We start from the raw sequence: 48,090 nt of genomic DNA, 5'->3' as shown, positions 1-48,090 counted from the left end.
CCCGGATACCTATAAACCGCAGTTGCAGGAAGGCTCGGGACGTGTACAAACCATACGTATGATTCTGGTGGTCAGTAACACCAGTGCGGTCACCCTGAAAGTTGACCCGTCGGTAGTGCTGGCAACCCGTAAGTCGGTTGATGACAAGGCGATTGAGGTGAAAGCCTACGCCGATGATCTGATGGCGAAACACCTCGCCAACGCGAACCCGCACAAGCAGTATGCGCCGATTGAAAGTCCGGTATTGACCGGGAACCCTACGGCACCGACAGCGGTGGCCGGCACCCGTACCACACAGCTGGCAACCACGGCATTTGTGGCCGGCGCTGTTGATTCCTTGTCCGGTAAAACTGACGACAACTTCAAGCTCAAGCTGGATATTAATGACATTGTGGGCATTCCCTTGCCCTGGCCGCAGGCTACTGCCCCAGGTGGCTGGCTGAAATGTAACGGTCAGGCGTTTGATAAAAATCGCTATCCGCGGCTGGCACAGATCTATCCGTCGGGTGTGCTGCCAGATTTACGTGGTGAGTTTATTCGTGGTTGGGATGATGGGAGAGGGGTGGATAACAATAGAGGTCTGCTTTCATCACAAGGGGATACGATCAGAAATATTGTTGCTTCGTTTGTCATGGATGATCAGACTGTTACCATCAATGCTCCAACCGGAGCGATGTTTCCAAGCTCTCAAATTGCATATGATGCTAATTCAACCACTGGAGGCACTAAGGGCTTCAATGTTGTTTTTGATGCATCAAGAGTTGTACCTACTGCCAACGAAAACCGCCCCCGCAACATCGCATTCAACTACATCGTGAGGGCTGCGTGATGATGACACCGACACCGGAAATGCGCGCCGTGCTGGCGGCGGATGGGCTGGCTGCTCAGGCAGGTTGGTTACGGGTGTACCATGTGGATGCGCTAACCCGTGAATACGATGGCTACAGTGATGAATACCTGATGGCAGGAACGGGGATCCCCGCTCACAGTTATGCCGATGAGCCGCCGCAGCCAGCAGCAGAAGGGCAGGCGCTGAGGCGTTCGTCTGATGGCCTGCATTGGGAATGGGTGCCGGATTTGCGTGGGCAGACCGTTTACGACACGAAAACGCGTCAGCCACAGGGCGTGAATGAACTGGGGCCGCTACCCGTCCATCTGACCTTGCAGCCGCCTGCCGGTGCGTTTGACCGTTGGGATGGCGAACACTGGATAACGGATACCGCGGCGTATCAGGAAAGCCTGTTAAAGGCGGCCCAACAGGAGTGTGAAACCCGTCGCCAGACGGCACATGACCGTATTCGCGAGCTGACCTATGCGCAGGAACTGGATATGGCCACTGAACAGGAAACGCAGTCGCTGAAGGACTGGAAAATCTATCTGGTGCAGTTAAGTCGTATCGACCTGTCTTTACTGCCGGATATCGACTGGCCGACCCCGCCATCACACTGATGAGATGCTGCACCCGTTCGGAATAACGAGATGCGGTTATTCCGAACGGGTTGTTTTTTATTCAATGCAGACTCCCGCCTCCTCTGTCTTATCAAATTCTCATGTGGCTTGCCGCCATACTCATACCCTGTTGTGCCATCGCCGTGACACCCGTATACGCGGGTGATTTGACGGGCTATCAGCATAATAGTTGTCACAAGGCAGGCAGGACCGTGAGCGCTTGCGTGAGCCGGTTTTCCCTACGGCTGCCTGACCTTTTCCTTTATATTCATGCTGATGAGAGAATCGATGGGCGCTAAATACTTTACCTTGCTCACCCAGACGGGTGAGAAAAAACTGGCGGCAGCCATTGCCGCAGGAAAAGTGCTGGAGCTGGTGCAAATGGGGGTGGGCGATGGCAACGGCCTACTCCCCACCCCGGATCCGTTACAAACCAGCCTGGTGAATGAAAGGCGGCGTGGGGGGATCAATGCGCTCACGGTTGACCGGGATAACACCAACCAAATGATTGCCGAGCAGGTGATCCCGGAACATGAAGGCGGGTTCTGGCTGCGTGAAATCGGTCTGTACGACGTGGATGGGGATCTGATAGCCGTCGGCAACTGCCCGGAAACCTATAAACCGGAACTGAAAGAGGGGTCTGGTCGGGTACAGACGGTGCGTATGGTCCTGATTGTCAGCCGTACCGATGCGGTGACACTGAAGTTTGACCCGACGGTGGCGCTGGCGACACGGCGTTATGCGGATACCTTGCTGGCTGACCATATCGCCGCGGCGAATCCGCACAGGCAGTATGCGCCGCTGGAAAGCCCGGTGTTTAGCGGTAACCCCATCGCGCCGACCGCCGTAGCAGGAACCAATACGACACAACTGGCCACCACGGCGTTTGTTGCTAGCGCTATTGATAGCAGCACCAAACTCAAACTGGATATTAATGACATCGTGGGTATCCCACAGCCGTGGCCACAAGCCACAGCGCCGGATGGCTGGCTGAAATGTAACGGCCAGTCATTTGATAAAAGCCGCTATCCACGGTTGGCGCAGGTTTACCCGTCAGGCGTGCTGCCGGATCTGCGCGGCGAATTTATTCGCGGCTGGGATGATGGGAGAGGGGCTGACAATGCGCGAGCGCTGCTTTCATTGCAAGGCGACGCAATCAGGAACCTCATAGGTGAGCAGTCGCTTGTTGTAGCGTATAACGGTAAATCTAACGGGGTATTTTACAACAATGGTAAAAACTCTAACGAAGGCGTGTATGAAGACAATTCGAACATTTTGAATGCCCCCCCAGTTGGAAGCGCATCCGCATCTTCACAGGGTGAGAGGATTTACTTTGACGCCTCGCGCGTTGTACCAACGGCTAATGAAAATCGCCCCCGCAATATCGCCTTTAACTACATCGTAAGGGCCGCGTGACGATATCTACACAGACCGTCAGGACAGGAAACCGGGTCTTCGTCGTTAAGAAATCTCACCTGGCCCGCTCCCCTGGTTGCTTGACGGGGTAAGGCTTGCCCGGCCACAGCATTTCGACCAACTGTTCCGGGTAGACCTTATCCTGCGTGGCGAGCAGTTGATCGCGGCTCCACCAGCGATGCTCCCGCATCACTTCCCGTTCATGCGCCGTCCAGGCATCGGTGTGGATGGCGCTGTCGGTGATAGGGATGACGAAAAACCGTTCATCGGCCAGTACGGTGTCTCCGTTGGGCATCGTCATGGTGAAGGTGCGGGTGGCGAGGCAAGGGCCGGGGTCCTGACGGCGAATGCCGGTCTCCTCCCACAGCTCCCGCACCGCTGCCTGCTCAAAGGTTTCTCCCTCCTCCACTGCGCCGCCCGGTGTTGCCCAATAGCGCTGTCCGGCAAGGGCATCCTGAGTATGGTGGAACAGAAATAACAGCACCCGTTGTTCAGGATCGAGGATCAGCAGGCGTGAAGCAGGTCGTCGTTTCATAAGGGTTCCCGGTGTATATCTGAGTCTTTACTATTCTCCCTTATATTTTCCCTTGTCCTCTGCGCCATGTCGATGTGGGGCGGTGACGTGGGCGTGATGGCGGGATTTCCGGAGTGTGTCGGGTACTTGTCGGGTTGCCGTCAGGCTGCTGTCGTGGTGTTTCTCGGGGAGTTGCAGCAGTCTGCCGACAGGTTTCCATTAAGCAGGAGTACATCATGAATGCAATTAAATCACAGCGTCTTGCCCGCGCCTGGTCTCAGGAACAACTGGCTGAACTGTCTGCGTTGAGCGTCAGAACCATCCAGCGGATCGAAAACGGGGAGCGCGCCAGTCTGGAAACGCTCAGCGCGCTTGCCGCTGCATTCGGCATCAACGTGGCGGCGCTGATGACGGAAGACGGCGAGCAGGCGGCGAGCGGTGAGTCGCTGGCGCAACGTATTGAACAAGCCAGAACGCAGGTTGGGCAGGAAAGCCGTTTCTGGCGCAGTCTGCTGCTGTTTGTACTGGTGAATAGCCTGCTGGTTGTCACCAATCTGCTGGTTAATCCGCAAACCCATTGGTTTTTATGGCCGTTGCTGATTTGGGGCGGTGTGCTGGCGCTGCGGGCGGCGCGGATTTTCTGGCTGCGCGATCGCTGGTCGCGCTGGGAACAGGAGCGGCTGCAGAAAATACTGCGCAAGCCTTGAGTTTGTCGTCGCTGAACGCCGTGTTGATGCCGAAAAACCGGTAGTAACGCCAAAATGGAAATAAAGTGTCACGGTTTCCCACGTGCGGAATTCGGTATACTGGCCCCCTCGTTTGAATGGAATAGTGTATGAATTCTCATTACGCTCGTCTGGTGACGACAGCCGCTTTTCTGGCTACCGCCACGGCGTTATCGTTGTTTGGTCTGAAAATGTACGCCTGGTGGTACACCGGTTCGGTCAGTTTGCTGGCGTCGCTGGTGGATTCGCTGGTGGATATCGCGGCGTCACTGGTCAATCTGCTGGTGGTGCGCTATTCGCTGCAACCCGCCGATACGGAACATGCGTTCGGGCATGGCAAGGCCGAGTCGCTGGCGGCATTGGCGCAGAGCATGTTCATTTCCGGTTCGGCGCTGTTTTTATTATTGACCGGCACCCAACATCTGATTAACCCGCAGCCGTTGCAAGGGCCTGAACTGGGGATGTGGATTACCATTATCGCGCTGGTGGTGACCGGTCTGTTGGTGAGTTTCCAGCGTTGGGTGATTCGCAAAACGCATAGCCAGGCGGTACGGGCGGATATGTTGCACTACCAGTCCGACGTCCTGATGAATGGCGCTATTTTGCTATCGTTAGTATTAAGCTGGAAGGGTATCAATTGGGCCGATGCGGTATTCGCGCTGGGGATTGGCATCTATATTTTAGGCAGCGCGCTACGGATGGCTTACGACGCGATTCAGATGTTGCTGGATAGGGCCCTGCCGGATGAGGAACGACAGGAAATCGTCAATATCGTGTCTTCGTGGCCGGGCGTGAGCGGCGCACATCAGTTGCGCACCCGCCGTTCCGGCCCGACTCGCTTTATCCAGTTGCATCTTGAAATGGCGGATAACCTGCCGCTGGTTGAATCACATCAAATTGCGGACGAGCTGGAGCAGGCGTTGCTCAAACGTTTCCCCGGTTCAGACATTATCATTCACCAGGACCCGGTGTCGGTGGTGCCGCAGGAACAGCGTGGCCGCTGGATACTGTAGAACCGTAGTACGCGTCCGCGTGCTGTGAGCGATGAATAACACGGCGGGGAACACTGCCGGTATCAATAAGTGTTGTAAAAATGTGATAGGCAATAGATTTTTATGGGGCTTGATGCCTGACCTGAATCAATTCAGCTAGGTGTATTTGTTATACTATACCCAAAATAATTCGAGTTGCAGGAAGGCGGCAAGAGAGAGACAAATTCGTCGGGAACGAATTTGACCAGCCAAAGGCTGGCCTCTGGTGAGAGACAGGATGTCTCTCATTTCATCCCGATGAGCTTACTCAGGTAAGTGATTCGGGTGAACGAACGCAGCCAACGCACCTGCAACTTGAAGTATGACGGGTATATGTTGATAAACAATCAGGCGTTGTCCTGTAAGCTTTAAATCTTAAGATAGAAAAATCTGCGAATTTACATCTACAAATCCAGAGGTTGTCATGATTAAAAAAATCGGAGTACTGACGAGCGGTGGCGATGCGCCGGGGATGAATGCGGCCATTCGTGGTGTGGTGCGTGCCGCGTTAGCGGAAAACCTGGACGTATACGGCATTTATGACGGCTATCTGGGTTTGTACGAAGACCGCATGGTGCAGTTGGACCGCTACAGCGTATCGGATGTGATCAACCGCGGCGGCACTTTCCTCGGGTCTGCCCGCTTCCCGGCGTTTCGCGAAGAAGCGGTGCGCCAGGTCTGCGTAGAAAACATGAAAAAGCGTGATCTGGACGCGCTGGTGGTCATCGGCGGCGACGGTTCCTACATGGGGGCCAAGCGCCTGACCGAAATGGGTTTCCCCTGCATCGGTTTGCCGGGCACCATTGATAACGATGTGGCGGGCACCGATTACACCATCGGTTACTTCACCGCGCTGGAAACCGTAGTGGAAGCGATTGACCGCCTGCGCGATACCTCCTCTTCCCATCAGCGTATTTCCATTGTGGAAGTGATGGGGCGTCATTGCGGCGATTTGACGCTGGCCGCGGCGATCGCCGGGGGCTGTGAGTTCATCGTGCTGCCGGAAGTCGACTTCAAAAAAGAAGACCTGGTGGAAGAGATCAAAGCGGGTATCGCCAAAGGGAAAAACACGCCATTGTGGCGATTACCGAACTGGTGTGCGACGTGGATGAGCTGGCGCACTATATTGAAGCGGAAACCGAACGCGAAACCCGCGCCACCGTGCTGGGGCACATCCAGCGCGGCGGTTCGCCGGTAGCGTATGACCGCATTCTTGCCTCCCGCATGGGCGCGTATTCCATCGAACTGTTGCAGCAGGGCTACGGCGGCCGTTGCGTCGGGATCCAGAATGAAAAACTGGTCCACCATGATATTATCGACGCCATCGAGAACATGAAGCGTCCGTTCAAAGGCGACTGGCTGAATACCGCCAAGAAGCTGTTCTGATGCCGGCCCGTCATGCCGGGCTGAACAAGCAAATCCCGCCCTTTTGGGCGGGATTTCTTATTGGGAAACAGAAAACGACGCCTTTCGGTGAACCGTGTGCGCGTCAGTCGTTGATGGAGAGGAGAAACGAACATCCTCACCGTCATCATTCGCTGGCATAATGTCGTCGCTCTGGGTGGCAACGCCTGATGGCGTTGGTTCACCGGGCGTCGGGTGAGTTGTTGACCTACACTTTTTACCCGTCTCATGCTATTCCCATGCGCTGGTGGCGCAGGCATGAGCACCCATACAGAAATTATTGAGGTTTTCGCATGACAAAAGTTACCGTTGCCGCCACGCAGATGGCCTGCACCTGGGATTTGCCAAAAAATATCGAAAACGCCGAAAGGCTGGTGCGTCAGGCACATGCTCAGGGGGCACAAATCATTCTGATTCAGGAACTGTTTGCTGCGCCTTATTTCTGCATCGACCAGAGCCCGGAGCATTACGCGCTGGCGCAGGAACTGGCAACCAGCCCGCTTATCAAACACTTTTCCGCCCTGGCGGCTGAACTGGAAGTGGTGTTGCCGCTGAGTTTCTTCGAACGCGCCAATAACGCTTACTACAACTCGCTGGTGATGATTGACGCCGACGGCAGCGTGCTGGACGTGTACCGCAAAACCCATATTCCTAACGGCCCGGCCTATCAGGAAAAACAGTTCTTCATTCCGGGCGATACCGGCTTCAAAGTGTGGCAAACCCGCTACGCCAAAGTGGGCGTCGGCATCTGCTGGGATCAGTGGTTCCCGGAAACTGCCCGTTGCCTGGCGCTCAAAGGCGCAGAGTTGATTTTCTACCCGACCGCCATCGGTTCCGAACCGGCGTATCCGGACATCGACAGCCAGCCGCACTGGACCCGCGTCCAGCAGGGCCATGCCGCCGCCAACCTGGTTCCGGTTATCGCTTCCAACCGTATCGGCACCGAAGCCAGCAAATACCTCGACGGTCTGGAAATGACCTTCTACGGCTCGTCGTTCATTGCCGATCAAACCGGTGCGTTGGTGGCGCAAGCCAACAAGACCGATGAAACGGTGCTGGTACACGAGTTCGATTTGGATGCCATTGCCGCGCAGCGCGCCTCCTGGGGCCTGTTCCGTGACCGTCGTCCGGACATGTACGGCGTCATCGGCACCTCTGACGGCAAGACCTGGAGATAAGTGATGTCTGAACTGACCACGCCGTTGCAGGACGGTTTCTCCATGCCAGCGGAATGGGTGCCGCACGACGCCGTGTGGATGCTGTGGCCGTACCGCCGCGACAACTGGCGTATGCAAGGCGATGCGATTCCGGCACAGCGCACCTTTGCCGCCGTCGCCGCCGCCATTGCACAGACTACGCCGGTTATCATGGGCGTGCCGCGTGACCAAATGGCGCTGGCCAAAAGCGTGATGCCGGCTGGCGTGACGCTGGTGGAGATGGAAAGCGACGATGCCTGGGTGCGGGACACCGGGCCAACCGTGGTGCTGAACGATGCCGGTGAACGCCGCGGCGTAGACTGGCAGTTCAACGCCTGGGGCGGCGCGCTTGGCGGATTGTATGAAGACTGGCGCCGTGACGAGAAAGTCGCGGCGCAGGTGCTGGCGCATCATGGCGATGCACGCTACGCCGCACCGCTGATTCTGGAAGGCGGCTCCATCCATACCGACGGCGAAGGCACGCTGCTGACCACCGCCGAGTGCCTGTTAAACCCGAACCGCAATCCGCATCTGAGCAAAGCGCAGATTGAGCAACACCTGCGGGATTATCTCGGCGTGTCGGCGTTTATCTGGCTGGAAGAGGGCGTCTATAACGACGAAACCGACGGCCACATCGACAACATGTGCTGTTTTATCCGCCCCGGCGAAGTGGCGCTGCACTGGACGGACGACGAAGACGACCCGCAGTACGCCCGCTCTCAGGCGGCGTATCAGGTGTTGTCGCAGGTGAAGGACGCCCAGGGCCGGTCGCTGAAAATCTGGAAACTGCCGGCACCGGGCCCGCTGTACGCCACACCGGAAGAAGCGGCGGGCGTGACCGAGGGCAACGCGATTGAACGCAACGCCGGGTCACGGCTGGCGGGCTCGTACGTCAATTTTCTGATCAGCAATAAGCAGATTATTTATCCGCTACTGGACGAACGCACCGACGGCGAGGCGCATACGCTGTTGCAACAGATGTTCCCCGACTACCTGATAAGCGGCGTACCGGCGCGCGAAATCCTGTTGGGCGGCGGCAACATCCACTGTATTACCCAGCAAATCCCGGCGGCACACCGCTAATCTCATCGCCGCCCCCTGCCGTATGATGGGGGCGGCGATGTTGCTTCAACGTCTTCCGGCCCGCTGTAAACCCGCCGTTTTAGCGCCATACACCGTTAAGAGCGCTCTTTTCTGGATGTGCGGAATATCATTCACCTGTTTGCGCTAACGCTAAAATCTCTGCCCGTTTTTCTGGCGGCATCTCCCAAAACGCCAGCATCAATTCAGCCAGTTGGTCATCTGCGGTATAGAAGAATGCCAGCGGGACATCAAGTGCGTCCGCGAGTTGCTGAGCGGTATCGATGCTGGCTTCGTGCACGCCTTTTTCATAGCGGTTAATACGGGGGCTTGCCACGAATTCATCAATTCCGGCAGCGATGCCGAGTTTTTTCTGTGACAAACCTTTTGCCAGCCGGGCTTGCTTAAGCCGTTGACAGAAAACGTCATGGTAGTTTGGTTTTGCTTTCATGACTACGAGAATCGTAGTTTTTGCTTGAGCGAGATACTACGAATAACGTAGTATTTGCTGTAATTATTCTTCATAACGGTGACGAGTCAGGAGGCTGGATGAAAAAGGATTGGCATCAGGCAGATATTATCGCCGCTCTGCACAAGCAACGTACCTCGATGGCAGCGCTTTCCCGCTCTGCGGGTTTGAGTGCATCAACACTGGCGAATGTATTGGTCAGGCCCTGGCCGAAGGGGGAATGGCTGGTTGCCGAAGCGCTGGGAATTCACCCTGCCGAGATATGGCCGAGCCGGTATTACGGTCAGGATGGTGAATTGATTGATCGTAAAATCAGGATAAGAACGAAATCGTGTTAAGCACGTTTCACGTTGTTTCAGGCTGGTTATTGTCTAACGATGCCAGCACTTTTTCCTGCTGCTCTCTGGGTAAATCGGCAAACAACAGGATCATTTTTGCCAGATTGTCATCATCAGCATAGAAGTAAGCCAGGGGGACATTGAGCGCTTCTGCAAGACGCTTCGCGGTCACGATATTCGCTTCATGCACACCCTTTTCATAGCGATTAATGCGTGCACTGGCAACAAACTCATCGATTCCGGCAGCGATACCCAACCCTTTCTGGGACAGCCCACGCAATAAGCGGGCATCCTTTAAACGTTGGCTGAAAACATCGTGGCGTTGTTGGGAAGTATTCATGGCTACGATATTCGTAGTCATGAGGGGGTTTAGATACTACGATTATCGTAGTTATAGTTGATGTATTATTTTATGCTGGCGTTGTAGGTATACATTAGTTATGTTGAATGTCATGTGCTTTATTTTAGCAATTGTAGATTAGTTATGAACATATATTCAATTTTCTTTGGATTTATAAGCGGTGTTCTTGTTTCATTAATTGCTGCTTTTATAAATCATAAAATAAAAATGCACTCTGAGGCAACGAGCAAGCTAAGAGCATCTGAGTATCAGTTAATGCTTAAGTTAGGAGAGTTGCACCAGGAGTATTTTTGGTTAGCAACTAATGAACTTCATGGTGTCGATACCGATATGGAGGTCATTGCTAGGATTTATGATATAGCTTCTGAGATAGCGAAAGAGCTACATCAAAATGAAGAAAGTGAATTCACTGATGATCTATTAAGGATAATATACGATGAAAGTTATGATTCTTATACTAAACGATGGAAAGATATGGATAGAATTTCCGATAGAATGGCAGCCAAGTTACGGCCTAGGCATAAATCAATAATAAAATCTCTCAATGAGAGTAATATTATATTAATGGCTCAGCCAAATTTCAAGTCAAAAGCACCAGCAAACGGTCGATTTAGATTACGTATGTGATTTATATATCCATTCTACGTCTATAATCAATAATAATATTTTGAAATAAATCAATAATCATCTTGAATTTTGAGAAATTAATATCTCTATGATTCTGTTTAACAATTATTTCTGCAAATTTTTTCTTGCCAAAATAAAGATTTTTGTCAAATTTATTGTTGGTTGTAAAACTTTTTTCTCCTAATTTTTTAGACAAAGTTTTTGTGTCGAAAAAATCCTCTATTTTTGTTTCTTTCATATCAAATATCAAAGGGGTTTTAACAACATAAAAGTTTTCACATACATAAATAAAACCATCGAGTATTTCCCGAGTCTCCATAAATTCTCTGTTGATCACTCCTTCAACGCTAACTGATCCGCTGTCGTTATCAAGTAGCAATATAACTGGAAACTTTCTCGGGGGAGATGAAAATCTACTCATTCTTTTCTGATAAGTGTTTAATAATTTGATGTTATTCCCTGTTCCATCGGTAATATTTAATAATCGAGAAAGTAACTTGGTCTGCTTGAACAAATGAATGTCTATTCTTTTTTTGATTCCCTTTCCATAGTTCTGTAGTTCAGGATAATAACTTACCAAGTTTTTAAAAGCATAATTCAAATATATGTTATCGGTTTCACCTTCACATATTACGACTGTTCTACTATTTGCTGCAAAATTTTTATAAAACAAAAAATCAGAATAAGTTTTTTCAAATGAGTCATGTGCTTTTCTAGGTTGATCATTGGCATTTTGCACATCCATTCTATTTCTTATTTGATATATGAAACTTAACATCCCATTAAGTTTTTCAAGGCTTATAGGCGTTTTTTCTCCGCTTAAGGACATGAATGCTTGATTATTTTTGAAAAAATTATTGGCCATTGCTCTGGCAAGATGTTTGAACTCAGACTTGACATTAACTTTTTTGTTTACTATCAATCCTGTAACGTCCTGTCTTGAATTCTTACGTTGGACTCTTGTTTTATTATCATTAATCGTGAAACCAGATCTTTTTATTTCATTTATTAATGATTTCCCAATAATAGGGTTGTGGCCATGTAATTCCATAATATCAATAGGAAAGACATTTCTATTGGTTGATATAGTTAAATCATCGACGTATCTAGTATAGAAACATTTGTTTTTCTTTGCTAATGCACTGAGTTTTACATCTAATATTTGAGCAACCATATTGGATATTACAGGGGAACAGGGGCTGCCTTGAGGAAGACTGTTCTCATGGCAAGCAATTTGGGCAATAATCGTTGCTGTCTTTTCTGGAAGCATAAAATTTTTGTTGTGGATAAAATATCCTCTGACTCTTCCAAAATTGATACTGTCAAAAAAATCCTCTAAATCAAGATTTAGTACAAGATTTTTATTTTTATGCTCATAAGCATTCGTAAAAATTGATTTTCCTTTTGTATAACCATGCGAGGATATCTTTTTATTTTTTTACCATGTATCTCTTCGATACACTCTTGTAATCCTTTAGCAAGCCGCCGCTGCAACTCCTTAAGTTTTTTTGCTGGTGCCTTAATATCTCTGTGACCACCATTTTTCTTACTAATTTTAAATGTTATATAATTATTTTGGCTTTTATAGATAGTATATGCTAATGATTTTGGTGAGCAACCAAGCAGATTTGCAATATCTGAAATGTTCTGAGATTCTTTTAGTTTAGCCAGGAAGCTCATATGACTCTCTAATAGAATTGATAAAGGGCACTATAGAAACTCTTTAGCAGGGCGTGAGGTAGTTCCTCATAACCGAGCATACTTAGGGCGTTGCCTCTAACTTTTTTTTCACATATCACGAAACATGATACAAAATCTTTCTATAGGCCCGAATTTATGCTAACAAGGTTTTTTTTATAAATCAATGCTTAGTTAATCCTAGGGTCTGTCCCTTAACCTCCCTACACGCTAAAAAGTGCTGCAAGAATCATTTCCGAAATATGATTCTTGGTTAAACATTGATCGTTTTTAGTCGTTCTTTATCGCTTAAAGCGTTTTTTTTGCACAGTTATAACAATGCTGAACTGTAAAAAAAATAGTTACGGGACACACCCTAGTATATTAATAATCGACTACTTTTATCATGATACAACCGGCCATTATAATAGAGGTGTATAATATATACCTAAGCGGTTTTTCTTATCAAAGAAATAAAAAACTATCATTGATAACAGATTAACTATTTTACCGCTGTATTCCTGAGCTATATCGACTATACCCGTCATACTTCAAGTTGCAGGTGTGTTGGCTGCGTTCGTTCACCCGAATCACTTACCTGAGTAAGCTCATCGGGATTCACTCTCTTGCCGCCTTCCTGCAACTCGAATTATTTTGGGTATATACCACTTATCTTTTTGACTAATTAGTAGCCGCCGAGATAAAAATGATGTATATCATACAGAGTATATTTTATGCTTTTTTATTTCATTATCATGCGCTTTGTTGCTTCCTGATGATAGCCCATGATAACAAAAAAGCCCGCTATGCGGCGGGCTTATTGGTTTTTTGATGGTGGGTGATGCGTTGTGAGGTGTTACTCAATATTCTGAATCTGTTCCCGCATTTGCTCGATCAGCACTTTCAGTTCGATGGCGGAGGCGGTGACGTCGGCGTTGATGGATTTGGAACCCAGCGTGTTCGACTCGCGGTTGAATTCCTGCATCATAAAGTCCAGACGGCGGCCGACGGCTTCCTGCTTGTTGAGGATTTTGTAGGTTTCCCGCACGTGGGCTTCGAGCCGGTCGAGTTCTTCGGCCACGTCGATGCGTTGCGCCATCAACACCAGCTCTTGTTCCAGCCGGTTGCCGTCGAGCTGCACTTGCGCCTCTTCCAGCTTGCTTTGCAGTTTTTCCCGCTGCCATTGCAGAATGTTCGGCATGTGGGCGCGGACTTTGGCGACCTCGGCGCTGACGCCGACCAGCCGTTGTTCAATCAGCGCTTTGAGCGCGTTGCCTTCGCTTTCGCGGGCGAGGATGAAGTCGTCCAGCGCGGCTTCCAGCGCCTGCATCAGTTCAGCGCTGATGGTGTCCAGATCTTGCTCTTGTGCCGACATCACCCCCGGCCAGCGCAGGATGTCGAGCGGGTTGACTTCGCCTTCGTCGCTTTGCAGTTTCACCCAGTTCGCCGCCGCTACCAGCTGTTTAGCCAGTTGTTCGTTGAGGATGAGTTGCCCCTGTGCACGTGGGTCCAGCTCAAAACGCAGGCCGCATTCGATTTTGCCGCGGGTCAGACGGTTGCGGATGCGTTCGCGGATTACCGGCTCTAAGCTTCGGAATTGTTCGGGTAAACGGATGTAGGTTTCCAGATAACGCTGGTTTACGGAGCGCAACTCCCAGGCGGCGCTGCCCCAGTCACCCTTGATTTCTCGCCGGGCGTAAGCGGTCATGCTACGAATCATCGGTGCATACCTGTTAAGAAGTGATGGGGTAATTATAACGAGCGCTTTGCCAAAAGCGACAGCGGTAACGGACTGACAAATCACGGCTTCCGGCCGAATCGCGCGGTAGCCGGAAATCGGTGGTAGCGATTATGCTGCTTCCAGCAGCGGCTGGCACTGGCTGGCGAGTTCGCGGCACTTGCTTTTCAGCACCTGTTTGAGTTGCAGGATCTCGCGTGATTGCGGGATATCGCGGCGGCTTATCAGCATCACCTCGAACGGCAACGGCTGGCTGATGGGCACGATTTTGAGCTGGTCGGCGTAACGGCGGGCGGTAAACAGGTCGACGATGCCGGTACCGCCGCCTGCCAACACCATATCGGCGATCACCGAATAAGTCTTAATGTACAGCGAAGCCGCCGGTGTGAGGCGACGGTCGCGCAGCGCACGGTGCACCACCTGGCCCAACGGGTCTTGCTGCTGCATCATCAGCAGGTTGTTGCGGCACAACCATTCCAGCGATACCGGCCCCTGCTGCGGGCTGTCTTTCGGTAGAATCGCCACCATGCGCGACTGGCACAGCGGTTCGGCCAGCAAATCCGGCGGCACCTGCTGGCCGAACACCAGCGCCAGGTCGAGCTGCTGCTGCTGAATGTTCTGGCACAGGGTGCTGAAGTGTTCGGTCACCAGCTCGATGTTCATGAGCGGCACCTGCTGCTGAAACTCCACCATCGCCGGGGCGACGATCATCTGGCCGAAGGCGTGGGCGGCACCGAGCCGCATGGTTTCGCACTGGCCCTGGCGAATGTTCTCGGTCAGGCGGGAAATCGCCTGCAACTGGCGGTAAAGCTGGTCTATCTCCGGCATCAGCCGTTGCCCTTCCACCGTGGGCACCAACCCTTGCGAACGCCGCTCGAACAGGGCGAACCCCAGTTGCTGTTCAGCGTGATTCAGCACCCGGCTGACGTTGGGCTGGGAAACGTTGAGTAGCCGTGCTGCGCCGCTGATGGTGCCGGCCTGAACGATCGCCTGAAAGACTTCGATGTGGCGTAAACGCATAACCTGAGTCCTGTTTTGTGGTGTGTTCGCGACCGGCTCCGTTGAGCGCGATCCAACGTATAAATAAGCAAGATCTACGCCATATTGTTGAAAATGCCGCCGGATAGCGGCAAACCCGCGCCCGCCTGCTATTCTCCCCAGGTGGCTTCCAGCACCCGCAACCAGTTGCCGTAACAGATTTTCTCCAACAGAGTGCGTGAGTAGCCGCGTTCGGCCAGCGCCTGCACCAAAATGGGGAAACCCGCCACGTCTTTCAGGTCGGCGGGGAGGGTGGTGCCGTCCAGATCGGAACCGAAACCGACGCCATTTTCCCCTAATTTTTCCAGCAGATACTCCACATGACGGACGATCTCCTGCACCGTGGCGGACGGGTCTTTCTGGCCGTCGGCGCGCAGGAAGGCGGTGCCGAAATTGACGCCGACAAACCCGTCGCGCTCGCGGATCGCCGCCAGCTGGCTGTCGGTGAGGTTGCGCGATTGGGCGCACAGCGCGTGCGCGTTGGAGTGGCTGGCCACCAATGGCGCGTCGGAAACCGCCGCCGTTTGCCAGAAGCCTTTTTCATCCATGTGGGAGAGGTCCACCAGAATGCGTTTGGCGTTGCAGGCGCGTACCAGCCGTAGCCCGGCTTCGGTCAGGCCGTCGCCGGTGTCCGGCGAAGAAGGAAAGCGAAAGGGCACTCCCTGACCGAAAAGATTCGGTCGGCTCCACAACGGCCCCAGGCTGCGCAACCCGGCGGCGTAAAGAATATCCAGCAGGTCCAGTTCGGCATCCAGCATCTCGGCGCCTTCAATGTGCATCACCGCCGCCACCACGCCGTCCGCCATGCAACGGCGAATCTCCGCTACCGTGCGGCATACCCGCAGTTGCCCGGCAGACTCCGCTTCAAGGCGCAACAGGGTGGCCAGCATCCAGAAGCTGATGTCACGCGCCTGCGCCATGGTCGGCGTGGTTAATGAAACGTTGCTATCTGGTATGGATGTTGCATCGCTTCTGGGCGAGGGAACGTAGGTGGCGAACAGGCCGCCGGCGAATCCGCCCTGCCGGATCCGGGGCAGGTCAATATGACCTTGCGACGGACCATTGAGGAAGGCATCGGTCGGATTATCGCGATGAAGCCGCCACAGGCGTGATAGCACGTCGTTGTGACCATCAAAGACAGGGAGCGCGGCGTGATGTTCAAGCGGCTTGTCTGACACAGGCGAATCTGACATGGATGAAGTACCGATACTGGATTGAAAGAAAATGATTTTCTGAGATGGAACCTGACTTGCACCTTACTGGTGCAGATATTCAGGCGGAGAAATTTTGTTCACCGCGTCACCATTTAAGCCAGCGCCCGCGATGTCTGTCAAGCCGCAGAAAGAAAAAAATATCTTCTATTCTATTTTAAAATCAGACACTTGGGGGATTAATGGTTACCAGAAGACGCTTTCTCGCCGGTTGTGCTACCGTGCCTGTCTTGTCCTGGCTTAATTTGAACACCGCGTTCGCCGATACGCCGCCATCGATGCTGGCGATGGCGATGCAGCTTGATAACATGACCAGTCTTGACCCGCAGGAAGGGTTTGAGGCGGTGGGAACCGAAATCATCGGTAACCTGTACCAACGTTTGGTGATGCCGAACCCGGCCAACCCGCAAGAGGTGATCGGCGATCTGGCCGCCAGTTGGGAAGTCGGCAACGACAGCAAGACCTTCACTTTCCATCTCAATCCGCAAGCTAAATTCGCCGACGGCACACCGGTGAGCGCCGACGACGCCGTTTTCTCGTTACAACGCGCGGTCAAGCTGGATAAAAGCCCGGCGTTCATCATCAACCAGTTCGGTTTTACCAAAGACAACGTGGAGCAGCGCGTTACCGCGCCGGATGAAAAAACGCTGGTGATAAGCCTCGACAAACCGGCGGCGGAAACCTTCCTGCTGTATTGCCTGTCGGCCCCGGTGGGCAGCATCGTACAGAAAAAAGCCGCGCTGGCTAACCAGCAAAATAACGATCTGGGTAACCAGTGGCTGAAGCAGAACAGCGCCGGTTCCGGCCCGTTCTCGCTGGTGAGCTGGAAAGCCAGCGAAAGTATTATCCTGCAGAAAAACGATCACTTCCCGGCGGATAACGCCTTTAAGCGCGTGCTGCTCAAGCACATTGTCGACCCGTCCGCCCAGTTGCTGATGCTGCAAAAAGGGGACGTAGATATCGCCCGCAACCTGACCACCGAGCAAATTCGCCCGCTGGTGAACGACAGCAACTACCATCTGGTGCGCCAGAGCATCGCCAGCGTGATGCTGTTGTCGTGCAACACCGCCAACGAGTTCCTGAAAAAGCCGCAGGTGTGGCAGGCCATCAAATGGGCGCTGGACTATGACGGTATTCAGAAAAATATTCTGCCGCTCACGCACAAAGTCCATCAGAGCTTCCTGCCGGGCGGCTTCCCGGCGGCGCTGGACGATACCCCGTTTCATCTGGATGTCGCCAAAGCCAAAGCGTTGCTGAAAGACGCCGGTTATCCGGATGGCTTCGACATTACGCTGGATCACTACTCCGCCCAGCCATACCCGGATATCGCGCAGGCGATCCAGACCCAGTTGGCCGCCATCGGCATCCGGGTGAAACTGATTGCGGCGGAAAACCGTCAGGTGCTGACCAAAATGCGCGCCCGCCAGCAGCAACTGGCGCTGACCGCGTGGGGCGCTGACTATTTCGACCCGAACTCCAACGCCGAAGCCTTCTGCATCAACACCGACAACAGCGACGGCGCCCGTAACCGCACGCTGGCGTGGCGCTGCAACTGGTCGGACGAAAAATTCAATCAGTTGACCGAGCAGGCGCTGCATGAGCAGGACCCGGCCAAACGCATCGCACTGTATGAAACTCTGCAACGCAATCACCGCGAACAGAGCCCGTTCACGCTGATGATGCAGGATGAGAAAACGCTGGCTTGCCGCAAGAATCTCAGCGGCGTCACCATGACGGTCTTGAGCAAGGTGCCCTACCAGCAGGTGAAGAAAGCCTGATGCAGATACTGACTCGTTTTTGCAGTACGCTCGGCAGCCTATTGTTGACCCTGTTGGGGCTTTCGGTACTGACCTTCTTCATCGGTCGAATTATGCCGACCGACCCGGTGCTGGCCGCCGTCGGGGACAATGCGCCTCAGGCGGTGGTGGAACGGGTGCGTCAGGAAATGGGGCTGGATCAGCCCCTGTGGATACAGTACGGCCACTACCTGAACCAGGTGCTGCACGGCGATTTGGGGCGCTCGGTGCTGACGTCTAACCCGGTCACTAGCGATATTGGCCGGTATTTCCCCGCCACGCTGGAGCTGGCGACCGCCGCGATCATCGTCGCGGCGCTGGTCGGCATTCCGCTCGGGGTGTGGGCGGCGGTACGGCAGGGGCGCTGGGTCGATCAGGTGATCCGCGTCATCTGTCTGGCGGGCCATTCGCTGCCGGTGTTTGTGCTGGCGTTGCTCAGCCTGTTGATTTTCTACGCGGTGCTGGGCATTGCGCCGGGGCCGGGGCGGCAGGACATCCTCTTTCAGGATATGGTGCCGCACGTGACCGGGTTGCTGACGGTGGATGCGCTGCTGGCGCGCGACTATGACGCGCTGCGCGATGCACTGGCGCACATGGTGCAGCCGGTGCTGATTCTGGCGTATTTCAGTATGGCCTACATCACCCGTATGACCCGCACCTTCATGCTTAACGCGCTCAGCGGCGAGTTCGTGATCACCGCCCGCGCCAAAGGGTTATCGTCCCGCCGGGTGATCTGGCGGCACGCGTTTCCCACGGTGGCGGTGCAACTGGTCACTGTACTGGCGTTGACCTACGCCGGGTTGCTGGAAGGCGCGGTGGTCACGGAAAACGTCTTCTCCTGGCCGGGGCTGGGCCAATACCTCACCACCGCGCTGCTCAACGCAGACATGAACCCGGTGGTGGGCGCTACGTTGCTGGTAGGCGCGGTCTACGTGCTGCTGAACCTGCTGGCTGATATTTTCTATCGACTTTTGGATCCCCGCGTAACATGAGTTTTTTGGTCTCACGAGCCTGGTTGCTCGACGAAACGCCCGCCACGCGCCGTCAGGCGGTGTGGGGGCAGCGTTACCGCCTGTGGCTGGGGTTTCGCGCCAATCCGCTGGCGGTGTTAGGGTTGATCATCATCGCCGTCGTGATGCTGCTGTCGCTGGCGGCACCCTGGCTGGCCCCTTACGACCCCGGTTTTCAGAACCTGTCTAACCGGTTGGCCGCGCCGTCTGCGGCGCACTGGCTGGGCACCGATGAACTGGGGCGCGATGTGTTCAGCCGTATCGTCTACGGCGGGCGCACCACGCTGGGTATGGTGCTTGCGGTGGTGGCGCTGACCGCGCCCATCGGCCTGCTGGTCGGCTGTATCGCCGGTTATGCCGGCGGTTGGCTGGATAAAATCCTGATGCGGCTGACCGATATCTTTCTGGCCTTTCCGCGACTGGTGCTGGCGCTGGCGTTTGTGGCGGCGCTGAAACCGGGGGTGGAAAGCGCCATTCTGGCGATTGCGCTGACCGCCTGGCCGCCGTATGCACGGCTGGCGCGGGCGGAAACGCTGCAATTCCGTCATACCGATTTTATCGCCGCCTGCCGCCTGACCGGCGCCGCGCCGCTGCGCATTATTCTGCGCCACATCATGCCGCTGTGCGTGCCGAGCCTGATTGTGCGGGTGACGCTGGATATGAGCTCCATCATTATCACCGCCGCCAGCCTCGGGTTTCTCGGCATGGGCGCGCAGCCGCCGTCGCCGGAGTGGGGCACGATGATAGCCACCGCGCGTCGTTTCCTGTTCAACGCCTGGTGGGTGCCGCTGGTGCCCTGTATCGCCATTTTTCTTACCTCGCTGGCCTTCAACTTTTTGGGTGACGGCCTGCGTGACGTGCTGGATCCGAAGGAGCGCTAAATGCTGGTGGAAATCGAGAACCTTCGTATCGCGTTCGCCAGCCGAACGGAAACGGTTGAGGCGGTACGCGGCGTTAGCTTCAGCGTCGGCAAAGAGAAGTTTGCCATCGTCGGCGAAAGTGGTTCAGGCAAGTCGCTGACCGCCCGTAGCCTGATGCAGTTGCTGCCGGGCAGCGCCCGCGTTCAGGCCGACAAACTGAGTTTTGACGGTATCGACCTGCGCGGTGCCAGCGAGAAAACGTTGCGGCAGATTCGCGGCAAGCGGGTCGGCTTTATTCTGCAAGACCCGAAGTATTCGCTAAACCCGGTAATGACCATCGGCCAACAGGTGGCGGAAGCCTGGCGCGAGCACAAAGGCGGTAGCCGCCGCGCCGCGATGGACGCCGCCATTGACCTGCTCAATCAGGTACGCATTCGCGACCCGCAGCGGGTCGCGAAATGTTATCCGCATGAGGTGTCGGGCGGCATGGGGCAACGGGTGATGATCGCCATGATGCTGGCGCCCGACCCGGAGTTGCTGATTGCCGATGAACCGACCTCGGCGCTGGACGCCACCGTACAGGCGGAGATCCTGTGTTTGATCGACGATCTGGTATCGCAGCGCGGCATGGGGCTGATCCTGATCAGTCACGATCTACCGCTGGTGTCGCACTTTTGCGATCGCGTGGCGGTGATGTACGCCGGGCGGATAGTCGAACTGTTGCAGGCCAGTGAACTGTTACAGGCACAGCATCCCTATACGCAGGGGCTGCTGGCTTGCCTGCCGTCGCTGAAACACCCGCGCGATCGGCTGCCGGTGTTGCAGCGCGACCCGGCCTGGCGGGAAGCGTGATGGGGAAAACGCATGATGGGTGGAATGAATGATTAAAGTAGAAAACCTGCGTATCGCCTTTGGCGGCATCGAGGTGGTGAAAGGGGTGTCTTTCGCGCTGGAGAGCGGCGGCAGCTTCGGCATGGTGGGTGAAAGCGGTTCCGGTAAGTCCACCATTTTGCGTGCGCTGGCCGGGTTGAATACCCAGTGGCAGGGGCGCATCGAGTTTGGCGGCATGGCACAGCTGCCGCGGCGGGATCGCAGCTTTTTCCGCCAGGTACAGATGGTATTTCAGGACCCGTACGGATCGCTGCACCCGCGCCAGACCATCGATCGCATTTTGCATGAGCCGCTGTTGGTGCACCGCTTCGATCGTGCCGAACAGCGTATCACCCGGGCGCTGGAAGAGGTGGGGTTGCCTGCTACGGCGCGCTTTCGCTTTCCCCATCAGCTCTCCGGCGGCCAGCGCCAGCGGGTGGCGATTGCCCGTGCGCTGATCGCCGAACCGGAAGTGCTGCTGCTGGATGAACCGACCTCGGCGCTGGATGTGTCGGTGCAGGCGGAAATTCTCAACCTGCTGACGGACCTGCGCCAGGCGCGTAGGCTGACGTATATCATGGTCAGCCATAATCTGGCGGTGGTGTCGCATCTATGCCGGCGCGTCGGCGTGATGCAGCAGGGTGAAATGGTGGAACAGCTCAGTGTGGAAGATTTGCGGGTACGCAACCTGCATCATCCTCACACCGCGGAACTGTATGATTTAAGCATGACGCTGGAGGAACCGGCATGACATTACACTGGCAACGCGCCATTGATGAGGCGCGTGCGATCGCGCAATCCTGGCATCAACCCGGCGAGCCGGGCGGCGCCATTACGCTGTTTGACGGCGAGCAGATCCGCGCCGCCTGTTGTGGCGGGCTGGCGGATCTGGCGCAGAATACCCCGTTTACCACCCAGAGTGTGGTGCGTTTCGCTTCGGTCACCAAGCATCTGTTCGCCTCGCTGGTGACGGGCGCCGCCGGTCAGGCGCTGGCGTTGACCGACCGTCTCGAGCAACATCTGCCGCAACTGACCGGCGAAAACGGCAAGGTGACTATCGGGCAGGCGCTGGACATGACATCCGGCTTGCCGGATGTGCGCGAGAGCCTGTCGCTGCTGGGGTTGTCGGTGTACAACGCCACCCCGGCCGACAGCCTGCTGGCGTTTCTGGCGGAGAACGGCGAGCTGAACTACCCGGCGGGCAGCGAGATCTCCTATACCAACACCGGCTATCGGCTGGTGGAAGAAGCGTTGAAAGCCAAAGGTATTTATTTTGCCGACCTGCTGCACCGGCACATCAACCAGCCGCTGGGGATTGCCCTCAGCGCGCCGGAAACCTGGTTTGATATCGTCCCCGGACTGGTGCCGGGCTACTGGCGATCGCCGCAGGGCTGGCAGTTATCCTGCGCCGGGCTGCATCTGTCCACCTCCGGCTGCGTCACCGGCAGCGTGCGCGATCTGACGGTCTGGCTGCAAGCGCTGCTGATGAATCAGGGGCCGGGTGAGGGTGTGCTGGCACGGTTGTCCCAGCCGCGCTACCTGCGTGATGGCCGTGTGACTGGCTACGGGCTCGGCGTGGCGCACAGCCGCATTGGGTCGGCACAACTGGTAGGGCATGGCGGCTCCCACGCCGGTTACAAGAGTTACTTCCTGCTCGACCCGGCATCGCAGGCGGGGGTAGCGCTGGTCGCTAACCGCGAAGATGTCGCTACCTACGACAGTGTGCTGCGGGTGATGTCGGCGCTGCTGGGCCAGCCACTGCCCACGCGCGGCCATGACCTGACGCCGGGGCTGTATGTTGCAGAGCAGGGCGGGCACTGGCTGGAGGTGAAAGGCCCAGGCGCCTGCTGGCTGGGGGCGACGGAAACGCTGTATCGCGGCGAAGAGCCAAATGTAGCGGTGTCATTGTCCAGCCATCTGCCAATGAAATTACGGCAGGACGGCATGGCGATAGCCGGAGAAATCGGCCACGCGCCGTGCCGTTTTCTGCCGGTGGAAGCCGACGATAGCGTGGCGCGGCTGCAAGGCCGCTGGCTCTGGCCGGATACCCGCAGCGAACTGGTGATTGACGGCGATCGTATCGTGATGGGCCCCGGCCCGGCGGCGATCGCCGGCTCTGTGCAATCGCTCGGCAATGGCCGTGCGCTGGCGACGGTGCAAGACGGGCCGTGGGAAAAACGCTTCTCGCTGTTGGTACAAGACGGCTACCTGACGCTGCTGCTTAATCGCAGCCGGGTGGTGCGGTATCGGCGTGAGTGAGTGTGAGGTGGCTCCGGTTGATTTTAGCTATCAAGGCGTCAGCTTGTGACGACCCAACTTATCTGCAAAGTGTGGTGGCACTATTGATGCCTGACAGCAAAAGAGATATCTCTTCCGCTGTCAGGCTAACGATTAGCATTATTATGGACGTCGGTTTTTGCCTGCACCGCATTTCGAGGAGCACTACATTACCAGAATCATCTTCTGTGTAGTATCGCTCTATTGGCGACGACCTGGAGGATCTTCCGTGAACAAAAGTGCGATATGGCGTTGAAAAAACGAGATAGCCTGTTCATTGGCAGAACAGGCGTGAGCGCCATGCGGCAGCATGGGGGAATGTCCTGTGGGTGTGGCAATGGCGTTACATCAATCATTCCTGCTGGAGGCGATACCCCTCAGACCGAGTGAGGCGGCAGGTGTACCTGGTGCCTGGAGTATGAAAGCATCCGATGGACCGACTTCAATCTCACAGATCTCAAGACCGAGCTGGCGACCATCGCCTGGCGTGGTCATGGTAATCGTTTCGGCACAGTCAATCGTCAGCCGCAGAATGTCGTTAGCGTGGTTGAGTTCCTGCTGTGGTATGACGGCGTCAAATACCACAACGAACGTGCTTTCTGACCATTGATGCAAGAGGGCTGCGTAATCATCAACTTTCAAGGTGAGCTCATCGACCTGACGGGCAGACAGTATATTCGTGACCCTAAATCTCACCAGAAGATCCCGGTCCTTACGGAATGGAATATCGATGGTTGCTGTCGGCGTCGGACCCATCCAACGGCTGAATTTGCGTTCATTCTGCTCACGGCAGTGCCACCCTGTGCCGTTTAATGGTTGTGACATGTCCACAACCGTCCAGCCGGCCGGGCGAATCAACGCCTTGTGATAGTTGTCTTCAGCTGCGCTCGCAAAATCCATGCCATAGGTCGCCTCGAAGCGGGCCATTTGCTCGTCGTAAAGTTCACGAGCAATCGCAACGATTTCCCGATCGAGATCAATCAGTTGATTGGCTGCGGCTATCGCCTCTTCGCTTAAGCTCGGCTTTTGCTGTTTGCTGGCGTGGATATTTAGCGGCTGCGGCTGGTCTGGAGGGAGCGACAGCCATAATTGCAGCGCGGATAACGAACGCTTAAAATCTTCCTGGAAACCGATAAAAGACAGTGAGCGCAGCGTTTTCTCCGCCCGTTGCCGCACGAAAGCCCGGAAGTCCGGATTATTGGGGGAACCCGTTTGCCAGGCTTGGCGGTATTCCCCCGGTGCACAGGCCAACTGGCAGGTAATTTGGTTCCAGTTAATGTATTGGCATTGTGGGTGGCTGAAAAATGCTACCTGATCATGGCGGGCCAAATCACGAATAAGCTCGCCATCAGGTATAACGGCAACTTCCTCGTCAGTCCAACGGTGCACCATCCACCAGTTAGACACCACCCTGTCCAGCGGATCTCGTAAAAAGCATATGGTCGCGACGTTTGATATTTTTTCAGACCAGTACCAACTGCCGAATGGATCATGAATAAAACGCGCCCGTGCCAGCCGGTTTGGATCAAGTTCACTATCGCCGACGTTCATCCAATCGAAGTGTTCTTCTAAATAAATACATTCGTCGGACGGAAAAAGGTTTTGCAAATACTTTAGCAGCGATGTGCCTGCGCACTTATTAATATGGTGAAAAACAATACGAGGCATGACTAATCCTTTATTCTCGTAAATAAATGCTATAAATGTATTTCAATTTTTTATTTAATCATAGTAACAACATGTTACTTATTGTGGGTTTAATCACTCATTGTGAGCTGGGTCGCCGCTATTGTTCACTGCCCGGTGTGCAGATACGAACTGGGCAGGCGCGAACTATGCAGATACGGCGGCCGCGTTAATCCCGATAAATCCCCACCACGGCTTCCTCGCCGACGTAACCGTAGCCGCGGTACATGCCTTCGCTGTTAAACGGCAAGGCAATATTACCCTGATGGTCAACGGCGATCAGCCCGCCGCTGCCGCCCAGCGCCAGCACTTTTTCCATCACGACGGTATCGGCGGCTTGCGACAGCGGCAGGTTACCGTATTCCATCAGCGCTGAGACGTCGTAGGCCGCAACGGTGCGCATGAATACTTCGCCGGTGCCGGTGCAGGAGACGGCGACGGTACGGTTGTTGGCGTAGCAGCCGGCGCCGATGATCGGCGAGTCGCCGACACGTCCGGCACGTTTGTTGGTCATGCCGCCGGTGGAGGTCGCCGCCGCCAGATTACCGGCCGCGTCCAGCGCGACCGCGCCGACGGTGCCGAATTTGCGATCCGGATCGAGCGGATCGCCGTCGTGATCCAGCAGGATCCGGCCGTCGCCCGCCTGCGCTTTCAGCAACTGCTGGTAGCGCTCGTCGGTGGAGAAAAAGTCCGGCTCGACCATCTCCAGCCCCTGCTCGCGGGCGAACGCTTCGGCACCGTCGGCGGTGAACATCACGTGTGGGCTACGTTCCAGCACCGCGCGGGCCGCCAGAATCGGGTTGCGGATGTGGTTAACTCCGGCGATGGCACCCGCCTCCAGCGAGCGGCCGTCCATGATGCTGGCGTCCAGTTCGTGGGTGCCGAGGTGGGTAAACACCGCGCCTTTGCCCGCATTGAACAGTGGGCACTCTTCCAGCAGACGCACCGCTTCGGTAACCGCATCCAGCGCGCTGCCGTTGGCGGCCAGGATTGCCTGCCCGCGAGCGACAATCTCTTGTAACGCGGCGCGATAGCGCTGTTCTTTCGCGCTGTCCATCGCCGAGCGGCTGAGCGCGCCCGCGCCGCCATGAATCACAATGACCGGTTTCATCTTGGATGTGCTTCCTTATGTTCGGGGCGGTTAATTCTGCGTGGTCGCCAGATAGGAAAAAGCGCCCAGCAGGCTGACGATCGGTGCAATGGTCGGAGACTGGTAACCCACGGTGACGGCGTCTTTGCGAACGACGCCCGGAATCAAACAGAACAGGTCCGCCAGCACCGGCTTGGCGACCATCAGCTCCAGTTCATACGGCGGCTGCAAACGGCTGGTGGTTTCTTTATGCGCCTTTTGCACCGCCTGGGTCGCCGCCAGCCGAATCGCGTTGCGCGCCGCTTCCGGGCTCAGCGACTCCGCCGCAGTCTGGGAAATGGCGCGTTTTACGCAGGCGTAGTCGGCCGCCGGGTAGTAGCGGTTGATCCAGCCTTGCAGCGTATCGTCGCCGCTCACCAGCCATAACGGGGTGTTCAGTTCGGCACCGGCGGCGGCGTAGATATCGCTTTCACCCATCACTTCGCCGTTGATGCGCACCCGGTAAAACGCCCGGCCGTTAATGGTGTGCGCCAGCACGCCGTGTTCGCCGGCGGCGCTGTGGTAACCGATGAACATCAGGCCATCGAACTGTTGCTGTTGCAAGCCCTCCACCATCGACAGGCCGCGTGGTTTGCCTTGCACCAGCCGGGCGCGCGGGTCGATATGTTCAGCGCGCAGGTTAGTCATGGCGGCATGGCTGTCGGCCACCACCACCTCACTGGCGCCGCCGGCGAATGCGCCTTCGATGGCGGCGTTCACTTCCTGCTCCATCAGCCCGCGGGCGATTTGGTATTCCGGTGTGCCGGGGCTGCACTGTTCCGGGCGCATCACGCCCGCGATGCCTTCGATATCCGCAGAAATAAATACTTTCATGTCAGCGTCCTTATCGCCTGTCTCATCAGGCGGTTATGCGAAATCTTGTGCCAGACGGTCCAGCACCTGCGTCAGGGCCGGGCGATGGTGGCCGCGAAAACCGGTGACGGCCTCGGCCTGCAATAATGCATCCAGCACCGCGTGTTCGGTGGCGTCGGCCGCCGCGTTGAGCAGCGGTTCCAGTTGTGCGTCTTCCGGCGGCTGCGGCGTGGGCTGGGTGGAAAAGGCCACCGCGATATCGCCGGAGCCGTGTCCCCAATAGCTGCCGAGCCGCCCGAGTCCGGCACCGGCGCGGCGGGCGATGCGGGTCAACTGGCGGGCGTCGAGCGCGGCGTCGGTGGCCATAATAATAATGATGGAACCGGCGTCGTGCTGGGGCGTCAGTTCCGGCAGCAGGGGAGCGATGGCTTCGCCGACTTGCACGCCGTCCAGCGTCAGGGCCGGCAGCGTGCCGAAATTAGCCAGCACCAGTACGCCGAGGGTGGCGTTCAGTTCCGCATCCGCCGGGAGGCGGTGCCGATGCCGCCTTTGAGCGCGAAGCAGCTCATGCCGCGCCCGGCACCGACGCTGCCGCGGGCGAAATCCGCCGTGGCGTTATCCAATGCCGCACGCGCCATCGCTTCGGTCACCGCCAGCGCCTGAATATCATTGAGCCAGCCGTCGTTGCACTCCAGCGCCAGCGGATTGACGGTCGGCAAACGGCGGCCCAGCTCCGGATTACGGTTGATCGCATCGCGCACCAGCGTAGTAAACAGCGTACCGACCGACAGGGTGTTGCTGAGCAGAATCGGCGTCTGCAAGCGCCCCAGTTCCTCAATCTGCACCAGCCCCACCGGTTTGGCGAAGCCGTTGAGCACCGCCGCGCCGCAGGGCAACGGTTGTGTAAACAGGTTGTCGCTGTTCGGCACGATGGCGGTAACGCCGGTCTGAATTTCGCCGTGCGCCAGCGTATGGTGGCCGACCCGTACGCCGGCTACGTCGCTCAGACGGTTGTGCGGGCCAGACGGCAGGCGCGGCGTGCCGAGCTGCCGCTCAGTGCGCCAGCGTTGCAGTAGCGGCGCCAGCCGTGCCTGTTGATAAGGTGTCATGGTCTCTTCGCTTAGCTTTTCAGTTTCGGGTCCAGCGTGTCGCGCAGCGCATCACCCAGCAGGTTGAACGCCAGCACGGTGCAGAAGATAGCCAGACCGGGGAACACGCTGACGTGCCATTGCCCTGCCATCATCATGCTACGGCTCATCGCCAGAATGTTGCCCCATTCCGGCACGTCCGGTTCCGGCCCCAGACCGATGAAACTCAGGCCGGCGGCGGTCAGGATACTGGTGCCGATGCGCATGGTGAAATAGACAATCACGTTCGACAGGGTGCCCGGCAGAATATGGCGCAGCAGGATCACCCGGTCCGGCGCACCGGCGCAGCGCACCGCTTCGACGTAGGCCGCCTGTTTGAGCGACAGCGTGGAGGCGCGCACGATACGGGCGAACACCGGCACGCTGAACACCGCCACCGCGATAATCACGTTATTCAGACCGGGGCCGAGGATCGCGACGACCGCGATCGCCAGCAACATGCCGGGAAAAGCGAACAAGACGTCGCAGCCGCGCATGATCAGCATATCGATGCTGCGGCCATAATAGCCCGCCAGTAAGCCGAGGGCGATGCCCGCCAGCATACCCAGCGTGACCGAAACGATGCCGATGTAGAGTGAAATACGTGCGCCGTAAATAATGCGGCTCATCACGTCGCGGCCCAGATCGTCGGTGCCCATCCAGTGGTCGGCGGAAGGTGCTGCGCCGAGCGCCATCCAGTCCGGCTCCATCGGGCTCCAGGGCGCCAGCCAGGGGGCGAATACCGCCATCAGCACCAGCAGCAGGACAAAACCGCCTGAAACCAGCGCCATCGGGTTGCGGATGAAGGCGTGCAGAAAATCGCGCCACGGCGAACGAATCGTGCTGTCGTTCAGGGCGGAAGAGGTCGCCGCGGTCGGCTCTTGAGAAGTGTTCATCGCAGCTCCTAACGCAGACGAATGGCCGGGTTCACCACCGCGTACAGCAGGTCGACCAGCAGGTTGATCAGGATAAATTCAAACACGAACAGCATCACCAGCGCCTGAATCACCGGCTGATCCTGCGTTTTGATCGATTCGATCAACAACCAGCCGAGCCCCGGCCAGTTGAATACGCTTTCCACCACAATCGAACCGCCCAGCAGAAAACCGAACTGCAACCCGAGCATGGTGATAACAGGGATCAGCGCGTTGCGCATCACATGCTTCCAGACGATCAGCCGCTGGCGCAGCCCTTTGGCGCGGGCGGTACGCACATAATCTTCCTGCATCACTTCCAGAAACGCCGAACGGGTGAAGCGCGCCATCACGGCGGCCACCGAGGCACCCAGCGTCAGCGCCGGCAGAATGATGTCGGTCGGTTTGTTGTAGCCGCTGACCGAGAACACGCCGAACGGCATGGCGACGAACTGGATCAGCAACAGGCCGAGCCAAAACGGCGGCATCGAAATGCCGCCTACCGCCAGGCTCATCAGCGACCAGTCCTGCCATTTGCCGCGTTTCAGCGCGGCAAACACGCCGATCAGCAACCCGAGGATCACCGACCAGGCGAAACCGGCCAGCGCCAGCCATAACGTCGGCAGAAAACTTTTTTGGATGACGGTCAGCACCGGCTGCTGGGTACGGTAGGTGATGCCGAGATCACCGTGCACCAGCCCATCCAGCCAGTTGAGGTACTGCTGCGGCAGCGGATCGTTCAACCCCAAACGCTCACGGGCGGCTTCCACCGCCTCGATGGGGGCGTCGGGGCCGGCGTAGATCCGCGCCGGGTCACCCGGTAACAGTTTGATAAAACCGAACACCAACAGGGAGATCACCAGCAAAACCGGGATCATTTCCAGCAAACGTCGGACGATATAAGCAAACATGGCGATCCCCTGTGCGATTACTTGAACTCAGCCTGATCGAAGATCAGCGAACCGTCCGCCAGCATATAAACGCCGGACAGATTTTTCACTTTACCGACCAGGTTGTCCGGCACGCCCAGGAACACCATCGGCGCGTCTTTCCAGATCAGTTTCTGGGCGTCGGCATAGGCGGCGGCGCGTTTGTCGCTATCCGGGGTCGCCAGGCCGGCCATGATGGCTTTGTCCACATCCGGGTTGCTGTAGTAAGAGACGTTGTAGGCTTTCGGCACCCAGGATTCGGTGGCGAACAGCGGGCGCAGCGCCCAGTCGGCATCACCGGTAGAAGGTGACCAGCCGCCGTAGTACAGGTCGAACTCGGCCTGTTTCGGGTCTTTCACGCCGAACAGTTTTTCGTTGCGTGCGCCGGAGTCCATCGGGGTGACGGTGACTTTGATGCCGACCTGCTCCAACTGCTGCTTGAAGAACTGGGCGCTGCGGATATAGTCCGTGCGGTTGGTGGTCCACAGCTTCAGCTCCAGCCCGTTCTCATAACCGGCTTCTTTCAACAACTCTTTCGCTTTGGCCGGGCTGTAGGTGTAGTTCGGCTCGCTCTGGCTGGCGAAGAACTGCACGCGCGGCGCCATGACCGACGCGGCAGGCAGGCCCATGCCGGCGAAGCCGACTTTCAGCCAGATGGTGCGGTTGATGGCGTAGTTCAGCGCCTGACGCACACGCACATCGCTCAGCGGGCCGTGCTGGGTATTGATGGCCATATAAAACAGATAGATGCTCGGGTCGCGCTGGATAGCCAGCTTGGCGTCGTCTTCAACGGTTTTGATCAGATCGGACGGCAGCGGGTAGATAGCGTCGGACTGGCCGGATTTCAGCGCCGCGACGCGGGTGGCGTCTTCCGGCGACGGGTAGAAGGTGACGCTGTCGACTTTCGGCCAGCCTTTCTGCCAGTAGTTGTCGTATTTCACCAGCTTGACGTCTTTACCCTGCTGCCATTCGGCGAACGTGAACGGACCGGTGCCGACCGGATGCACGCGCAGTTGGGCTTCGTCCGGGTACTGTTTCAGCGCCGTCGGGCTGTGCATTACCGCCGACGGGTGCGCCAGGGTGTTGACAAAGGCGCCGAACGATTTATTCAGCTCGATTTTGACCTGCGTCGGCGACACCACCGTCACGCTCTTGATCATATTGAACAGGCTGTTGCGCTTGAGCCCTTTGGTCTGGTCGGCCAGACGATCAAGGTTGGCTTTGACCGCATCGGCGTTGAACGGCGTGCCGTCCTGAAAGGTGATGCCTTCGCGCAGCGTGATGGTGAACTCGGTGGCGTCGGCGTTGCCGGTGTAGCCGGTAGCCAGCCGCGGCACCAGTTTCATCTGGTTGTCGAACTGGAACAGACGCTCGAAGATCCCGCTCTGGATGGAGTAGCTCAGGGTATCCGAGGTGTCGTGCGGGTCCAGCCCGGTGATATCGGCATAGATGGAAATGCGCAGATCCTGCGCCTGAGCCGCAGCGGCCAAACACAATGACAGCCCAAGAGCGACGGCGGAACGGCGTGAAGTTACTGCGGATAGTAACGGTTTCATGGTGTCTCCTGTAAATGGTGTGTGTTGCTGGTTGTGTTGCTGCTTTGTATTAACTCTTTGTTTTTATTTTTTAATTTCATCAGCCGTTCATGTGTGACGGCGGGTTATCGCTCACGGTGACGTGAGGTGTCCCTGGTGTTGGACGATGCTACTGTTTACTACTGACTACAGTTCACTACTGACTATTGTTCACTACTGACGACGGTTTACTGCTACTGACGGACGGCTCAAGTCCGGCTTCGCTCACCCAATGGTGCGGAGCGACTTCGCGGTAACGGGCTTTTTCCACCACCTCGTTCGCCTTGCGCAGCGGCGAGGGGATTTCGCTGTCGTCCAGTTCGCGCGCATAGCGGCGGCTTGGATCGGCTATCGGCACCGAGGCCAGCAGGCGCCGGGTATACGGATGCTGCGGGTTGTTGAACACCGACTGGCGCGGGCCGATTTCTACAATCTGCCCGAGGTACATCACCGCCACGCGGTTGGCGATGCGTTCCACCACCGCCATATCGTGGGAGATAAAAATCCACGACACGCCGGTTTTCTGCTGTAAATCCATCATCAGGTTGACCACCTGCGCCTGAATCGACACATCGAGCGCCGACACCGCTTCGTCGGCGATGATCACCTGCGGTTGCAACGCCATGGCGCGGGCGATGGCGATACGCTGGCGCTGGCCGCCGGAAAATTCGTGCGGATAACGTTGCGCGTGCTCCGGTTGCAGGCCGACGCTTTTCAGCAGCGCCTGCACCTGCGGCGTAGCCTCCTCCAGTGATTTCACCAGCCCGTGCAGCAGTAACGGCTCGGCGATGGTGAAACCAACGGTCAGACGCGGGTTGAGCGAGGCGTACGGGTCCTGAAACACCATCTGCATTTTGCGGCGCAGCGGCTGAAAGTCGCGGTCGCGCAAACCGGCGATTTCCTGCCCGTCGAACAGCAGGCTGTCGCTTTGGCTTTCTACCAGGCGCAGCAATGCCCGCCCGGTGGTGGATTTGCCGCAACCGGATTCGCCGACAATCGCCAGCGTTTCCCCCGGCCAGACGGCGAAATCGATCTGCTCCACCGCATGGACCCGATGGGTAACGGAAGAGAAAATACCGCTGCGTATCGGGTAATAGACTTTCAGGCCACGGATATCGAGCAGCGGCGGTGCATCGTAACGCGCGGTCATCTGGTGCGGTTCCGCGGTTGCGCTTTGCTGCCCTAGCAGCGGGAAGCGCTTAGGCCAGGCGCTGTCGCGCATGTCGCCCAGGCGCGGCACCGCTGCCAGCAGCGCTTTGGTGTAGTCGTGCTGTGGGCGGTTGAAAATATCCTCGACCGTGCCTTGCTCCACCACCTCGCCGCGGTACATCACCACCACGCGGTCGGCGATTTCCGCCACCACGCCCATATCGTGGGTAATGAACAACACCGACATGTTGCTCTGGCGTTGCAGGTCGCGCAGGATTTGCAGAATGCGCGCCTGTACCGTCACATCCAGCGCGGTGGTGGGTTCGTCGGCGATCAGCAACTGTGGGTCGCACGCGAGCGCCTGGGCTATCATCACCCGTTGGCGCATACCGCCGGATAACGAATGCGGATAGCTGTTCATCACCCGGTCGATGTCGGCGATGCGTACCTTGCGTAGCAACTCGCGCGCTTTACGGTCGGCGCCGGCGGCGTCGCACATCTGGTGGTCCAGCAGCGCTTCGGTGAGCTGGTCGCCCACTTTCAGCACCGGGTTGAGCGAGGTCATCGGCTCCTGAAAGATCATCGCCATGTCGCGGCCGCGTAGCCGGCGACGGGCGTCGTCTTTCATCGCCAGCAGGTCGTGGCGGCGGCCGGCGCTATCGGTAAAGCGGATACCGCCGCGCTCAATGCGGGCGGATGCGGCCAGCAGCCCCATCACTGTGAGAGACGTGACCGACTTGCCGGAACCACTCTCGCCGACCACGGCGACCACTTCCCCTTTATTAACGCTGAAAGAGACGCCTTTGAGCGCCAGATGCGTACCGGAGCGGCCGCTGAAGCTCACGCTCAGGTCATCGATCTCCAGCACCGGTTGCGGCGCCGGGTTGGACGCGATCGCAGCAGGGATTGCGGTTGAGAGGGTATCCGTCATCGTCACTCCGGTAGGTTCTGTCACAGCCAGATGCGGCCAAGGTTATACGTCAGGTACGGCGAGCTATCGGCGGCCAGCCAGATAGGGCCGTCCAGATCGACATGTTCGGCCGCCAGCGCCGCCGGCATGGCCGCTTCCATCGCCAGCGAGGAACCCAGCATACAGCCCACCATGATGCGCAGGCCGTACTGGCGTGCTTGTGCCACCATCGCCAGCGCTTCGGTCAGCCCGCCGCACTTATCCAGCTTGATGTTGATCATCTCGTAACGGTCGCGCAGAGCGGCGATGTCGCCACGGTGATGACAGCTTTCGTCGGCGCACACCGGAATGGCGTGCTCAAACGTCGCCAGTTCGCCGTCCTGCCCGGCGGGCAGCGGCTGTTCCACCATCGCGATGCGATGCGCGGCCAACTGGCGCAGTAGCGGTTCCAGCTCCAGCCCGCTCCAGGCTTCGTTGGCATCGACAATCAGCGTGACGTTGGGCGCGGACTGACGAATCGCCGCCACTTTTTCCAGAATCTGGTTTCGGTCGAGCTTGATTTTCAGCAGCAGCGCACCGCGGGAAACCGCGTCTTTGGCGGCGTTCGCCATGTTGTCCACGCTGTCGAGGCTCAGGGTTTCAGCGGTGACGATCGACTGCGGCGGCGCAATGGCGAGGTGCTGCCACAGCGTTTGTCTGGCGAGCGCGGCGTTCAGCCGCCACAGGGCGCAGTCCAGCGCGTTGCGGGCCGAACCGGGCGGCAGCAACCGCTGCAACGCGTCCAGACCGACGCCGTTTTCCACCACCCGACGCACGGTTTCCAACTGACGGGCCACGCTGTCGGCGGTTTCCTGATAGTGCGCAGTCGGGGTGCATTCCCCCCGGCCGATAAAGCCGCGCTCTTCCAGCGTCACCCGTACCACGGTGACCGAGGTACGCGTGCCGCGGGAAATGGCGAACGGACGGGCCAGCGGCAGTTCCACGGTTTCAATTTGCATCTGTCGCATAGGGTTATCCCCGGGTTTTCAGCAGCGTCGCAATGTCATCGATACCGAAGCGGATCGGGTCGGTGGCGGGCACGCCGAAGCGTTCGCGCAGGCCACGGCAGTAATCACGCGCTTCCTGTTCGCCATAGTTGGAGGTGTTGATGGCGAACCCCGCCAGTTGCACATCCGGGTTGGTCACACGGGCGGCGCGCAGGCAGGCATCCACGCAGTCGTCTAACTCCACCATCGGTTGATGGGGCAGGTGGCGCATGTGCGGGCGACCCATTTCATGGCACATCACCAGCCAGTGCGGCTGAGCGCCGTGGATAAGACCGGTGGTGACCCCGGCATAAGACGGGTGAAACAGCGACCCCTGACCTTCGACGATATCCCAATGATCGTCGTCATTGGCGGGTGACAGCGCTTCGGCGGCACCGGCGATAAAATCGGCGATTACCGCGTCAATGGCGATACCGTCGCCGGCAACCAGCACCCCGGTTTGGCCGGTGGCGCGAAAATCAGCTTTCATACCTTGTGCGCGCATGGCGGCTTCCAGCGCCAGCGAAGTGTACATTTTGCCGACCGAACAGTCGGTGCCGACGGTCAGTACGCGTTTGCCGCTACGTTTCTTGCCGCTGCCGACGCTCAGTGCCGGGCGCATGTGGCGGATATCGAACAACTGTACCTGATGCCGTTCCGCCAGTTCCTGCAAACCGGGAACGTCAATCAGCCGTTGGTGCAGACCATTGGCAACATTCATACCGGCCTCGATGGCGGTACGCACGGTGTCCAGCCAGTGTGGCGGCAGGAAACCGCCGGCGTTGGCGGTGCCCAGCACCAGCGTTTTGGCGCCGCGCGCCACGGCGGCCGGGATATCCAGATCATCGAGCCCCAGCGACACCGTGCTGCCCGCCAGGCGTAGCTGACCTACGCATTGTTCGGGGCGCCAGGTGTGAATGCCGCGTGCCGTTTTCACCGCCAGTGGGTCGGTCACGTCGCCAAGAAAAAGCAGGTAAGGTTGTGGAATCAGCATGATGTCTTATCCGTGGTTGCGTAGTGATGGCATAAAAGAAGATGTTTAAGACTATTCCACGATGCTTTTTCTCTGACGAATGCTTGTTTATCGGTAGGGTATAACCTTGTGTTATAGGATTGTTAATCAATAACTAATTGTTATTTAAGTATTTTGTTTTTTAAATGCCTGCGGGTATGCCTGTGGGTTATGCCGGGGCAGGCAGATCAAAATCTTCTGCATTGACGACAAACACGCGCAGCGATCGCGTTTAACCGTTGATGAAACCCACCAGCAAGCTTAATGCGGTCACCATCACCGTTAACATCAGCAGCCGCATCATCCACATCGATTGCGGGGTACAGGGATAGCCGCTGTGCCGCAGCGCTCGCCACCGCAGGCGCGACCAGAGGTAGGTGATCAGGGTCATCATCAGCAGCAACAGCCCGGTTGCCAGCATCAGCGGCTGGCTTTTCATCAAGCCGGCTTTCAGCAGCAATACGCTGTTGATCAATAACACGAAGGCGGTACGCGACCAGGCGAGCCGGGTGCGTTCCGGTTGCAGGCCCGGATCGCGCGGCGGGGGAGCGGCAGGGGCGGTCATGGCGGCCTACAGCAACAGGATAATCAGCGCCAGCGCAACGGAAATAGCGCTCACGCTGCTGGCGATGACAATCAACAGACGGGTATAAGGCAGCGCCTGGCCGGTGCGCATCGCCCGTTCGTTGTCTGCCCAGCGCCGGTAAGCCATCCAGGCCAACAGCGCCGCCGCCAGCGCCAGAAACGCAGCAATACCGGACCGAATGACAGGGGGCGCCAGCGTGGGCGCAAACTGGTCAATGGCGATGGCTCCCGCCAAAAAAGCCAGCGCGGTGCGGATCCAGGCCAGGAAAGTGCGCTCGTTGGCCAGCGAAAAACGGTAATCCGGCGTCGAGCCTTGCTGCTGCCAGGGGATTCTCTTGTCGGGCGACGTCGGTGAAGAAGCGGGGTCACTCATGGGCATCAACGGCCAGCGGATAGACAATGCCCGTATTCTACATGGCCGGGCGGCGGCTCTCCAGCCGGCGAAGCGGGTGGCGACGAAAAAATTGATGAAATTTTAATCGTGACTGGCGGTAGGCAGGGCAGGGGGAAGACCGTATAATGCGCGCCAGTTTAATGAACCTGCCCGGAGACGAGCCATGCGCCCAACAGGCCGAAGTGCCCAGCAAATTCGCCCTCTTACATTCACCCGCCACTACACCAAACACGCCGAAGGGTCGGTACTGGTGGAGTTTGGCGATACCAAAGTGCTGTGCAACGCCACGGTGGAAGAAGGGGTTCCACGTTTCCTGAAAGGTCAGGGACAAGGTTGGATCACGGCGGAATACGGTATGCTGCCGCGTTCTACCCACAGCCGTAACGCCCGTGAAGCCGCGAAAGGTAAACAAGGCGGCCGTACGCTGGAAATCCAGCGGCTGATCGCCCGTTCGCTGCGCGCCGCCGTAGATTTGAACAAACTGGGTGAATACACCATTACGCTGGATTGCGATGTGTTGCAGGCCGATGGCGGTACCCGTACCGCCTCCATCACCGGCGCCTGCGTGGCGCTGGCCGATGCGCTCAACGGCATGGTGGCCGGTGGCAAGCTGAAAGCCAGCCCGCTGAAAGGCATGGTGGCGGCGGTATCGGTCGGGATCGTCAAGGGCGAAGCGGTGTGCGACCTGGAATACGTGGAAGACTCCGCGGCGGAAACCGACATGAACGTGGTGATGACCGAAGACGGCCGTATGATTGAGGTGCAGGGCACCGCCGAGGGCGAGCCGTTCAGCCACGACGAGCTGCTGTCGTTGCTGGCGCTGGCGCGTCAGGGCATTGAAGACATTGTTCGAGCGCAGAAGGCCGCACTGGCCGATTAAATTTTTTAAAGCGACCCCGGTGGTCGCTTTTTTATGCCATCGTTTTTTATGCAATATTCCACCACCATTCCACCACCGTGACAGGAGAGGGAGTCATGAAAGCCTATCAGCGTCAGTTTATCGAATTCGCACTCAGCAAGCAGGTTCTGAAGTTCGGCGAATTTACCCTGAAATCCGGGCGCATCAGCCCCTATTTCTTTAATGCCGGGCTGTTTAATACCGGGCGCGATCTGGCGTTGTTGGGGCGTTTCTATGCCGAGGCGTTGGTGGATGCCAACGTGGCGTTCGACGTCCTGTTCGGGCCTGCCTACAAAGGCATTCCGATTGCGACCACGACGGCGGTGGCGCTGGCGGAACACCATGACCGTGATGTGCCTTACTGTTTCAACCGTAAAGAAGCCAAGGATCATGGCGAAGGCGGCAATCTGGTCGGTAGCCCGCTGAAAGGCCGCATTATGCTGGTGGATGATGTGATTACCGCGGGCACCGCTATCCGCGAATCCATGGACATCATCGCCGCACAAGGGGCAACGCTGGCTGGTGTGTTGATTGCGTTGGACCGTCAGGAGCGCGGACGCGGCGAGTTATCCGCGATTCAGGAAGTCGAACGCGATTACCAGTGCAACGTCACGTCGATCATTACGTTGGGGGATCTGATTAGCTGGCTGGCGGAAAAACCGGAAATGGCCGCACATCTGGACGCAGTAAACGCCTATCGTGCGCAGTACGGCGTATAAAACCGGGCCTGAAATAAGCGGCGTGGCGATGCGCCACGCAGTGCGTTTACTGAAGCTGGGCGGCCAGTAATGGCCAGCGGGTTTCGAAATCCTGCGTCGGCAGGGAGCGGAACTCGGAGCGGGTAAAGCGCGAGAGCATCCCTTCGCAGAACGCTAGTAACTGGCTGGCCAGCAGCGTTTCATCATGGCGAAACGCTTCGCCGCTGCGCAGCTTGTGTTCTCGCAGTACCTGGCGCAACTGAGATTCAATGCGGTCAAACAACTGGTTGATGCGCCCTTGCAGCCGGTCTTGTTCGAACATCAGCGCATGACCGGTGAGAATGCGCGTCAAACCGGGGTTTTTCTCGGCAAAGCCGAGAATCAGCAATAAAATCAGCCGCAGCCGATTAAAGGTGTCTTTTTCATCCTGCAGGATCAGGTTGATGCGGGTGGTCAGGCTGTCTTCAATAAATTCGATCAGGCTGTCAAACATCCGCGTTTTGCTGGGAAAATGCCGGTAAAGCGCGGCTTCTGAAACGCCGACGGTGGCGGCCAGTTTGGCGGTGGTGATACGTTGACTGCCGTCGCTGGATTCCAGCATTTGCGCCAGTGCCTGCAGAATTTCCTCGCGGCGGTTCCTTTTCGTATTTTCTTTCTCTGCCATGTCGGAAAAGACCCTTGATAAATGTGGACGGACAAACACCCGATAGCGCCACAGTCGCATTCACGCTGTGGCTTTATAGTTTTCCTGGGTGCTGGGATAACGTGTATCAGTGGCGGCCGGAATGGCCGAAACCACCTTCTCCTCGCTCGCTGTCGACGAAATCGTTAACCAGATTGAATTCGGCCTGCACCACCGGCACGAACACCATCTGGGCGATGCGCTCACCGGGTTCAATGGTGAACGGCTGGTTGCCGCGGTTCCAGACGGACACCATCAACTGCCCCTGGTAGTCGGAATCGATCAATCCCACCAGATTACCCAGCACCACGCCGTGTTTGTGACCGAGACCCGAGCGGGGCAGGATCACCGCCGCCAGCGACGGGTCGGCAATGTGGATAGCCAGACCGGTCGGCACCAGTGTGGTTTCTCCCGCGGCCAGCACGATGGCGTTGTCCAGACAGGCGCGTAAATCCAGCCCGGCGGAGCCCGGCGTCGCATAGGTCGGCAGAGGGAACTGCTGCCCGATACGTGCATCAAGAATTTTTACGTCGATTTTTTTCATCATAACGGCTGACAATCTCGTCAATTAACTGTTGGCCCAACAGGTGTTTACTGCCGTGCGGCAGACGCTTGTCTCCACCCGGCCAGAAAAGGTGTAATGCATTATTTTCCGAGTTAAATCCCTGATCGGAAAGGGATACATCGTTCGCGCAAATCAGGTCCAGCTGTTTGCGGGCCAGCTTTTGGCGCGCGTATTCTTCCACATTACTGGTTTCGGCGGCAAACCCGACGACATAAGGCCGGTTTTCGATCATTGCCGCCACATCGGCGATGATATCCGGATTTTTGACCAGAGCGACACTGATTTCATCACCCTGCTTTTTGATCTTTTCGTCGGCGATAACGTGCGCCCGGTAGTCCGCCACGGCGGCGCAGCCGATCACGATATGCTGCCGTGCAGCACACGACATGACCGCCTGATGCATATCCAGCGCGCTGATGACGTCGATACGGTTGACATGATCCGGCGTCGGCAAATGCACCGGGCCGGCTATCAACGTCACACGGGCACCGCGCGCGGCGGCGGCGGCGGCAATGGCAAACCCCATTTTCCCCGAACTGTGATTGCTGATAAACCGCACCGGGTCCAGTGCTTCGCGCGTCGGCCCTGCCGTTATCATAATATTCAGGTGTTGCAGATCATTGACATGAGAAAAGTGCGCGTCGGCGTGCGCGACAATCGCCAACGGATCAATCATCCGGCCGGGGCCGATATCGCCGCAAGCCTGGCTGCCGCTGTCCGGGCCCCAGATCAACGCGCCGCGAGCCGCCAGCACGCCCAAATTGTGCTGTGTTGCCGCCGCACGGTACATCTGTTGATTCATGGCCGGGGCGATGGCGATAGGGGAAGGCGTCGCCAGACAGACGGTAGTCAGCAAGTCGTTGGCCATGCCGGCCGCCAGACGGGCGATTAAATCCGCCGATGCCGGTGCCAGGATCACCAGGTCCGCCCATTTTCCCAGCTCGATATGGCCCATCGCCGCCTCGGCGGCGGGATCGAGCAGATCGTTCGATACCGGATGGCCGGATACCGCCTGCAGCGTCAACGGCGTGATAAATGCGCTGGCCGCCGGCGTCATGACCACGCGTACTTCAGCGCCCCTGTCGCGCAGGCGTCGCACCAGTTCCGGGCCTTTGTAGGCGGCGATGCCGCCGCTGATGCCCAGTACGATATGTTTTCCCGCAAGCGATGTGCCGGAAAGCCCGTGCAGACTGGAAGAATCTGTCATCGTTATGTCCGTTTGTCAGCCCAAAAGAGTCGGCATTTTATCATAAGTAGGGGAAGTCGGCCCTGATGGTACGTTTTTCATCACCATCCGGTTGGCGCCGCACTGATGATGGTGAGTGTAGCGTGCAGGCGGTGTTACCGGCAGTGTTGGAAGGCCAGCAGCGGGTTTTCTTTCCTGTTGCAGCGATCATTGCGAGCGGTTTCGCACGTTGTGAATGCGCCTGTCGATGCCACGTCTCTGCTATGTGATGATAGCGCTTACTCCGGCTGTGTAGAGCACTGCGAGCGGCTATTTACAGGGAATGGCTATCATATGGAACGGCTATCATATGGAATGGAATAACGGTTGCGCACCGCGTGAAAAACTGATGTCCCTTGGCGTAGAAGCGCTCAGTGATGCCGAACTGTTGGCGATCTTTCTACGCACAGGAGTGGAAGGCATTCATGTGATGGAACTGGCGCAAAATCTGTTGCAGCAGTTCGGTTCGTTATACCAATTGATGACGGCCGACTGGGTGGCGTTTAATGGCGTTCGGGGGGTTGGTATCTCCAAATATACCCAGTTGCAGGCGGTGGCGGAACTTGCCCGGCGGTTGTTTTCTTCCCATCTGGCGCGGGAAGATGCCATGTTGAATTCCGAGGTGACGCAGCAGTATCTGCAATTGTTGCTGGCGCATCAGGAGAGAGAAGTTTTTCTGGTGATGTTTCTGGATAACCAGCATCGGGTGATTCGTCATCAGGAGATGTTTGCCGGTACGATCAGTAGCGTGGAGGTGCATCCGCGCGAAATTGTACGAGAAGCGCTCAAAGCTAACGCCGCTGCGCTGATTTTGGCGCATAACCATCCATCCGGACGGGCGGAGCCCAGTAAGGCTGACCGTTCCATCACCGGAAAAATCGTGCAAGCCTGTCAGTTGCTGGATATTCGGGTGCTCGACCACCTGGTCATTGGACGTGGCGAGTACGTTTCTTTTGCCGAGCGAGGGTGGATTTAAGAGATATTTCCGCGATCCTGGGGGATCTTTAGTTGTTCGGGACTTGAGCGCATACGCTTCAGAGCGTATACTACGCCACCTTTGAGAATCTTGGGTGTGGCGTTAAGAGCCTATCTCAGCAGGTTTATCCTGATGACAGAGTCTTTTCAGTGAAGTTGCTGAGATGGGCTCTAGAGCCTGACGAGGCGGCCAACACCTTCTACGAAGCTCGAGCTGATTTGATTTTTGGAGAATAGACATGTCCCGAGTCTGCCAAGTTACTGGCAAGCGTCCGGTGACCGGTAATAACCGTTCCCACGCAATGAATGCGACTAAACGCCGTTTTCTGCCAAACCTGCATTCCCATCGTTTTTGGGTTGAAGGTGAGAAGCGTTTTGTAACGCTGCGCGTATCTGCTAAAGGTATGCGTGTTATCGATAAAAAGGGTATCGAAGCGGTTCTGGCCGATCTGCGTGCCCGTGGTGAAAAGTATTAAGGAACTGAATCATGGCTAAAGGTGTTCGCGAGAAGATCAAGCTGGTTTCTTCTGCTGGTACTGGTCACTACTATACCACTACGAAGAACAAGCGTACTAAGCCGGAAAAACTGGAATTGAAAAAGTTCGATCCAGTTGTCCGTCAGCACGTTCTCTACAAAGAAGCTAAAATCAAGTAATTTTAGTGGATCTGAAAAACCCGGCTTCGGCCGGGTTTTTTTATCGCTTCAATAAAACTCAGGTTACCCGTGACTTCAGCAAGATAGCGCTCAGGAGGATGTATGCCCGAATTACCGGAAGTAGAAACCAGTCGCCGCGGTATTTCACCCTGGCTGGTCGGTCATACCATTTTGTATGCTGAGGTACGCAATGCGCGTCTTCGCTGGCCTGTCTCCCCTGAAATTCTGTCGCTCAGCGATATGCCGGTGCTGAGTGTGCAACGGCGCGCCAAATACCTGCTGATTGAGCTGCCGACCGGCTGGATAATCGTCCATCTGGGGATGTCCGGTAGTCTGCGGGTATTGCCGGAATACTGTGAACCGGAGAAACATGACCATGTCGATTTGATCATGGATAGCGGTAAAGTGCTGCGCTATACCGATCCGCGTCGTTTCGGTGCCTGGTTATGGTGTGATGACCCGGCGACCAGTTCAGTGCTGGCACATCTGGGGCCGGAGCCGCTGAGCGACGATTTTTCCGGTGATTATCTGTTTAAGCAATCTCGCGGCCGTAAGACGCCGGTCAAGTTGTGGATTATGGATAACAAGCTGGTGGTGGGCGTCGGTAATATTTATGCCAGCGAGTCATTGTTTAATGCCGGTATTCTGCCGGAACGATTGGCCGGTTCACTGTCGCAAGCGGAAGCGGACCAGTTGGTGCATTCCATCAAACAGGTATTACAGCGTTCCATTGAGCAGGGCGGCACCACGTTACGGGATTTCCTGCAGTCTGATGGAAAACCGGGTTATTTCGCGCAGGAGTTGCAGGTCTATGGCCGCGGCGGCCAGCCTTGTCACCACTGCGGCACGCTGATCGACAGCATCAGGCAGGGGCAGCGCAGTACCTTCTTCTGCAAGCGCTGCCAGCGTTAGCGACCTTCACCCAAGGTTTCAACGCTGGAACAATGCGAGCGCTGTCTTCAGGCCAATTTTTTCTGCAGAGCGGCGGAAATGGGCGGCGGCAAGAAGTGCGACACATCGCCGCCGTGGCGAGCGACTTCTTTCACCAGCGATGAGGAAATGAAGGACCACTGTTCGGATGGCATCAGGAAGACGCTTTCCAGCGTCGGCATCAGATGGTGATTCATTTTAGTCAGTTGCAGCTCGTATTCGAAATCAGAGACGGCGCGTAGTCCGCGCACCAGAATCGTTGCCTGCTGCTGCCGGGCGAATGTCGCCATCAGCTCGGTAAAACCCACCACTTCGACGTTCGACAGATGTTGTGTGGCTTCTTTCGCCAGCGCGACCCGCTCTTCCAGCGTAAACAGCGTGTTTTTGCCAGGGCTGGCGGCAATAGCCAGAATCAGATGGTCAAACATGCATGTCGCCCGCGTCAGCAGATCCAGATGGCCGTTGGTCAACGGGTCAAAGGTGCCGGGGTAGATAGCTCTAGTCTTCATGGTGCTGGTGTTCCTGGCGAGTGTCCCGCCGGTTATTCAGGGCCCATAGTCCAGTATATTTGTTAAACGTGTACTGCGCATTCACGATAGCCAGCAATAATCCCTGTTTACCGTCGAGAAAGCCGGCACGCAATAGCCAGGTTTTAACGAATGCGCCCAGAGTGTGCAGCACGATAGCGCTGAAACCGCAGCGTTTGCCCTGCAAAAAACGCTCTTTGGCCCAGCTTTCTGCGTAAGCGAGCTGTTTTTTCTGGAAGCTGAACAAATCCCGACAAGTGAGATGTTTCAGGTCCCCATTCAGTGACACCACTTTGGCCGCGCCATAATCGAGAGATTCGTGTACGGCGTTGTCGTTGTAACGGTAGCGGCCGGGATAAAGGCGAATTACCTGGTCGGGATACCAGCCGCTGTGGCGCATGAACCGCCCCAGAAACAGATTGCGGCGAGCGCAGCGGTAGACGACATCGCTCTGTGGGGATTCGAGCACCGCTTCAATCGATTGCCGCAGTGTCGGTGTGACACGTTCGTCGGTGTCGATCATAAAGATGTAATCGCCGCTGGCGTACTGTTGCGCCAGTTGACGCTGTTTGCCAAAACCGGGCCAGTCGGTGTTCTGGTAGACTTGTGCGCCGTAGCGACGGGCGATATCGAGCGTGCCGTCGCTGCTGCCGGAGTCCAGCACGATAATTTCATCGGCCCAACTGACCGACGCCAGACAGTCGGGCAGCAGCTCCGCCGCGTTATGACTGATGAGAACGACGGACAGGCGTTTTCGGCTCATTACTGGCTCCGTGGCGGCAGATAGGGCTCCAGCAAGGTCAGCAGGCTTTGCAGCGCACCCTGGTTTTTATGCAGTACGTCCACGGCGTGATGGCCGTGATAACGGCGATAATCATCGTCCGACAAGAGTGTGGTGATCTGTCCCACCAGTGAGGCGGTATCCCGCACGGTGATCAACCCGTCGGATTCCTGTAATCGGGCGCAGATATCCTTGAAGTTGAAGGTATGCGGTCCCATCAACACCGGTATGGCGTGCGCGGCCGGCTCCAGCGGATTATGTCCGCCCCGTTCAATCAGGCTGCCGCCGACAAACGCCAGATCGGCGATGCCGTACAGCAGCATCAGTTCACCCATGGTATCGCCAATCACCACATGCGATGAGGCGGGAGGAACCGTACCTGCGCTGCGCAGGGTGTATTCCAGCCCGGCTTTGCGCACAATGGCTTTGGCGTCGTCAAAGCGGTCAGGGTGGCGCGGCACCAGAATCAGCAGCAGGGTCGGAAAGGTTTTCAGTAATGCGGTATGGGCGTCGACGATGATCTTTTCTTCGCCGTCGTGAGTACTGGCGGCGATCCACACCGGTCGCTGCGGTGCCCACTGACGACGTAGCGTGACGGCGCGGGCAGCCAGCTCCGGCGTGACGGAGATATCGAATTTCAGGCTGCCGGTCACATTCAACTGCGAACGTTTCAGCCCCAGATTGATAAAGCGCTCGCCGTCTTCCTCATTTTGTACCGCGATGAGGGTGATGCGGCGCAGCAACGTGCGCATAAAGCGGCCGAGTTTGTGGTAGCCGTTAGCCGAGCGCTCGGACAAACGCGCATTGGCGATGATGAGCGGGATGTTGCGTTGATGCAAAGCGGTAATCAGGTTCGGCCATAACTCGGTTTCCATGATGATCACCAAACGCGGTTGGACATGATCGAGAAAGCGCATCATGGCACCGGGCAGATCGTAGGGCAGATAGACATGGTAAACGTCTTTGCCGAATGCGGATAAAGCTCGCTCGGAACCTGTCGGCGTCATGGTGGTGACGGTAATGGGTAAAGACGGATAACGATGACGCAGGGCGCGAACCAGCGGCACTGCGGCCAGCGTCTCTCCGACAGAGACGGAATGCAGCAGTATGCCTTCGGGTTTTACCTGATTCCGGTAGAAGCCGTAGCGCTCTCCCCAGCGTTTGCGGTAAGCGGGGATTTTTCGACCCCGGAGCCATAGACGCAGCCAGATAAGCGGCTGGATCATGTAAAACAGAAAGGTATACAGCGTTTGTAACATAATCATCGGTATTAGAGTCGGCGATAGCGAATTCTATATATTTATAGCGGCTAAATCTATCATTTTAACCGGGTATGGCCGGTACGCTTATTTCTGCCAGAGAAACAGGGAATTAGCGCTGAAATTCGTAGGGTTGCGCGTTGTATTAATGCCTGATGATAAAGCCGATTATTCATCAACCGTGGGCCGGTAGGCAGAATGAATGAGGCGTTAATTAATATTAAAGAGTGAGTGAAATATATATTTTTCTTCGTTCTTATTTTTAGAAAATATATTTATTCATTGATATATCCGCCATATTTCAAGTTGCAGGCGTGTTGGCTGCGAGCTTTCACCCGAATCACTGGCCTGAGTCAGCTTATCGGGATGAAATAAGAGACATCCTGTCTCTCAACGGAGGCCAGCCGTTGGCTGATCAAATTCGTTCCCAACGAATTTGTCACTCTCTTGCCGCGTGATAAGGCTCAATGAGCCTTGTCCTGACGGGCCAACGCGTTGCGTTGTTTAAAACGCAACGCGTTTTGTCCTGCAACTCGGATTATTTAGGGTATATAAAGAATGCATTTTGTACAGGATTCTTCGTCATCCTTCATGTATTATAGGCGGTTTATGATTTAAGGCTTATCTGATATAGGTATAAAAGATGTTAGACACATCTTTAAATATATTACATACCGAGTCCTCTTGTGGTTGGGGCGGGCAGGAAATTCGTATTCTTACGGAATCTCAGGGAATGATGAAGCGTGGCCACAAGGTCACTATTCTGTGTTGTCCTCACTCGACTATTTATCGTGAAGCACAGGCGCGCGGCATTGCCGTTGTGGGGCTGCCGATTGAGAAAAAACGGTTGTCGTCGCTGATGGCGTTGATGGGGTGGTTGCGTCAGCACGGTTGCGCGTTCGATGTCGTCAATACGCACAGTTCCACCGATGCCTGGCTGGTGGCGGTCGCCGGCGTGATGTTGGGAAAACGTGTACCGCAGATGGTGCGTACCCGCCATGTTTCCACCGATATTAACCGATCGTTGACCACCCGCTGGCTATATATGACTGCTACCCGTCACATCGCCACCACCGGTGAACGGCTGCGTCAGCAACTGCACCGGGATAACCGTTACCCGTTGTCGCACATGACCTCGGTGCCGACCGGCATCGACTTGAGTTTTTATCGTCAGTCTGCGCGGCAGACGGCCCGACAAACCATCGGTATTCCGAGCCGACCGACGCTGGGGATTCTGGCGACCATGCGTTCCTGGAAAGGGCATACCTACCTGCTGGAAGCCTGGCAGACATTGACGAAGGATTTTCCCGACTGGCAGTTGCTGATGGTCGGCGATGGGCCGCAGCGTCAGGCACTGGAACAACAGGTCGCGGCGACGGGGCTGGCGGATGGCGTGATTTTTCTGGGCAACCGTGACGACGTTCCGGACTGCCTGAACAGTATGGATCTGTTTGTTCTGCCGTCTTATGGCAATGAAGGCGTACCGCAAAGCATCATGCAGGCGATGGCTTGCGGCTTGCCGGTCGTGTCGACCAATGTCGGCGCCATTGACGAGGCGGTGGTCAATGAACAGACCGGTTATCTGATAGCGCCGAAAAACACTGCTTTGCTTGAGCAAAAACTGCGGCAACTGATGGGTGATGATGTATTGCGCGCCCGGTTTAGCGAGGCGGCGCTGAAGCGGGCCTCTGAACAGTTCGGCGCGGATATCATGCTTGATAAAATGACGACGATTTTCCGCAACAGCCTGCGGTCTACCCGTTCATGAGCAAATTTGCTGCCCGGTTGAAGATTTTCCCCCGCGGCTTGTTGCAGTTGCTGAAAAAGCCCTGGCGCCGTGCGCCGGCGGAGGTCAACCGTATTCTGGTCGCCCACAATCTGTTGTTGGGCGATACCGTAATGTTGACGCCGTTGCTGGCTAAACTGCGTCGCAATTATCCACGTGCAGAGATTGTGCTGCTGTGCAAGCCGGCGTTTGTCGAGGTCTATCGCCTCAATCCGTATGGCGTAGTGCCGATGCCTTATCAGCCGTCGTCGGCGGCGTCGGTCTCGGCTATCGTGAGCAGCGGGCCTTATGATCTGGCGCTGATTCCAGGCGACAATCGCTACAGCTGGCTGGCGCTGGCTGCAGGCAGCCGTTGGATTATTGCGCATTGCCCCGCGTTGCATAACGCCAAAAGCTGGCCGGTCAATGAATATCATGACTATCCCGCTGAACCGATGGCGTGGGGCGATGCCATGGCGACGTTAACGCACGGCGAGTTGCCTGAGCCTTTGCGTTGGTCGGCGCCGGCCTGCGATTTCACGCCGCCGACGTCGCCTGTTGTCGTGCTGCATGTCGGCGCCAGCAACCCGGTGCGTTTCTGGCCGCCGGAGCAGTGGCTGGCGCTGGCAGACTGGTTGACGACACAGGGTTATACTCCGGTCTGGAGCGGCGGCGGCAACGAACGCCATATCGTTGATGCGATCGATCCGCAACGGCGTTATCGCAGTTTTGCCGGTGAGTTGTCGTTATCCCAATTGCTGACGCTGTTGGCGGGGGCGAAAGCGCTAATCTGCGC

At 56.6% G+C, this 48,090-nt stretch carries 48 protein-coding genes and 2 pseudogenes (1 of these 50 cut by a window edge); 24 read left to right on the top strand and 26 right to left on the bottom strand.

The genetic code is table 11. The features are described from left to right. From DCH402_RS19705 to DCH402_RS19695, 3 genes are all read left to right on the top strand, one after another. Positions 1 to 829 (top strand): phage tail-collar fiber domain-containing protein (locus DCH402_RS19705; protein ID WP_040003004.1); only part of this gene is annotated, 829 nt, incomplete at its 5' end. After that, on the top strand, positions 829 to 1,449 hold the full coding sequence (locus tag DCH402_RS19700) for a tail fiber assembly protein (RefSeq protein ID WP_040003002.1): 621 nt from the start codon (positions 829 to 831) through the stop codon (positions 1,447 to 1,449). The genes DCH402_RS19705 and DCH402_RS19700, both read left to right, overlap by 1 nt. Positions 1,450 to 1,737: 288 nt before the next feature. Further along, entirely contained in the window at positions 1,738 to 2,865 is a 1,128-nt protein-coding gene (locus DCH402_RS19695) for a phage tail protein (RefSeq protein WP_040003000.1), read from the top strand. Positions 2,866 to 2,920: 55 nt separating this feature from the next. Here the strand turns inward: DCH402_RS19695 and DCH402_RS19690 are convergent, their stop codons facing one another. Then, positions 2,921 to 3,400 (bottom strand): NUDIX hydrolase, encoded by a 480-nt coding sequence (locus DCH402_RS19690; protein WP_040002998.1) that lies wholly within the window; start codon positions 3,398 to 3,400, stop codon positions 2,921 to 2,923. 215 nt (positions 3,401 to 3,615) lie between these two features. On the opposite strand from DCH402_RS19690, the gene DCH402_RS19685 reads away from it, so the two are divergent. From DCH402_RS19685 to aguA, 5 genes and pseudogenes are all read left to right on the top strand, one after another. Next, entirely contained in the window at positions 3,616 to 4,086 is a 471-nt protein-coding gene (locus tag DCH402_RS19685; protein WP_040002997.1) for a 2TM domain-containing protein, read from the top strand. A 128-nt stretch (positions 4,087 to 4,214) separates the two neighbouring features. Further along, the gene (fieF, locus tag DCH402_RS19680) at positions 4,215 to 5,117 is read left to right on the top strand and encodes a CDF family cation-efflux transporter FieF (RefSeq protein ID WP_040002995.1); all 903 of its coding nucleotides are present in this window, start codon (positions 4,215 to 4,217) and stop codon (positions 5,115 to 5,117) included. A 442-nt stretch (positions 5,118 to 5,559) separates the two neighbouring features. Next, a pseudogene (gene pfkA, locus DCH402_RS19675) lies at positions 5,560 to 6,521 on the top strand (6-phosphofructokinase). 311 nt (positions 6,522 to 6,832) lie between these two features. After that, on the top strand, positions 6,833 to 7,717 hold the full coding sequence (aguB, locus tag DCH402_RS19670) for an N-carbamoylputrescine amidase (RefSeq protein ID WP_027713496.1): 885 nt from the start codon (positions 6,833 to 6,835) through the stop codon (positions 7,715 to 7,717). Positions 7,718 to 7,720: 3 nt separating this feature from the next. Beyond that, on the top strand, positions 7,721 to 8,818 hold the full coding sequence (gene aguA, locus DCH402_RS19665; RefSeq protein WP_040002993.1) for an agmatine deiminase: 1,098 nt from the start codon (positions 7,721 to 7,723) through the stop codon (positions 8,816 to 8,818). Between the two features lie 127 nt (positions 8,819 to 8,945). Here aguA and DCH402_RS19660 read toward each other — a convergent pair whose 3' ends face one another. Further along, on the bottom strand, positions 8,946 to 9,266 hold the full coding sequence (locus DCH402_RS19660) for a helix-turn-helix domain-containing protein (RefSeq protein ID WP_040002991.1): 321 nt from the start codon (positions 9,264 to 9,266) through the stop codon (positions 8,946 to 8,948). Between the two features lie 98 nt (positions 9,267 to 9,364). Here DCH402_RS19660 and DCH402_RS19655 point away from each other — a divergent pair, with 98 nt between their 5' ends. Then, entirely contained in the window at positions 9,365 to 9,622 is a 258-nt protein-coding gene (locus DCH402_RS19655) for a helix-turn-helix domain-containing protein (protein ID WP_040002990.1), read from the top strand. 7 nt (positions 9,623 to 9,629) lie between these two features. On the opposite strand, the gene DCH402_RS19650 is transcribed toward DCH402_RS19655, so the two are convergent. Continuing rightward, a complete protein-coding gene (locus DCH402_RS19650) occupies positions 9,630 to 9,962 on the bottom strand; it encodes a helix-turn-helix domain-containing protein (RefSeq protein WP_040002989.1) in 333 nt (110 codons plus the stop codon). 144 nt (positions 9,963 to 10,106) lie between these two features. On the opposite strand from DCH402_RS19650, the gene DCH402_RS19645 reads away from it, so the two are divergent. Further along, the gene (locus DCH402_RS19645; protein WP_040002987.1) at positions 10,107 to 10,610 is read left to right on the top strand and encodes a hypothetical protein; all 504 of its coding nucleotides are present in this window, start codon (positions 10,107 to 10,109) and stop codon (positions 10,608 to 10,610) included. Between the two features lies 1 nt (position 10,611). Here DCH402_RS19645 and DCH402_RS19640 read toward each other — a convergent pair whose 3' ends face one another. The 5 genes from DCH402_RS19640 to DCH402_RS19625 form a co-directional block, all read right to left on the bottom strand. After that, positions 10,612 to 12,003 (bottom strand): retron Ec67 family RNA-directed DNA polymerase/endonuclease, encoded by a 1,392-nt coding sequence (locus DCH402_RS19640; RefSeq protein WP_233276379.1) that lies wholly within the window; start codon positions 12,001 to 12,003, stop codon positions 10,612 to 10,614. Beyond that, on the bottom strand, positions 11,958 to 12,290 hold the full coding sequence (locus DCH402_RS22065; protein WP_050583338.1) for a hypothetical protein: 333 nt from the start codon (positions 12,288 to 12,290) through the stop codon (positions 11,958 to 11,960). The genes DCH402_RS19640 and DCH402_RS22065 overlap by 46 nt, the downstream gene beginning before the upstream one ends. A gap of 853 nt (positions 12,291 to 13,143) precedes the next feature. Next, on the bottom strand, positions 13,144 to 14,007 hold the full coding sequence (locus DCH402_RS19635) for a YicC/YloC family endoribonuclease (protein ID WP_040002986.1): 864 nt from the start codon (positions 14,005 to 14,007) through the stop codon (positions 13,144 to 13,146). Between the two features lie 129 nt (positions 14,008 to 14,136). Next, positions 14,137 to 15,045, bottom strand: a complete 909-nt coding sequence (locus DCH402_RS19630; protein ID WP_040002984.1) for a LysR family transcriptional regulator — start codon at positions 15,043 to 15,045, stop codon at positions 14,137 to 14,139. 128 nt (positions 15,046 to 15,173) lie between these two features. Then, positions 15,174 to 16,256, bottom strand: coding sequence for a dipeptidase (locus DCH402_RS19625; protein WP_040002983.1), 1,083 nt, complete (start codon positions 16,254 to 16,256; stop codon positions 15,174 to 15,176). Between the two features lie 200 nt (positions 16,257 to 16,456). On the opposite strand from DCH402_RS19625, the gene DCH402_RS19620 reads away from it, so the two are divergent. Genes DCH402_RS19620 through DCH402_RS19595 form a run of 6 tightly spaced genes read left to right on the top strand, consistent with a single transcriptional unit; the run spans position 16,457 to position 23,069 of the window. Then, on the top strand, positions 16,457 to 18,052 hold the full coding sequence (locus tag DCH402_RS19620) for an ABC transporter substrate-binding protein (protein ID WP_040002982.1): 1,596 nt from the start codon (positions 16,457 to 16,459) through the stop codon (positions 18,050 to 18,052). Further along, positions 18,052 to 19,062 (top strand): ABC transporter permease, encoded by a 1,011-nt coding sequence (locus DCH402_RS19615; protein WP_040002980.1) that lies wholly within the window; start codon positions 18,052 to 18,054, stop codon positions 19,060 to 19,062. Before DCH402_RS19620 ends, DCH402_RS19615 begins: the two co-directional genes overlap by 1 nt. Beyond that, entirely contained in the window at positions 19,059 to 19,961 is a 903-nt protein-coding gene (nikC, locus tag DCH402_RS19610; protein WP_027713485.1) for a nickel transporter permease, read from the top strand. The genes DCH402_RS19615 and nikC overlap by 4 nt, the downstream gene beginning before the upstream one ends. After that, complete coding sequence (locus tag DCH402_RS19605) at positions 19,962 to 20,792, top strand: ABC transporter ATP-binding protein (protein ID WP_040002979.1); 831 nt, start codon at positions 19,962 to 19,964, stop codon at positions 20,790 to 20,792. It begins immediately after the preceding gene. Positions 20,793 to 20,820: 28 nt separating this feature from the next. Beyond that, positions 20,821 to 21,561: an ABC transporter ATP-binding protein gene (locus DCH402_RS19600; RefSeq protein WP_040002978.1), complete on the top strand. Its 741-nt coding sequence runs from the start codon at positions 20,821 to 20,823 to the stop codon at positions 21,559 to 21,561. Next, positions 21,558 to 23,069, top strand: a complete 1,512-nt coding sequence (locus DCH402_RS19595) for a serine hydrolase domain-containing protein (protein WP_040002976.1) — start codon at positions 21,558 to 21,560, stop codon at positions 23,067 to 23,069. Before DCH402_RS19600 ends, DCH402_RS19595 begins: the two co-directional genes overlap by 4 nt. A gap of 366 nt (positions 23,070 to 23,435) precedes the next feature. Here the strand turns inward: DCH402_RS19595 and DCH402_RS19590 are convergent, their stop codons facing one another. The 12 genes and pseudogenes from DCH402_RS19590 to DCH402_RS19535 form a co-directional block, all read right to left on the bottom strand. Beyond that, on the bottom strand, positions 23,436 to 24,755 hold the full coding sequence (locus DCH402_RS19590; protein WP_071604748.1) for a sulfotransferase family 2 domain-containing protein: 1,320 nt from the start codon (positions 24,753 to 24,755) through the stop codon (positions 23,436 to 23,438). Positions 24,756 to 24,942: 187 nt separating this feature from the next. Then, positions 24,943 to 25,884: an isoaspartyl peptidase/L-asparaginase family protein gene (locus tag DCH402_RS19585; RefSeq protein ID WP_040002975.1), complete on the bottom strand. Its 942-nt coding sequence runs from the start codon at positions 25,882 to 25,884 to the stop codon at positions 24,943 to 24,945. A gap of 30 nt (positions 25,885 to 25,914) precedes the next feature. Then, positions 25,915 to 26,736: a M55 family metallopeptidase gene (locus DCH402_RS19580; RefSeq protein ID WP_040002970.1), complete on the bottom strand. Its 822-nt coding sequence runs from the start codon at positions 26,734 to 26,736 to the stop codon at positions 25,915 to 25,917. A 33-nt stretch (positions 26,737 to 26,769) separates the two neighbouring features. Beyond that, positions 26,770 to 27,824, bottom strand: a pseudogene (locus tag DCH402_RS19575) (DmpA family aminopeptidase). An 11-nt stretch (positions 27,825 to 27,835) separates the two neighbouring features. Further along, positions 27,836 to 28,738: an ABC transporter permease subunit gene (locus DCH402_RS19570; RefSeq protein WP_040002969.1), complete on the bottom strand. Its 903-nt coding sequence runs from the start codon at positions 28,736 to 28,738 to the stop codon at positions 27,836 to 27,838. A gap of 8 nt (positions 28,739 to 28,746) precedes the next feature. Beyond that, positions 28,747 to 29,667: an ABC transporter permease gene (locus DCH402_RS19565; protein ID WP_015848268.1), complete on the bottom strand. Its 921-nt coding sequence runs from the start codon at positions 29,665 to 29,667 to the stop codon at positions 28,747 to 28,749. Between the two features lie 17 nt (positions 29,668 to 29,684). Continuing rightward, entirely contained in the window at positions 29,685 to 31,241 is a 1,557-nt protein-coding gene (locus DCH402_RS19560) for a glutathione ABC transporter substrate-binding protein (protein ID WP_040002968.1), read from the bottom strand. Between the two features lie 175 nt (positions 31,242 to 31,416). Then, positions 31,417 to 33,339 carry an ABC transporter ATP-binding protein gene (locus tag DCH402_RS19555; RefSeq protein WP_040002967.1) on the bottom strand — a complete coding sequence of 641 codons (1,923 nt, stop codon included), beginning with the start codon at positions 33,337 to 33,339 and terminating at the stop codon, positions 31,417 to 31,419. 20 nt (positions 33,340 to 33,359) lie between these two features. Next, entirely contained in the window at positions 33,360 to 34,325 is a 966-nt protein-coding gene (dgcA, locus tag DCH402_RS19550) for an N-acetyl-D-Glu racemase DgcA (protein WP_040002965.1), read from the bottom strand. 4 nt (positions 34,326 to 34,329) lie between these two features. Next, a complete protein-coding gene (dgcN, locus tag DCH402_RS19545) occupies positions 34,330 to 35,337 on the bottom strand; it encodes an N-acetyltransferase DgcN (RefSeq protein ID WP_040002964.1) in 1,008 nt (335 codons plus the stop codon). A gap of 250 nt (positions 35,338 to 35,587) precedes the next feature. Next, on the bottom strand, positions 35,588 to 35,920 hold the full coding sequence (locus DCH402_RS19540; protein ID WP_040002963.1) for a DUF202 domain-containing protein: 333 nt from the start codon (positions 35,918 to 35,920) through the stop codon (positions 35,588 to 35,590). Between the two features lie 6 nt (positions 35,921 to 35,926). After that, on the bottom strand, positions 35,927 to 36,319 hold the full coding sequence (locus DCH402_RS19535; protein ID WP_040002961.1) for a YidH family protein: 393 nt from the start codon (positions 36,317 to 36,319) through the stop codon (positions 35,927 to 35,929). 178 nt (positions 36,320 to 36,497) lie between these two features. Here DCH402_RS19535 and rph point away from each other — a divergent pair, with 178 nt between their 5' ends. Further along, the gene (gene rph, locus DCH402_RS19530) at positions 36,498 to 37,214 is read left to right on the top strand and encodes a ribonuclease PH (protein WP_040002959.1); all 717 of its coding nucleotides are present in this window, start codon (positions 36,498 to 36,500) and stop codon (positions 37,212 to 37,214) included. Positions 37,215 to 37,309: 95 nt separating this feature from the next. After that, on the top strand, positions 37,310 to 37,951 hold the full coding sequence (gene pyrE, locus DCH402_RS19525) for an orotate phosphoribosyltransferase (RefSeq protein ID WP_040002958.1): 642 nt from the start codon (positions 37,310 to 37,312) through the stop codon (positions 37,949 to 37,951). 46 nt (positions 37,952 to 37,997) lie between these two features. Here the strand turns inward: pyrE and slmA are convergent, their stop codons facing one another. From slmA to coaBC, 3 genes are all read right to left on the bottom strand, one after another. Continuing rightward, a complete protein-coding gene (slmA, locus tag DCH402_RS19520; protein ID WP_040002956.1) occupies positions 37,998 to 38,594 on the bottom strand; it encodes a nucleoid occlusion factor SlmA in 597 nt (198 codons plus the stop codon). A 106-nt stretch (positions 38,595 to 38,700) separates the two neighbouring features. Then, entirely contained in the window at positions 38,701 to 39,159 is a 459-nt protein-coding gene (dut, locus tag DCH402_RS19515; RefSeq protein WP_015848258.1) for a dUTP diphosphatase, read from the bottom strand. Then, positions 39,128 to 40,384 carry a bifunctional phosphopantothenoylcysteine decarboxylase/phosphopantothenate--cysteine ligase CoaBC gene (coaBC, locus tag DCH402_RS19510; protein ID WP_050583337.1) on the bottom strand — a complete coding sequence of 419 codons (1,257 nt, stop codon included), beginning with the start codon at positions 40,382 to 40,384 and terminating at the stop codon, positions 39,128 to 39,130. Before coaBC ends, dut begins: the two co-directional genes overlap by 32 nt. 328 nt (positions 40,385 to 40,712) lie before the next feature. On the opposite strand from coaBC, the gene radC reads away from it, so the two are divergent. The 4 genes from radC (at position 40,713) to mutM (ending at position 42,944) form a co-directional block, all read left to right on the top strand. Continuing rightward, positions 40,713 to 41,378 (top strand): RadC family protein, encoded by a 666-nt coding sequence (gene radC, locus DCH402_RS19505; protein WP_040002954.1) that lies wholly within the window; start codon positions 40,713 to 40,715, stop codon positions 41,376 to 41,378. Positions 41,379 to 41,616: 238 nt separating this feature from the next. Beyond that, complete coding sequence (gene rpmB, locus DCH402_RS19500) at positions 41,617 to 41,853, top strand: 50S ribosomal protein L28 (RefSeq protein WP_012763801.1); 237 nt, start codon at positions 41,617 to 41,619, stop codon at positions 41,851 to 41,853. An 11-nt stretch (positions 41,854 to 41,864) separates the two neighbouring features. Further along, on the top strand, positions 41,865 to 42,032 hold the full coding sequence (gene rpmG / locus DCH402_RS19495; RefSeq protein WP_012882902.1) for a 50S ribosomal protein L33: 168 nt from the start codon (positions 41,865 to 41,867) through the stop codon (positions 42,030 to 42,032). A 102-nt stretch (positions 42,033 to 42,134) separates the two neighbouring features. Next, positions 42,135 to 42,944: a bifunctional DNA-formamidopyrimidine glycosylase/DNA-(apurinic or apyrimidinic site) lyase gene (mutM, locus tag DCH402_RS19490; RefSeq protein ID WP_040002953.1), complete on the top strand. Its 810-nt coding sequence runs from the start codon at positions 42,135 to 42,137 to the stop codon at positions 42,942 to 42,944. 47 nt (positions 42,945 to 42,991) lie between these two features. Here mutM and coaD read toward each other — a convergent pair whose 3' ends face one another. The 3 genes from coaD to waaA are packed head-to-tail and all read right to left on the bottom strand — an operon-like array spanning position 42,992 to position 45,529. After that, on the bottom strand, positions 42,992 to 43,471 hold the full coding sequence (gene coaD / locus DCH402_RS19485) for a pantetheine-phosphate adenylyltransferase (RefSeq protein WP_040002951.1): 480 nt from the start codon (positions 43,469 to 43,471) through the stop codon (positions 42,992 to 42,994). Further along, positions 43,461 to 44,252, bottom strand: a complete 792-nt coding sequence (locus DCH402_RS19480; protein WP_040002949.1) for a glycosyltransferase family 2 protein — start codon at positions 44,250 to 44,252, stop codon at positions 43,461 to 43,463. Before DCH402_RS19480 ends, coaD begins: the two co-directional genes overlap by 11 nt. Then, positions 44,252 to 45,529: a lipid IV(A) 3-deoxy-D-manno-octulosonic acid transferase gene (gene waaA, locus DCH402_RS19475; protein ID WP_040003761.1), complete on the bottom strand. Its 1,278-nt coding sequence runs from the start codon at positions 45,527 to 45,529 to the stop codon at positions 44,252 to 44,254. Before waaA ends, DCH402_RS19480 begins: the two co-directional genes overlap by 1 nt. 643 nt (positions 45,530 to 46,172) lie before the next feature. Between waaA and DCH402_RS19470 the strand changes: the two genes are divergently transcribed. Together DCH402_RS19470 and DCH402_RS19465 are read left to right on the top strand one after the other, a co-directional pair. Next, complete coding sequence (locus DCH402_RS19470) at positions 46,173 to 47,297, top strand: glycosyltransferase family 4 protein (protein WP_040002947.1); 1,125 nt, start codon at positions 46,173 to 46,175, stop codon at positions 47,295 to 47,297. Further along, positions 47,294 to 48,090, top strand: the 5' portion of a protein-coding gene (locus DCH402_RS19465; protein ID WP_040002945.1) for a glycosyltransferase family 9 protein. The gene runs 310 nt beyond the window's last position; the window shows 797 of its 1,107 coding nt (coding positions 1–797); the start codon lies at positions 47,294 to 47,296; the stop codon falls past the right edge of the window. Before DCH402_RS19470 ends, DCH402_RS19465 begins: the two co-directional genes overlap by 4 nt.

It is taken from the genome of Dickeya chrysanthemi NCPPB 402, from assembly GCF_000406105.1.
In the GTDB taxonomy this organism is placed as follows: Bacteria; Pseudomonadota; Gammaproteobacteria; order Enterobacterales; family Enterobacteriaceae; genus Dickeya; species Dickeya chrysanthemi.
Note: the sequence above shows the minus strand (reverse complement) of the source record. Positions and strands in the feature narration are given on the sequence as shown.

What these genes read in the sequence shown, in the direction of transcription:
- DCH402_RS19700 (WP_040003002.1), top strand. Translation starts at nt 829, where the DNA reads ATGATGACACCGACACCGGAAATGCGCGCCGTGCTGGCGGCGGATGGG.
- DCH402_RS19695 (WP_040003000.1), top strand. Translation starts at nt 1,738, where the DNA reads ATGGGCGCTAAATACTTTACCTTGCTCACCCAGACGGGTGAGAAAAAA.
- DCH402_RS19690 (WP_040002998.1), bottom strand. Translation starts at nt 3,400, where the DNA reads ATGAAACGACGACCTGCTTCACGCCTGCTGATCCTCGATCCTGAACAA.
- DCH402_RS19685 (WP_040002997.1), top strand. Translation starts at nt 3,616, where the DNA reads ATGAATGCAATTAAATCACAGCGTCTTGCCCGCGCCTGGTCTCAGGAA.
- fieF (WP_040002995.1), top strand. Translation starts at nt 4,215, where the DNA reads ATGAATTCTCATTACGCTCGTCTGGTGACGACAGCCGCTTTTCTGGCT.
- aguB (WP_027713496.1), top strand. Translation starts at nt 6,833, where the DNA reads ATGACAAAAGTTACCGTTGCCGCCACGCAGATGGCCTGCACCTGGGAT.
- aguA (WP_040002993.1), top strand. Translation starts at nt 7,721, where the DNA reads ATGTCTGAACTGACCACGCCGTTGCAGGACGGTTTCTCCATGCCAGCG.
- DCH402_RS19660 (WP_040002991.1), bottom strand. Translation starts at nt 9,266, where the DNA reads ATGAAAGCAAAACCAAACTACCATGACGTTTTCTGTCAACGGCTTAAG.
- DCH402_RS19655 (WP_040002990.1), top strand. Translation starts at nt 9,365, where the DNA reads ATGAAAAAGGATTGGCATCAGGCAGATATTATCGCCGCTCTGCACAAG.
- DCH402_RS19650 (WP_040002989.1), bottom strand. Translation starts at nt 9,962, where the DNA reads ATGAATACTTCCCAACAACGCCACGATGTTTTCAGCCAACGTTTAAAG.
- DCH402_RS19645 (WP_040002987.1), top strand. Translation starts at nt 10,107, where the DNA reads ATGAACATATATTCAATTTTCTTTGGATTTATAAGCGGTGTTCTTGTT.
- DCH402_RS22065 (WP_050583338.1), bottom strand. Translation starts at nt 12,290, where the DNA reads ATGAGCTTCCTGGCTAAACTAAAAGAATCTCAGAACATTTCAGATATT.
- DCH402_RS19635 (WP_040002986.1), bottom strand. Translation starts at nt 14,007, where the DNA reads ATGATTCGTAGCATGACCGCTTACGCCCGGCGAGAAATCAAGGGTGAC.
- DCH402_RS19630 (WP_040002984.1), bottom strand. Translation starts at nt 15,045, where the DNA reads ATGCGTTTACGCCACATCGAAGTCTTTCAGGCGATCGTTCAGGCCGGC.
- DCH402_RS19625 (WP_040002983.1), bottom strand. Translation starts at nt 16,256, where the DNA reads ATGTCAGATTCGCCTGTGTCAGACAAGCCGCTTGAACATCACGCCGCG.
- DCH402_RS19620 (WP_040002982.1), top strand. Translation starts at nt 16,457, where the DNA reads ATGGTTACCAGAAGACGCTTTCTCGCCGGTTGTGCTACCGTGCCTGTC.
- DCH402_RS19615 (WP_040002980.1), top strand. Translation starts at nt 18,052, where the DNA reads ATGCAGATACTGACTCGTTTTTGCAGTACGCTCGGCAGCCTATTGTTG.
- nikC (WP_027713485.1), top strand. Translation starts at nt 19,059, where the DNA reads ATGAGTTTTTTGGTCTCACGAGCCTGGTTGCTCGACGAAACGCCCGCC.
- DCH402_RS19605 (WP_040002979.1), top strand. Translation starts at nt 19,962, where the DNA reads ATGCTGGTGGAAATCGAGAACCTTCGTATCGCGTTCGCCAGCCGAACG.
- DCH402_RS19600 (WP_040002978.1), top strand. Translation starts at nt 20,821, where the DNA reads ATGATTAAAGTAGAAAACCTGCGTATCGCCTTTGGCGGCATCGAGGTG.
- DCH402_RS19595 (WP_040002976.1), top strand. Translation starts at nt 21,558, where the DNA reads ATGACATTACACTGGCAACGCGCCATTGATGAGGCGCGTGCGATCGCG.
- DCH402_RS19590 (WP_071604748.1), bottom strand. Translation starts at nt 24,755, where the DNA reads ATGCCTCGTATTGTTTTTCACCATATTAATAAGTGCGCAGGCACATCG.
- DCH402_RS19585 (WP_040002975.1), bottom strand. Translation starts at nt 25,884, where the DNA reads ATGAAACCGGTCATTGTGATTCATGGCGGCGCGGGCGCGCTCAGCCGC.
- DCH402_RS19580 (WP_040002970.1), bottom strand. Translation starts at nt 26,736, where the DNA reads ATGAAAGTATTTATTTCTGCGGATATCGAAGGCATCGCGGGCGTGATG.
- DCH402_RS19570 (WP_040002969.1), bottom strand. Translation starts at nt 28,738, where the DNA reads ATGAACACTTCTCAAGAGCCGACCGCGGCGACCTCTTCCGCCCTGAAC.
- DCH402_RS19565 (WP_015848268.1), bottom strand. Translation starts at nt 29,667, where the DNA reads ATGTTTGCTTATATCGTCCGACGTTTGCTGGAAATGATCCCGGTTTTG.
- DCH402_RS19560 (WP_040002968.1), bottom strand. Translation starts at nt 31,241, where the DNA reads ATGAAACCGTTACTATCCGCAGTAACTTCACGCCGTTCCGCCGTCGCT.
- DCH402_RS19555 (WP_040002967.1), bottom strand. Translation starts at nt 33,339, where the DNA reads ATGACGGATACCCTCTCAACCGCAATCCCTGCTGCGATCGCGTCCAAC.
- dgcA (WP_040002965.1), bottom strand. Translation starts at nt 34,325, where the DNA reads ATGCGACAGATGCAAATTGAAACCGTGGAACTGCCGCTGGCCCGTCCG.
- dgcN (WP_040002964.1), bottom strand. Translation starts at nt 35,337, where the DNA reads ATGCTGATTCCACAACCTTACCTGCTTTTTCTTGGCGACGTGACCGAC.
- DCH402_RS19540 (WP_040002963.1), bottom strand. Translation starts at nt 35,920, where the DNA reads ATGACCGCCCCTGCCGCTCCCCCGCCGCGCGATCCGGGCCTGCAACCG.
- DCH402_RS19535 (WP_040002961.1), bottom strand. Translation starts at nt 36,319, where the DNA reads ATGCCCATGAGTGACCCCGCTTCTTCACCGACGTCGCCCGACAAGAGA.
- rph (WP_040002959.1), top strand. Translation starts at nt 36,498, where the DNA reads ATGCGCCCAACAGGCCGAAGTGCCCAGCAAATTCGCCCTCTTACATTC.
- pyrE (WP_040002958.1), top strand. Translation starts at nt 37,310, where the DNA reads ATGAAAGCCTATCAGCGTCAGTTTATCGAATTCGCACTCAGCAAGCAG.
- slmA (WP_040002956.1), bottom strand. Translation starts at nt 38,594, where the DNA reads ATGGCAGAGAAAGAAAATACGAAAAGGAACCGCCGCGAGGAAATTCTG.
- dut (WP_015848258.1), bottom strand. Translation starts at nt 39,159, where the DNA reads ATGATGAAAAAAATCGACGTAAAAATTCTTGATGCACGTATCGGGCAG.
- coaBC (WP_050583337.1), bottom strand. Translation starts at nt 40,384, where the DNA reads ATGACAGATTCTTCCAGTCTGCACGGGCTTTCCGGCACATCGCTTGCG.
- radC (WP_040002954.1), top strand. Translation starts at nt 40,713, where the DNA reads ATGGAATGGAATAACGGTTGCGCACCGCGTGAAAAACTGATGTCCCTT.
- rpmB (WP_012763801.1), top strand. Translation starts at nt 41,617, where the DNA reads ATGTCCCGAGTCTGCCAAGTTACTGGCAAGCGTCCGGTGACCGGTAAT.
- rpmG (WP_012882902.1), top strand. Translation starts at nt 41,865, where the DNA reads ATGGCTAAAGGTGTTCGCGAGAAGATCAAGCTGGTTTCTTCTGCTGGT.
- mutM (WP_040002953.1), top strand. Translation starts at nt 42,135, where the DNA reads ATGCCCGAATTACCGGAAGTAGAAACCAGTCGCCGCGGTATTTCACCC.
- coaD (WP_040002951.1), bottom strand. Translation starts at nt 43,471, where the DNA reads ATGAAGACTAGAGCTATCTACCCCGGCACCTTTGACCCGTTGACCAAC.
- DCH402_RS19480 (WP_040002949.1), bottom strand. Translation starts at nt 44,252, where the DNA reads ATGAGCCGAAAACGCCTGTCCGTCGTTCTCATCAGTCATAACGCGGCG.
- waaA (WP_040003761.1), bottom strand. Translation starts at nt 45,529, where the DNA reads ATGTTACAAACGCTGTATACCTTTCTGTTTTACATGATCCAGCCGCTT.
- DCH402_RS19470 (WP_040002947.1), top strand. Translation starts at nt 46,173, where the DNA reads ATGTTAGACACATCTTTAAATATATTACATACCGAGTCCTCTTGTGGT.